This window comes from Paradesulfitobacterium ferrireducens (assembly GCF_017310645.1).
In the GTDB taxonomy this organism is placed as follows: domain Bacteria; phylum Bacillota; class Desulfitobacteriia; order Desulfitobacteriales; family Desulfitobacteriaceae; genus Paradesulfitobacterium; species Paradesulfitobacterium ferrireducens.
The window spans coordinates 57,672-115,342 of record NZ_JAFLRH010000044.1 but is presented as its reverse complement, the minus strand read 5'-3'; the positions used below and the strand labels follow the sequence as shown (position 1 = coordinate 115,342).

The 57,671-nt window shown below is 49.4% G+C and carries 47 protein-coding genes and 4 pseudogenes (2 of these 51 cut by a window edge); 3 read left to right on the top strand and 48 right to left on the bottom strand.

What is annotated here, in order from left to right; all coding sequences use genetic code 11:
• Positions 1 to 327, bottom strand: partial view of a TAXI family TRAP transporter solute-binding subunit gene (locus J0X21_RS15440; RefSeq protein ID WP_206813104.1) — the beginning only. 666 nt of this gene lie to the left of the window's left edge; 327 of the gene's 993 nt are visible here — the first part of the coding sequence; the start codon lies at positions 325 to 327; the stop codon falls past the left edge of the window.
• A 200-nt stretch (positions 328 to 527) separates the two neighbouring features.
• On the opposite strand from J0X21_RS15440, the gene J0X21_RS16140 reads away from it, so the two are divergent.
• Positions 528 to 1,394 carry a MurR/RpiR family transcriptional regulator gene (locus tag J0X21_RS16140; RefSeq protein WP_328813061.1) on the top strand — a complete coding sequence of 289 codons (867 nt, stop codon included), beginning with the start codon at positions 528 to 530 and terminating at the stop codon, positions 1,392 to 1,394.
• 97 nt (positions 1,395 to 1,491) lie between these two features.
• Here J0X21_RS16140 and J0X21_RS15430 read toward each other — a convergent pair whose 3' ends face one another.
• The 33 genes and pseudogenes from J0X21_RS15430 to J0X21_RS16000 all read right to left on the bottom strand — a co-directional run bounded on the left by J0X21_RS15430 (position 1,492) and on the right by J0X21_RS16000 (position 40,801).
• On the bottom strand, positions 1,492 to 4,020 hold the full coding sequence (locus J0X21_RS15430; protein ID WP_206813102.1) for a CoA transferase: 2,529 nt from the start codon (positions 4,018 to 4,020) through the stop codon (positions 1,492 to 1,494).
• Between the two features lie 30 nt (positions 4,021 to 4,050).
• Positions 4,051 to 6,057, bottom strand: coding sequence for an oxidoreductase (locus J0X21_RS15425; RefSeq protein ID WP_206813101.1), 2,007 nt, complete (start codon positions 6,055 to 6,057; stop codon positions 4,051 to 4,053).
• 271 nt (positions 6,058 to 6,328) lie between these two features.
• Positions 6,329 to 8,437, bottom strand: a complete 2,109-nt coding sequence (locus J0X21_RS15420) for an acetate--CoA ligase family protein (RefSeq protein WP_206813100.1) — start codon at positions 8,435 to 8,437, stop codon at positions 6,329 to 6,331.
• 209 nt (positions 8,438 to 8,646) lie between these two features.
• On the bottom strand, positions 8,647 to 9,468 hold the full coding sequence (locus J0X21_RS15415; protein ID WP_206813099.1) for an IclR family transcriptional regulator: 822 nt from the start codon (positions 9,466 to 9,468) through the stop codon (positions 8,647 to 8,649).
• Between the two features lie 279 nt (positions 9,469 to 9,747).
• Positions 9,748 to 10,701, bottom strand: coding sequence for an ABC transporter substrate-binding protein (locus J0X21_RS15410; protein ID WP_206813098.1), 954 nt, complete (start codon positions 10,699 to 10,701; stop codon positions 9,748 to 9,750).
• A 57-nt stretch (positions 10,702 to 10,758) separates the two neighbouring features.
• Positions 10,759 to 11,418: an ABC transporter permease gene (locus J0X21_RS15405; protein ID WP_206813097.1), complete on the bottom strand. Its 660-nt coding sequence runs from the start codon at positions 11,416 to 11,418 to the stop codon at positions 10,759 to 10,761.
• Positions 11,419 to 12,429 (bottom strand): ABC transporter ATP-binding protein, encoded by a 1,011-nt coding sequence (locus J0X21_RS15400; protein ID WP_328813058.1) that lies wholly within the window; start codon positions 12,427 to 12,429, stop codon positions 11,419 to 11,421. It abuts the gene before it with no gap.
• 379 nt (positions 12,430 to 12,808) lie between these two features.
• Positions 12,809 to 14,569 carry a sigma-54 interaction domain-containing protein gene (locus tag J0X21_RS15395; protein WP_206813096.1) on the bottom strand — a complete coding sequence of 587 codons (1,761 nt, stop codon included), beginning with the start codon at positions 14,567 to 14,569 and terminating at the stop codon, positions 12,809 to 12,811.
• A 112-nt stretch (positions 14,570 to 14,681) separates the two neighbouring features.
• Entirely contained in the window at positions 14,682 to 15,491 is an 810-nt protein-coding gene (gene pylD / locus J0X21_RS15390; RefSeq protein ID WP_206813095.1) for a 3-methylornithyl-N6-L-lysine dehydrogenase PylD, read from the bottom strand.
• A gap of 67 nt (positions 15,492 to 15,558) precedes the next feature.
• Positions 15,559 to 16,395: a pyrrolysine--tRNA(Pyl) ligase large subunit gene (gene pylSc / locus J0X21_RS15385; protein WP_206813094.1), complete on the bottom strand. Its 837-nt coding sequence runs from the start codon at positions 16,393 to 16,395 to the stop codon at positions 15,559 to 15,561.
• 106 nt (positions 16,396 to 16,501) lie between these two features.
• Positions 16,502 to 16,816: a DUF6951 family protein gene (locus J0X21_RS15380; RefSeq protein WP_206813093.1), complete on the bottom strand. Its 315-nt coding sequence runs from the start codon at positions 16,814 to 16,816 to the stop codon at positions 16,502 to 16,504.
• A 43-nt stretch (positions 16,817 to 16,859) separates the two neighbouring features.
• The gene (locus J0X21_RS15375) at positions 16,860 to 17,546 is read right to left on the bottom strand and encodes a vitamin B12 dependent methionine synthase (RefSeq protein WP_206813092.1); all 687 of its coding nucleotides are present in this window, start codon (positions 17,544 to 17,546) and stop codon (positions 16,860 to 16,862) included.
• A gap of 30 nt (positions 17,547 to 17,576) precedes the next feature.
• Positions 17,577 to 19,349 carry an ASKHA domain-containing protein gene (locus J0X21_RS15370; RefSeq protein ID WP_206813091.1) on the bottom strand — a complete coding sequence of 591 codons (1,773 nt, stop codon included), beginning with the start codon at positions 19,347 to 19,349 and terminating at the stop codon, positions 17,577 to 17,579.
• Positions 19,350 to 19,416: 67 nt separating this feature from the next.
• A complete protein-coding gene (locus J0X21_RS15365) occupies positions 19,417 to 20,064 on the bottom strand; it encodes a DUF1638 domain-containing protein (RefSeq protein WP_206813090.1) in 648 nt (215 codons plus the stop codon).
• 2 nt (positions 20,065 to 20,066) lie between these two features.
• Positions 20,067 to 22,025 carry a hydantoinase/oxoprolinase family protein gene (locus J0X21_RS15360; RefSeq protein ID WP_206813089.1) on the bottom strand — a complete coding sequence of 653 codons (1,959 nt, stop codon included), beginning with the start codon at positions 22,023 to 22,025 and terminating at the stop codon, positions 20,067 to 20,069.
• A 188-nt stretch (positions 22,026 to 22,213) separates the two neighbouring features.
• Positions 22,214 to 23,017, bottom strand: coding sequence for a methyltetrahydrofolate cobalamin methyltransferase (locus J0X21_RS15355; protein WP_206813088.1), 804 nt, complete (start codon positions 23,015 to 23,017; stop codon positions 22,214 to 22,216).
• A gap of 74 nt (positions 23,018 to 23,091) precedes the next feature.
• The gene (locus J0X21_RS15350) at positions 23,092 to 23,733 is read right to left on the bottom strand and encodes a cobalamin B12-binding domain-containing protein (protein ID WP_206813087.1); all 642 of its coding nucleotides are present in this window, start codon (positions 23,731 to 23,733) and stop codon (positions 23,092 to 23,094) included.
• Positions 23,733 to 23,924 carry a transposase gene (locus J0X21_RS15345; protein ID WP_206813086.1) on the bottom strand — a complete coding sequence of 64 codons (192 nt, stop codon included), beginning with the start codon at positions 23,922 to 23,924 and terminating at the stop codon, positions 23,733 to 23,735. Before J0X21_RS15345 ends, J0X21_RS15350 begins: the two co-directional genes overlap by 1 nt.
• Positions 23,925 to 24,019: 95 nt before the next feature.
• Positions 24,020 to 25,594 carry a BCCT family transporter gene (locus J0X21_RS15340; RefSeq protein WP_206813085.1) on the bottom strand — a complete coding sequence of 525 codons (1,575 nt, stop codon included), beginning with the start codon at positions 25,592 to 25,594 and terminating at the stop codon, positions 24,020 to 24,022.
• A 97-nt stretch (positions 25,595 to 25,691) separates the two neighbouring features.
• Complete coding sequence (locus tag J0X21_RS15335; protein WP_206813084.1) at positions 25,692 to 27,116, bottom strand: trimethylamine methyltransferase family protein; 1,425 nt, start codon at positions 27,114 to 27,116, stop codon at positions 25,692 to 25,694.
• A gap of 14 nt (positions 27,117 to 27,130) precedes the next feature.
• The gene (locus J0X21_RS15330; RefSeq protein WP_206813083.1) at positions 27,131 to 28,555 is read right to left on the bottom strand and encodes a trimethylamine methyltransferase family protein; all 1,425 of its coding nucleotides are present in this window, start codon (positions 28,553 to 28,555) and stop codon (positions 27,131 to 27,133) included.
• A gap of 22 nt (positions 28,556 to 28,577) precedes the next feature.
• Complete coding sequence (locus J0X21_RS15325; RefSeq protein WP_206813082.1) at positions 28,578 to 29,225, bottom strand: corrinoid protein; 648 nt, start codon at positions 29,223 to 29,225, stop codon at positions 28,578 to 28,580.
• 17 nt (positions 29,226 to 29,242) lie between these two features.
• Entirely contained in the window at positions 29,243 to 29,599 is a 357-nt protein-coding gene (gene pylSn, locus J0X21_RS15320; protein WP_206813081.1) for a pyrrolysine--tRNA(Pyl) ligase small subunit, read from the bottom strand.
• A gap of 61 nt (positions 29,600 to 29,660) precedes the next feature.
• Positions 29,661 to 31,094, bottom strand: a pseudogene (gene mttB, locus J0X21_RS15310) ([trimethylamine--corrinoid protein] Co-methyltransferase).
• A gap of 237 nt (positions 31,095 to 31,331) precedes the next feature.
• The gene (pylC, locus tag J0X21_RS15305; protein WP_206813079.1) at positions 31,332 to 32,495 is read right to left on the bottom strand and encodes a 3-methylornithine--L-lysine ligase PylC; all 1,164 of its coding nucleotides are present in this window, start codon (positions 32,493 to 32,495) and stop codon (positions 31,332 to 31,334) included.
• Positions 32,492 to 33,610 carry a methylornithine synthase PylB gene (pylB, locus tag J0X21_RS15300; RefSeq protein WP_206813078.1) on the bottom strand — a complete coding sequence of 373 codons (1,119 nt, stop codon included), beginning with the start codon at positions 33,608 to 33,610 and terminating at the stop codon, positions 32,492 to 32,494. The genes pylC and pylB overlap by 4 nt, the downstream gene beginning before the upstream one ends.
• Before the next feature lie 67 nt (positions 33,611 to 33,677).
• Positions 33,678 to 34,322 (bottom strand): methyltransferase cognate corrinoid protein, encoded by a 645-nt coding sequence (locus J0X21_RS15295; protein WP_206813077.1) that lies wholly within the window; start codon positions 34,320 to 34,322, stop codon positions 33,678 to 33,680.
• Between the two features lie 28 nt (positions 34,323 to 34,350).
• A pseudogene (gene mtbB / locus J0X21_RS15285) lies at positions 34,351 to 35,739 on the bottom strand ([dimethylamine--corrinoid protein] Co-methyltransferase).
• A 328-nt stretch (positions 35,740 to 36,067) separates the two neighbouring features.
• The gene (locus tag J0X21_RS15280) at positions 36,068 to 37,039 is read right to left on the bottom strand and encodes an EamA family transporter (RefSeq protein WP_206813074.1); all 972 of its coding nucleotides are present in this window, start codon (positions 37,037 to 37,039) and stop codon (positions 36,068 to 36,070) included.
• A gap of 181 nt (positions 37,040 to 37,220) precedes the next feature.
• Positions 37,221 to 38,564 (bottom strand): 4-aminobutyrate--2-oxoglutarate transaminase, encoded by a 1,344-nt coding sequence (gabT, locus tag J0X21_RS15275; protein ID WP_206813073.1) that lies wholly within the window; start codon positions 38,562 to 38,564, stop codon positions 37,221 to 37,223.
• A 225-nt stretch (positions 38,565 to 38,789) separates the two neighbouring features.
• Positions 38,790 to 39,065: a TIGR04076 family protein gene (locus tag J0X21_RS15270; RefSeq protein ID WP_206813072.1), complete on the bottom strand. Its 276-nt coding sequence runs from the start codon at positions 39,063 to 39,065 to the stop codon at positions 38,790 to 38,792.
• A 45-nt stretch (positions 39,066 to 39,110) separates the two neighbouring features.
• Complete coding sequence (locus J0X21_RS15265; RefSeq protein WP_206813071.1) at positions 39,111 to 40,406, bottom strand: Glu/Leu/Phe/Val family dehydrogenase; 1,296 nt, start codon at positions 40,404 to 40,406, stop codon at positions 39,111 to 39,113.
• A 269-nt stretch (positions 40,407 to 40,675) separates the two neighbouring features.
• Positions 40,676 to 40,801 carry a hypothetical protein gene (locus J0X21_RS16000; RefSeq protein WP_268939420.1) on the bottom strand — a complete coding sequence of 42 codons (126 nt, stop codon included), beginning with the start codon at positions 40,799 to 40,801 and terminating at the stop codon, positions 40,676 to 40,678.
• On the opposite strand from J0X21_RS16000, the pseudogene J0X21_RS16240 reads away from it, so the two are divergent.
• Positions 40,778 to 41,140: pseudogene (locus J0X21_RS16240) on the top strand (IS4 family transposase); the annotation flags it as partial. The gene J0X21_RS16000 and the pseudogene J0X21_RS16240 sit on opposite strands and share 24 nt — an antisense overlap.
• A 432-nt stretch (positions 41,141 to 41,572) precedes the next feature.
• Here the strand turns inward: J0X21_RS16240 and J0X21_RS15255 are convergent.
• The 14 genes and pseudogenes from J0X21_RS15255 to J0X21_RS15195 form a co-directional block, all read right to left on the bottom strand.
• Positions 41,573 to 43,321, bottom strand: coding sequence for a sigma 54-interacting transcriptional regulator (locus tag J0X21_RS15255; protein ID WP_206813070.1), 1,749 nt, complete (start codon positions 43,319 to 43,321; stop codon positions 41,573 to 41,575).
• Positions 43,322 to 43,775: 454 nt separating this feature from the next.
• Positions 43,776 to 45,065 carry a 3-phosphoshikimate 1-carboxyvinyltransferase gene (aroA, locus tag J0X21_RS15250; RefSeq protein ID WP_206813116.1) on the bottom strand — a complete coding sequence of 430 codons (1,290 nt, stop codon included), beginning with the start codon at positions 45,063 to 45,065 and terminating at the stop codon, positions 43,776 to 43,778.
• Between the two features lie 67 nt (positions 45,066 to 45,132).
• Complete coding sequence (locus J0X21_RS15245) at positions 45,133 to 46,044, bottom strand: prephenate dehydrogenase (RefSeq protein ID WP_206813069.1); 912 nt, start codon at positions 46,042 to 46,044, stop codon at positions 45,133 to 45,135.
• On the bottom strand, positions 46,044 to 47,072 hold the full coding sequence (gene aroF, locus J0X21_RS15240) for a 3-deoxy-7-phosphoheptulonate synthase (protein ID WP_206813068.1): 1,029 nt from the start codon (positions 47,070 to 47,072) through the stop codon (positions 46,044 to 46,046). The genes J0X21_RS15245 and aroF (J0X21_RS15240) overlap by 1 nt, the downstream gene beginning before the upstream one ends.
• 303 nt (positions 47,073 to 47,375) lie before the next feature.
• A complete protein-coding gene (aroF, locus tag J0X21_RS15235; RefSeq protein WP_206813115.1) occupies positions 47,376 to 48,224 on the bottom strand; it encodes a 3-deoxy-7-phosphoheptulonate synthase in 849 nt (282 codons plus the stop codon).
• Between the two features lie 168 nt (positions 48,225 to 48,392).
• The gene (gene trpA / locus J0X21_RS15230) at positions 48,393 to 49,220 is read right to left on the bottom strand and encodes a tryptophan synthase subunit alpha (protein WP_206813067.1); all 828 of its coding nucleotides are present in this window, start codon (positions 49,218 to 49,220) and stop codon (positions 48,393 to 48,395) included.
• Positions 49,213 to 50,439: a tryptophan synthase subunit beta gene (gene trpB / locus J0X21_RS15225; protein ID WP_206813066.1), complete on the bottom strand. Its 1,227-nt coding sequence runs from the start codon at positions 50,437 to 50,439 to the stop codon at positions 49,213 to 49,215. The genes trpA and trpB overlap by 8 nt, the downstream gene beginning before the upstream one ends.
• A gap of 28 nt (positions 50,440 to 50,467) precedes the next feature.
• Complete coding sequence (trpD, locus tag J0X21_RS16235; RefSeq protein WP_407947658.1) at positions 50,468 to 51,493, bottom strand: anthranilate phosphoribosyltransferase; 1,026 nt, start codon at positions 51,491 to 51,493, stop codon at positions 50,468 to 50,470.
• Positions 51,494 to 51,616: 123 nt separating this feature from the next.
• Positions 51,617 to 52,123: pseudogene (locus tag J0X21_RS16230) on the bottom strand (anthranilate synthase component II); the annotation flags it as partial.
• A complete protein-coding gene (locus J0X21_RS15215; RefSeq protein ID WP_206813065.1) occupies positions 52,116 to 53,522 on the bottom strand; it encodes an anthranilate synthase component I family protein in 1,407 nt (468 codons plus the stop codon). The gene J0X21_RS15215 and the pseudogene J0X21_RS16230, both read right to left, overlap by 8 nt.
• 333 nt (positions 53,523 to 53,855) lie before the next feature.
• Positions 53,856 to 54,218, bottom strand: coding sequence for a chorismate mutase (gene aroH / locus J0X21_RS15210; RefSeq protein ID WP_206813064.1), 363 nt, complete (start codon positions 54,216 to 54,218; stop codon positions 53,856 to 53,858).
• A gap of 14 nt (positions 54,219 to 54,232) precedes the next feature.
• On the bottom strand, positions 54,233 to 54,655 hold the full coding sequence (locus J0X21_RS15205; RefSeq protein ID WP_206813113.1) for a HutP family protein: 423 nt from the start codon (positions 54,653 to 54,655) through the stop codon (positions 54,233 to 54,235).
• A 195-nt stretch (positions 54,656 to 54,850) separates the two neighbouring features.
• The gene (locus J0X21_RS15200) at positions 54,851 to 55,369 is read right to left on the bottom strand and encodes a hypothetical protein (protein ID WP_206813063.1); all 519 of its coding nucleotides are present in this window, start codon (positions 55,367 to 55,369) and stop codon (positions 54,851 to 54,853) included.
• Positions 55,370 to 55,515: 146 nt separating this feature from the next.
• Entirely contained in the window at positions 55,516 to 56,802 is a 1,287-nt protein-coding gene (locus J0X21_RS15195) for a BaiN/RdsA family NAD(P)/FAD-dependent oxidoreductase (RefSeq protein ID WP_206813062.1), read from the bottom strand.
• Positions 56,803 to 57,168: 366 nt separating this feature from the next.
• Between J0X21_RS15195 and modB the strand changes: the two genes are divergently transcribed.
• On the top strand, positions 57,169 to 57,671 hold the 5' portion of the coding sequence (gene modB / locus J0X21_RS15190; RefSeq protein ID WP_206813061.1) for a molybdate ABC transporter permease subunit. Its footprint extends 175 nt past the window's final position; only the first 503 of its 678 coding nucleotides appear in the window; it begins with the start codon at positions 57,169 to 57,171; its stop codon lies beyond the right edge, outside the window.

Sequence of the window (57,671 nt, the reverse complement as noted above, 5' to 3'; positions counted from 1 at the left end):
GAACGACCCTACCCCTTTATAAGCATCTTCAGCCACATTATTCATCGCCAAGGCGATGTCGGCATCCCCGCTGTTAAGCAGCCGAATATTTTCGACTGAAGCCCCGGTGGATTGGACCGTCACATTAATCTTGCTGTCATGGGCATTCCACACTTGGGCCATAGCCCCACCCAACGGATAATAGGTACCTGCAGTGCCGCCGGTTGCAAACAGAAGCTCCTTTTTCTTGGCCGGAGCGGACGAGGAATCCGTGCCGCCGCCGCATCCGCTCAATGTCAGGGCGAGCAATGAAATACCGGCGAGAATCGCAATTCTTCTCTTTTTCATTTCTTTTACCTCCCTCTCCAAATTTTATTAATATTGTCTATGAAAATATTATTGCACGTATTCATTATTTTTGCAATATTTTTTTCGCCAATATCACAAATGTTCTGAACTTTTTTCGCAAAAATTAGGTTGTCACACACCGGAGAATGACTTATACTTTATTTGGTATGATTAGGAAATGAAAGGACGGAGAAAGAGCCATAGAACCGCAAATCTCAGTTTTACATAGGATTTCCCAGCTCTACGGCCAGATGAGCGCTTCCCACCAGGCTTTGGCCGATGTCATTATTAAAGACCCGCAGGAGGCCGCCTTTTACAATGTCGGCGAACTGGCCCGGACTGCAGGTGTCAGTGAATCCACCGTAACCCGTTTTGCTGTTTTTCTCGGGTATTCGGGATTCCCCGCGCTTTCACGCGAGCTTCAGGAAATCGTCCGTTCCAAGCTTTCCACCGGAGAACGGTTTCGCCTGTCGCGCAAAGTCCAAAACGATGAGGATAGGGCTGCGGTCAGTTTTTTTGAAGAAGATTTACAAAACATCCTCATGACTATAGAGCGAATTGATCTCGAGTCTTATAAGCGCACGGTCAATTCTCTTCTAGCCGCCCGCCGCGTCGGCATCGCCTGTGCACGCAGCTCGGTTTCCCTAGGCCTGTTTCTTGAGTTTTATCTTAATTTACTGAACAAGGATGTGATTCTCTTTACCGGAGAGCCCCGCACCTTGGATCTGCTTGAACGTTTCGGGCCGGAAGATGTTGTAATCGGGATCAGTTTTGCCCGCTATACCCAGTTTACGGTGAAGTGTCTAACCTATGCCAAAAAAAAGGGGGCTAAAATCGTAGCCCTTACAGACTATCCATCCTCACCCCTGGCTGTACAGGCTGACGAAGTTCTCTTAACCCCTACCGGCATCGCTTCCCACATGGACTCATTCGCCGCACCGCTCTCGGTCATTACCGCTCTGCTGAGATCGATGGCTTATAAAGTTCCTGAGCAGGTTGCGCAGGCCTTAAATGATCAGGAGGATATTTGGACCGGCTTTGATGTCTATGTTCACCCAAACAAATAAGTTGCGCATTCATTGCATGCATAAAAACAAGGGGCTTGTGTACTTTGCCTTACAATTAATTGTACACAAGCCCCTCGATTCATTTAAAAACCCAAACCTATTCCGGTAAATACTGCGCGCTCCAGCTTTCCGAAACGACACCCTCATCAATCATCCGCTCAATCTCCGAATCGGAAAAACCAATCTCTTTGAGTATTTGCCGTGTACTCTTACCATATTTCTCCGTAGGCTTCAATGTCCGCACCCTCGCAAACTGCGGCCGAATCGCACATTCCGATATGAGTTCAACCTTTCTGCCAGCCGGATGGTCTTGAAAGCGAGTGAACTGGTAAGTTCCGCCGCTTGCATGGGGATCAATACCGTCTTCGCTTACATAGCGCTCACGCAGCGAAGTCAATGAACCCATCTCGCAGGCACTGACATTACTATTTTGCAGCCGGTTGACCCAATAGGCCGCATCATGCGTTTTGAAGCGCTCGTTCAGGAAACGCTCGCGCTCTTCGGCCTCGATCTCGCTCAGACCATTTAGCCCCTCCACATTATTTAAGCGCTCGATATCTTCTTCCTTTACTGAGAGGAAAAACCATGAATCGCGGGCTTCATAACAGCGGCGCAGGGCATTCCAGCCTTTGGCTTCCCGTCCTCTCGGTTCATCGAAGGGACCGCGATCCGCAAAATCATACATAAATGGAATCTGAATCAGCTGGCCTGCACTGCTTAATGACGCCCGGGCAATATCTCCTTCCCCGGTTCGTTTGCGTTTGTATAAGGCTGTCGCGGTGGCAAAAGCCCCGCAGAAACCCGCCAGAAAATCGATGGTGCCCATATGTGCGTGTTCCTCAGGGGTGGACAGGGAACCCCCAAATCGCTCCATCACGCCTGTGGAGGCTTGTACGGTATCATCATATCCTACATAATGAGTGCGCGGCCCTTGCCGCGGTCCGCCGTAAGCATCAATCCTGCAGAAAATTATATTTGGATTAATGGCTTTAAGAGACTCGTAGTCAATACCTAAAGAATGAATTTGCCGTTCCAGACCGTTAAACGTAAGCACATCAGCCCACTGAACTAGGCGCGTTAAGACGTCCTTTCCCTGTTCGCTTTTTATATCGGCCAAGATGCTGCGCTTGTTCCGGTTCGTCAATAGTCCACAATCAATGGTATTCCAAGGATCAAAAGTTGGCTTAGTCGGATCAAGCTTAATCACTTCAGCTCCAAAACGGCTCAAGGTAGATGCCACCGTCGGACCCGCAATAACATTGGTTAAATCAAGAATGCGGACGCCCTCTAGCCAACTTCCGTCAAAGCCGTGATCAGTTAGAACGTTTGCGGAGCGGATATCCCTGTTTTGGGCAAGGCTTTCCAGTATCTCATTTCGGTGCTGGTCCGGTTGAGGCGCAAGCTCCCCTTTGGCATTGAATTCAGCACAGCTTTCCAGCCAGGCAATCGGTCCGGCCTGCCTTCTCCTGCCCTGCACCGGATGCTCAATGTCATGGACAAGGCCGGAAGTCAAGGCATGTTCACTGTTAAGCCATTCTTTAGTGGTACGATGAGCGGCTAAGGGGGCGCCGGCTTCACCAAAGATCTGTTCCCATTCAAAACTGGTTTTTTCTTGGAAGCGTTCCTTCATCTTAGGTGCCAGCCAATCTGCCCACTTCTTGGACAAGGGATAAAGTCCTAAGGCGCAATCCACCCCTTCAGGCCACTGGTCTTTGTCTAAATACCAATCATTAAGCTCCGGCAGGCCAGCCTCCAACGCTTCATCCAAGAGCCCCAGAACCTTGAGCGCCTTATGCGAGTGAGTAACCTGGGAACACGCTACCAGGTACACAGGCCGTCCATCGGCACAATAATAACTTCGGTAGAAGGGATCGAGGAATTCCTGCAGGTCTTCGTAGTCCAAATTCATCGGCTGGCCCGCCTTGCGGCGCTTAGCAATTTCGATTTCCCGTTGAGACAAATAACGTTCGGGATAATTTTCAACATATTTCGAATTGTATCCCAATCCTTCCATGAGGGCAGATGCAATAGGCACTTCGATGATATCCCCGCGGCCATGCCCCTCCCGGGCATAGAGCGCCGCTGCTACAGATAGAGCACCCAGCACGGAACCATAGGCGGATGCCAGGGTCAGCGGGCTGAAAGAGGGATTGATTCCCATTAATACCCGGTTTAGCCCCATATCCGTAAACTGTCCGGAAGCTGAGGCAATGATTTCTTCCCAGGCTTGAATATGGGCTCTTTCCGCATCGGATGAGGCAAATCCGGGCATTGAAAGGTAAATTAGGGATGGATTCATGGCACAGGCCTCTTGAGGACCAAAGCCTAAGCGCGCCATGACTCCCGGCCGGAAATTTTCAATCAGCACATCAGCGCTGGCAATCAGCTTGCGCGCTATGATCAGATCGTCTTCCTTTTTGAGATCAAGAATAATGCTTTTTTTACGGCGGTTCAGAGTTTCCATAGCCGGTGAATTCCAACGAGGGCCCCCCGGCGGATCAATCCGTATCACCTCAGCTCCCTGGTCTGCAAGCATCGCGGCTGTCGCCGGACCGGCCACATATTGCCCGAAATCAAGAACACGAATCCCTTCCATCGGATTTTTAGTATTGGCTGCAGGTTTCATAAAATTCTTGTTTACCTCCTGTCAACTGAATCATATATTCCGGGCTACTTCATAAGCGCTCCAAATCGCGTGCATAATGTTGCGGGGAGCTTGCGCATCACCAATGGCATAGATTTCAGGTACGCTAGCGCTTAACTGCCGGTAAAGATCATTGTCCGCAGTAAACCCTACGGCCAGCACGACGGTGTCAACGGTTACGGTCTTTTGCTGAAACTGTTTGTTCATAACCACAACACCCTGGTCTAAAACTTCGGCCACACCGGAATTCGTCAGAATGTCTACCTGATGAAGCCTTAACAAATCGAGCAGCATTTTTTTCTTGGAATGGAAAACAGGTTGACCGGCCGCCATCAATTCCTGAGCGCTTTCAATAATGATTACTTTTTTCCCGGCTTGGGCCAGCCAAAGCGCCGTTTCACAGCCTACCAGGCCACCTCCGACAACAGCTACTGAGCTGCCCGCCTGCAGTCTGCCTAACAACAAATCAACAGCCGTTGTAACGTTCTCCTTATCAATTCCGGGGATCATCAACTTTATGGGCTTAGATCCCGTCGCTACGAACACCACATCAGGATTTTCGGCCTGGATGAGTTCAGGAGTGACTGCCTGCTTCATCTGGATTTTGACCTGCAGTTCAGCAAGCTGGCTTTTATACCATTGGAGCAGACGGATCTCATCTCTTTTAAATGAAGGCACGGAAGCTTCCAGGATATGCCCGCCTAATTCCGCCGTTTTCTCATAAAGTGTTACCTGATGGCCCCTGATAGCAGCTACCCTGGCTGCCTCAAGACCGGCAATTCCCCCTCCGGCAATCAGGACTTTTTTCGGTTTCGGGGTAATTTGGATTTCAAATTGGCGCTCCCGGCCGGCAGCGGGATTTACGGCACAAGAAAGCGGTTTGAAAAGGTCTTCGCGGTTGAGGCAGCCATCATAGCATCCCAGGCAGGGCCTGATATCTTCCAGTTTGTGCTTGAGCATTTTATTGGGCCAATATGGATCGGCTAAAAGCCCTCTTCCCAAGGAAACAACATCAGCCCCTTCGTCTGCCAAAGCCTTTACAGCAATTTCCGGCAACTCCAGCCGGCCTGCAACAAGGACAGGAATTTTTACCGTTTGCTTTAACTTCGTTGTATACGGCAAATAACAACCGTGTTCCTGATAACCGGGGGGATGAGGCCAATACCAGCCTTCATAGCTGCCGACATCTGCGTTCAGGGAATCATAGCCAGCTTGTTCCAGAATCCTTGCAACTTCCAATCCTTCCTCCAGGTCACGGCCCCGTTCCACAAACTCCTCCCCAGGAAGTCCGCCCTGGCCCCAGTCTTTAATAAAACTCTTTAAGCTGAAACGCATTTGCACCGGAAAATCTTTCCCGGTACAGCGTTTTATTTCCTTCAGGATTTCTATGGCAAAGGTCAAACGAGCTTTTAAATCACCGCCATATTTATCTGTTCTTTTATTGAAAAAGGCAACGGCGAACTGATCGAGAAGGTACCCTTCATGCAGAGCGTGAATTTCAATCCCATCGAAGCCGGACTTGACTGCTAATTTGGCAGCTTCGCCGAATTTTTGCACAATGGTTTCAACCTCCGCTGTTGTCAGCTCCCGGCATGTCACCTCGGGATCCCAGTAGTTCGGAACAGCGGATGGAGCAACCGGTTGACCAGCAATATAGGACGGACTGCCAACCCGGCCAAAGCCCGCCGTTAATTGCAAAAAGATCTTGGCACCATAGGCATGAACCCGTTCCGTTAATTCCGAAGCCGTTGCAATAAAATGAAACGGCCTATACGTGGCACAAGGATCGCTAGGCAAATAGAATGGTTCGATCTCATTCTCAACCTTGACCAGACCGGTTATAATTAACCCGACCCCCCCTTTAGCCCTCTCCACATAATAGTCAATCGCCCTTTCTGAAAACCCTCCATCAGATGTTGACAATCCGTATATGTCCATCGGGGACATCGAAATCCGATTTTTAATTTCTACATTTCCTATCTTTAACGGTTGAAAAAGTAATGCTGTATCCAACTTCAATCCTCCACTTTCATGAATTTTCTTAAATTATCCATGCAATAAGGATGCCATATAGGATAAACTAAATAACCCCTGGCATTTTTAAGATTGCGAAGGGAATCATAATGAAATAAATCATCTGCTTTTCCGAGGAAATGGGAGTAGCTCCAAAGACAATTTTCATTATCGACATGCAATAATTCATCAGGCTGCAAAACTAAAGTGCCCAATCCCAGTTATAGGGAATGAGCACTTATAGATATTTTAAGTTATTCCGTTGCCACTAATCCTATTATGCCTTGCTGCTGCTTACCAAGACTCCGTCGAGAATCTTGGCCCCTTGCCCCTCAGGCAGGGCCATGACCGGGTTAATATCGAGGCTGAGCAGATCTTCCCCGCCTTCATATGCCAACTGGCTGACTCCGAGCAGAATCTCGACCAGCGCTTCTTTATCCACGGCCTGCTTCCCTCTGACTCCGTTCAGCATGGCAGCGCCCTTGATTTGTTTGAGCATATCCCAGGCATCCTCCCGGCTCAGGGGCACCGGCTTTAAGACGACGTCCTTTAACACTTCGACAAAGATGCCGCCGAGCCCGAACAGAATTTGCGGGCCTAGGACGGGATCACGCTGGAGCCCGACAATGCATTCAACCCCTGGGGGAACTTGCTCCTGCACCAGAACTCCGTTAATCTGAGCGGCCGGGTTATAAGCTTTGCCTTTGGCCATAATCTCAGCAAATTTTGCCGCAACTTCTGCGGCTGAGCTCACATTAATCGCAACTCCGCCGGCTTCAGTTTTATGCAAAATATCCGGGGAATCGATTTTCATTACCACAGGATAACCCATGGAATCAGCTAAACTGACGGCGTGCTCAGCACTGGTGGCCAGGAATTCCTTCGTGACCGGCAAGCTGTACATATCCAGAATTTCCTTGGTGGCGTGCTCACTTAAAGCCTGGGTGCTTTCCCTAAGGATTCCCTGCACCTTGGCCTTTCTCTCGTCATTCACCGGACCGGCAGCCGGAGCCTTCCAGTTTTTGCGGAAATTGGCGTAGCGATACAGGGCGCCGACCGCTTTGGCGGCGCGGGCCGGGGAATGATAGAGCGGGACGCCTGCTTCCTGCAGTTCGTCAAAACCGGGTTTGGCAACCTGGCCCACGCTCCAGCTCACGACCAGCGGCTTGTCTGTTCCCAGCGCACTTTCAGCAATATCACGGCCAATTTTCTCTGCCATTTTACCGGTGGCCATTGTAATGGCGACAATCAGCATATCCAGTTCATCCGAAGCCAGCAGGATTTGCAGGCACTTCTTAAACTCGTCCCCTTGGTTCAGTGATTGAGCAGTGACATCGACCGGGTTGATGGCAGAACCAAATGCAGGAATGACTTTGCGCACTTCTTCCTGCAGCGCTTCACTGAGTTCCGGGACTTGGAGATTAACCTCTTCCGAACGGTCAGCCAGCAAAATTCCAACTCCGCCGGACATGGTCACGATTCCAACCCGGTTTCCTTTCGGCAGTTTGCCGGGAATAAAGGCCTGGGCCAAGTCGACGATATCATCACTGTCATTAGCCTGGAAGATTCCCATCTTCTCAAAATAGCTTTTGTAAGCCGCTCCGGAGCCTGTGAGCGCTGCGGTATGGGTAGCGGCAGCTTTCTGTCCGCTGGCCGAGTTGCCCACTTTCAGTGCAATGATCGGTTTCCCTAGATTCGCCGCTTGTTCCGCGGTTTTTCTGAAGCTTTCCCCGTCCCTCAGTCCTTCCAGATAGGAAAGAATCACTTTCGTATTCGGGTTCTCAACCACATAGGACAGGCCTTCGCCCGCGGTCATATCCACTTCATTGCCGGTCGTGACCACAAAGTTAACCCCAACCCCAGCTTCTTGCAAGAGGTTAAAGAGCATAAACCCTACCGCGCCGCTTTGGGAAACCAAAGCCACCGGGCCGGCTTTTACTTTGTCCATTTCCAGGGAGCCGCTGAACGAAGCCATAAGGCCGGTCGAAACATTGAGCATACCCAGACAGTTCGGCCCTATCAGGCGCATGTTGTATTCTTTGGCGATGTCTTTAAGCTCTAGCTGCAAGGCTTTATCTCCGGTCTCCGCAAAGCCGGACGAGAAAATAATGGCCCGTTTGATTCCCTTTTTCCCGCAGTCGCGCAAGATACGCGGCACTCTGGCAGCGGCAATGGCAATCAGGGCGAGGTCAACTTGTTCCGGGATGGCTTCAACCGACGGGTAGCAAGCGAGTCCTGAAATTTCTTGATATTTAGGGTTGACCGGATAAATTTTCCCTTGATAATTATGCTTTAGTAAGTACTTGAGAATTTTTCCGTTGATTGTTGAAAAGTCCTGGCTGGCCCCGATAATGGCCACACCTGTGGGTTCCATTAAATAGCGCATCCACTCTTCCCCCTCATTTTTCTATAACGTGCATATTGCTTGTTCCGATTAGAGGAACATCGTTCCAGATAAATCTATCATATCAAACCAAGAAGCCCGAAACAGTAATTGTCGGGCGAAGTGTTGTTATTTATGGGTGAACGGTTGTTTTTTAAGGTTAAGTGGTTGCAAATATACTAAATCTTTGGAACATTAACAAAGAAACCAGATCACTCCGGTTTGTAACCAAGTTTAAGAGAGATCTCGCGCGCATACTTACGCAGCAGCGTAATATATTCCATGTTTTTTTCTTTGGTGAAGCGGAAGGTAGGCCCTCCAATCCCAAAGCCGGCCGCTATACTTCCTTCGTGATCATAGATAGGGGCCGCGATCACCGTTGAACCCAAGTCAACTTCATCCGCTGTAATTGAAATTTGTTCACGGCGAATTTGGGATAATTCTTTTCTAAGCTGAACCGGGTCCATCGGGCTATTGTCACTTAGGCGAACGATATTCTGTGTTGCAAGGTAATGTTCAATAAAATCATCTGATTCAAAGGCTAAGAGTATTTTTTTAGATGCTCCGCAATGAAGGGGCAGGCGCATTCCGTGTGATGCTTTCAGGGTCATCGACTGAGCACCTTCCACAAACTCAATTCCCACTCCGGCATATCCTTCCCGGATTGTAAGCAGGATCGACTCTCCGGTAATCAGAGCCATGTGCTGCATGATCGGAAAAGCAATATTGCGCAAATTGATATTCCCAGCCGCAACTTTCCCCAGTTCGAACACCCGCAAACCTAAACGGTACTTTTCCGTGAGCGGGTCCTTCTCTACAAAACCGTATTTCTGCATCGAGATCAAGATGCGGTGAACAACACTTTTGGGCAGCCCTAATTTATGGCTGAGTTCAGTCACCCCTAACAAATGCTGCTGATGATTAAATGTCGTTAAAATCGTCAGAGCTTTTTCCACCGTTTGGACCCCTTCCGATTTTCCGGTACGTTCTTTCTTTTTTTCCGCAGCCAGTACCTCTTCAATTTTTCCGCTCATTCGCCTCTCCCCTGGCAGATGATGTTCCGTAATGTGAAACATCATTCCGATTTTTATATGTGAGCTGATTTTAGTCTAATTTTGTATATTTTGAAAAGCATTAGAGGACAAGCGGGCGAAATCAGCGTGTCAACGGTCGCTTTACACGGGTGAATAGCATATGTAAGCAGCTTCCCTACGATGAAGGGATTCGTCCCGAATAGACGAATCCCTTCATTACCTGAGATAACGGAACCAGGCAAGCTGCCTTGCAGAGCGAACCGGTATTCCTGATCTTCGTTAGATAAGCCCTTTCTTCACCAGCCAGTCATGCGCAATTTTATCAAGATCTTGTTTCTCTACATCAGCCAGGTAATTCAATTGAATAATATCTTCATTGCTGATTGCACCCCAGAGCTTTTCTAGAACTTTATCCAAGTTTAGCTCTTTGCGAACGGAATCTTTGATCATCACGATGCCATATTCCGGGGGCAGGAAGTGTTTATCGTCTTCCAGGGTGACCTGATTAAACTTCTTGAGACGCCCATCCGTGCTATAGGCAACGATTGCCTGGACATTGTTGTTAGCCAAAGCCTGATAAATCAAATTATAGTCCATTGATACTTCTTTCTTCCAATTGAGTCCATAAGCCTTTTTCATTCCAGGCATTCCGCTTTCCGGAATATTGGCAAAATCCTGATCCATGCCTACAGCCCAATCCTTTGCATAGGGAACAATATCCGAATCTTTCTTAAGATTGAATTTTTGGGCTGTTTCAGCAGATACAGCAATGGCATAGTTATCATAAAAGCCCAATTTAGGAGAAACCCAGACCCCATACTGTTTCATTTCTTCAGTCCGAACGTAATCCAAAACAGATTCCGGATTGGCCTTATACTGGTCATTGTAAGCTTGTTTGAAAATCTTTTGGAATTGAGTTCCGGCATACCCACTGTAAATTTGGATATCGCCTTTAACTAAAGAGTCATGCATTAACGAAGACATTCCAGAAGTTCTTTTTACCGTTACTTTGACGGATGTATTCTTCTCAATGATCTCCTTCAGCATATAATCCACGATTGCAGGTTCATTGTAATCCTGCGCGGCAATCGTAAGCTCTTTAATCGCAGAGCCTGTTTGATTAGAAGACGTATTGTTACTCGTCTGCTGAGTAGTTCCCGAACTGCCGCATCCGACCAGTGTTGCCGCAATCAGCCCAACAACCATAAAATTTAACCAGAGACGTTTTTTCATTTCGACTCCCCCTATAAATTTAAATTGTATCCAAACCATTTCTAATATTTTGACATCTTAATGTTTAATTGTGCGAATTCCGCGCGGAGTAAGTGCTATCTCCAGCCTGCCCATTAAAAACTCGGCTAAGAAAGCTAAGAGCATTGCAGGTAAGGTGCCGGCCAGCACAATATCATTGGCGGCCATGCTTAGTCCCCGCATGATCAATTCTCCCAATCCCCCGGCCCCAATCAAGGCTCCCAAGGTTGCAAACCCAATCGTACCCACCAGGGCCGAGCGCACACCGGCAATAATCACTTTTAAGGCCAGTGGGAGTTCAATCATCCACAGCAGCTGCCAATCGGTAACCCCCATCCCAATCGCGGCATCTTTCACTTCGCGCGACACCCCGGTAATCCCCACAAAGGTGTTTCGAACAATCGGCATCAGCGCGTAAAGAAAGAGTGCAATGACCGTAGGCAGTAAGCCCAGCCCCACGCCAATGGCGATTAACAATGCGAGCAAGGCCAGGCTCGGAACCGTTTGCATCGCATTGCTAAACCCCAGAAGCCATGGATACAGTCTGGGAATCCGAGTTGCAAGAATCGTTAACGGGACGGCAATCAGGATTGCTAAACCCATAGGTATCATCACGATGAACAGGTGTTCCCAAATAGCGTGAAGGACATTGTCTGAATGGGTTGAGATGAAATGAAATGTTTCTGCTAATAACTGCATTTAGCTCACCACCTTTGTCGAGGCAGCTTCTTTATCTGCCAGACGTACGTTGTCCAGAAAACTAATCAGATCCGCCCGGTTTACAATCCCTACAATCTTCCCATCAAAGTCCGTAACCGTCAATGAATCCAGATTATGGGATAAGATGAGCTGCATGCTCTGGAGTACGGTCGATTCCGGTCGGATCGTAATTTCGGGTTCCGGATTGACACTAACCTGACCGGAAACCGGAGCTACGACTTTGGACATAATATCTGCCACCGGCATTTCCGTTTTCTGGCGAAGCAAGCGCTGGCGCCCGATAAAATTAGCCACGAACTCATCCGCAGGAGCACGTAAAATTTGCTCGGGACTTTCTGCCTGGACGATGTCTCCATTGCGCATAATGACAATCCGGTCAGCCATGCGTACCGCTTCATCCATGTCATGAGTCACAAAGACAATGGTCTTATGCACACTCCGCTGCAACCGTTTTAATTCATCCTGCAGCTGTTCACGGGTGATAGGATCTAGGGCTCCAAACGGCTCGTCCATCAAAATGATATCCGGATCATGGGCTAGAGCGCGCAAAACACCGATCCGCTGCTGTTGTCCCCCGCTTAGTTCGGAAGGATAGCGGTCCATAAACACATCAGGATTCATTTCAATTAACTCAAGTAATTCTTTAGCGCGGGCGCGGCGTTCGTTTTCTTTTATCCCTTTTAACTTCAGCACAAAGGTAATGTTCTCCGCAATCGTTAAATGTGGGATTAAACCGACTTGCTGAATCACATACCCTAAACGCCGTCTCAATTCAACGGGGGGATAGCTTTTATAATCCTTACCATCGATCTCAATGGTACCGGACGTGGGTTCTACCAAGCGGTTCATCATCCGTAAAGTGGTTGATTTGCCGCACCCGGAAGGACCAATGAGTACAACAAATTCTCCGCGTTTGATTTCCAAGGTAAACTCCTTAACTGCAACCGTACCATCAGGGAATTTTTTTGTTAATTTCTTAAATGCTAAAATAGTACCCAGCCCCCTCCTCGTCTAATAATTAACCCTTCGTTTTGTGTGAACTGACTGCAATGTCTGGCCTGTCTCTTTGAATCAATTCACCTCCCGTTATAATCTTGAAAGCAGTTAAGGATTAATAACAATGGTTGCAAAAGACGTGCCAGCCCTGCCTGAAAAGCCAGTTCAGCCTATTTCAAGTATTAAAACCAATTGGAATGTTTTATTTAATGATAATATTCATTAAATTTTGTTTGGTCTAAGCCAAAGACAAACATAGTGCAATGAATATATTCATTGCTAGAATTCCATTTTTCATTACTCCATATGATGGCAAACTTCCTTGCCGAGGCGGGGCAAGGAAGTTTCTCTTTTGAGTATTAAGTTACGCCGGCTATTTATATTTCTTCAACAGTTTCACGACGGTTGACTGGTCTACCTCCAACACTTTTGCCACTTTGTAGGTGGATTTATACATTTCATAAGCAGTTGTGACCAAATGCTGCTCGACCTCTTTTTTAGCCAATTTCAAAGGAATAATGTCTGTACAAATAACCTTGCCCTGGTCCGGCTTGATATCCAACATACTTTGAAGGTAATCCAAGGTAATGGTCTCGGATTCATTAATAACAATGATCCGTTCCATGACATGCTCCAGCTCACGGACATTTCCCGGCCACTCATAGTGATAGAAAGCCTGCATAATCTCGGGCGTGAGCTTCTTGTTCAATCCGTACTTGGCGTTGAATTTATCGAGAAAATATTTAACCAGCGCCGGGATATCCTCTTTGCGTTCCCTTAGTGGCGGAATTACAATCGGAACCACATTGAGCCGGTAATATAAATCCTTACGGAAGTGGCCTTCATGCACCATCTGCAATAAATCGCGGTTTGTCGCAGCCACCACCCGGGTATTAATCTTAACTTTTTTCGTCCCTCCGACCCGGTCGATCTGGCGGTCTTGCAAAAAGTCCAAAAGCTTAACCTGTACGCGCAGGGGCAATTCTCCGATTTCATCCAGGAACAGCGTCCCATTATTAGCCAGTTCGATTTTACCGATTTTTCCGCCTTTATTGGCCCCGGTAAAAGCACCGCTCTCATAGCCGAACAACTCGGATTCAATTAAGTTTTCCGGAATCAAGCTGCAGTTCAGTTTAATAAAAGGTTCGTCTCTGCGCTTGCTTAAATAGTGAATCGTTTTCGTAACGACTTCTTTGCCGACTCCTGATTCCCCTTGAATGAGGACGGTTAAATCCATGGGCGCTATTTTGGCCACAGTTTCTTTAATATGGGTCATGGCCCGGCTCTGGTAGATAAAGCTTACCTGTCCAAACATCTCTTCTCTAAGTAAATTCAATTCCTCATTCTTGCGTTCAATCTCACTGTTTTTTTCTTCAATTTCTTCCCTCAGCTTATTTATTTCCAAAATATCCTTAGATGTACTAATAACCCGTGTAATTTCCCCCTCTTCATTGAAGATAGGAATCGCTGTCGCTAAGACCCTTTTCCCTGATTTCATTTCCTGCATCATATTAACCTTCTTCTTTTGCATCAAAACTTGCATTGTGATGCTTGTGGAAAAGACATGTTCCTTTTCAAGTTCTGTAACATGTTTGCCTACGACATCCGCATAATTCACCTGACACACTCTCTCCGCGGCGGGGTTAAGACGTAAAATATATCCATTATGATCAGTTACAAATATCTCCTCTTCAATATTCTGAAAGATTTGTTCATATTCCATTAAGGTTTCTTTGATTTCTTTATTCTTAACCACTAAATAATTGGCAAGTTTATCGATACACTTAAGATTGTCCACAATTCCAACCGGATAATGCTCAGGGTTAAGGATTACTGCCAGGTCGGTATTTAATTGATTTAATTCCAAGACAGAATAGTCCGAATTCAAAGTGCAAAAACTCAGGTTTGGTTCAATATCCCCAAGCAATAAATTCTGGGTATTTGATTGCTTGGCGGCACTTTTTATGATCTCAGCCATTACAAGTTCTGCAGGAATCACCTTTTCCAACCCTTGTTCCGAGAGGGTAAGAATAAATTTTGGCCGTCGTTGCACCAGTGTATCCTTAAGAGACCAAAGTTCCGTATCAGGAGGATAAATTTCAAAATCTCTGCTGGCTAAATCCAAAATAACCATGTGCGTTCCTCCTTTAGTGGTGTGTATAGATGGCGGGGAGTCCGGGAGTCACACCCGGCTGCATAGATTTAGAGTCTATGTGATCTTGCCGATCCACCCCCCGTGATGAAAACTAAAGAATCATCGCCAACATAGTTGCGACTCCAATTTGCAGAGGATCGTGTATCAAGTGCCGCTCATATTTGGTCAAAGCCTCTTGCTTCAGGCCCAGCGGGATTCCCGGGGCAGCCAGCATTGCCTCATGCGGTAGGTCATCCGCTCCGATAAAGCCCCCGGCCGGGGTCGCATCCAGAATGAACTGATATTTAGATAGTGCCTCCAACAAGGAATGCTCAATCGTTACCTGGGCATCCGTTTGGTAGGCTTTTAAGGCTTCCGGTTGAATATCAAAGAGCTTAACCCAGGCACCCAGTTCCTTAAGAAAGGCAACCGCGCTCTGTCCCACCGGTCCTGCCCCTAAAACCAAAACCTCTTGCCCCTTTAGGCCTTTGGCCATGTGTGCCAGGGCTGCCACATAGCCCCTTCCGGTGGCCTCTCCATTATCGACATAAGACCCTTTCCCTACATTATAGGCAATAAATCGATCATCATCTGCCACAAATATGATGCTTGCTTTGCGATCGATGGCTTCAGCAATTCCAGCCACATCAGCAGCCCTGGTAACAAAGCAATCGAAGCCAAGAAATTGGATAATGCTTTGCACAGACTCTGAAAAGCCACCGATGATTCCCTGACCCGAAGTAATCGGGACAGCCGCCGCCATATGATTTTGAGCTGCCTGCTTAAAACTCTCGCGAGTGATCCCGGCGGCAAAAGAGGCAAGAGCCGCTAAATCCACCCCGGTTTTCTCAATCAACGATAAGTTATACTGCGTCAGCTCAGAATCCAGCTTATCAATGTCATGCGTAGTTAAGCGCGTCATATCTTTCTCCCTTAAACGAGACTTCATTCAGAGGGAGATTCAATTCCCACTGAATGTTAGTTCAACGTTAAATATTTAAGCGTGAACCATCGAGATAAGATAAGCTGCGTCCGACTCTGCGGATATTACGATGGCCTTCCAAAGCCATCGCCAAGCGCTCTACCCCAAATCCTATACCTACCCAGGGATCAATGATTCCCCAAGCCGGGTCGAGTTTATGAGGGCCAAAGGCTCCAGAGCCTAACTCCAGATCCCCTGCAACCACATCGATAGTAGTCCCGTAAACTTCGGATTCATCTATCTCCAGCTGATAATCCTTAAGACCAATCGCTTCCATCATCATGGCCGCCAGTTCACGCAGACGCGCCGTCTGCTCTCCTTCCGGCGTTCCCAGCTCTACTAGGTTAAGCATGGTAAACTCATTTAAGTGATTAGCCCCTTGAGACTCTTTACGAAAACAAGGTCCGACTTCAAAAATCCGTACCGGTTTCCCCCATAACCGGTCCAGGTCCCGCAGCAAGTAATAAAGATTGGGGGCAAGCATTGGCCGCAGGCACTTGTTGTCATCCACCCAAAAGACCTGTTTGGAGAGCGGATGATCTCGAGTAATGGTCATCTTCTCCAGCATGCCTTTGGCCAACATAATGGGGGTTGTCACTTGGACAAAACCGGCCTCATTCAGCCGCTGAACCATCTTGCTTTCAAGCCGGCATACCAGAGGCCGGAAACCACTGTTTTTTAATTCAAGCAGATGTCTTTTATTTTTTTGCACCAATTCTCTTTCAATTTTTTGAAAAGTCTTATCCCTTTCCGTGGTGCCGTCAAATTCTTGATCCAGTAAAGCAATATCCCCATTGAGCTCTATTAACTTCTGTCTTTGAGTCACTGTCCAGGTCATACTCATCGAGGGAACCTCCAGGACGTTTAGTCAAATCCGCCATTCTCTTTTCCAACTATTTTAATAATTCGCGAATTAATTTTAAAGTCCTGCCGTCTTTTTTACTTAAATATTATTTTCTAATCTCCATCGAAGCCGATTGCCCAAGTGCCAAACCGGCCGCTACCTCGATTGTTTTCAGAATACCGGAAATACCGGGGCAACTGGGATGTTTGCTGTATTTGCTAAACACCTCATAGACTTTTCCCTGATGCAGCTTCTGAAAGATCTCCTGGTAAGCATCCACTTCCTGCAGTTCTGCGGCAATCTTCTGGTAGGAAGGACAAGTACTGGTGATATTAAGCTTTACCTTGCTTCCTTCAATTTGTTCTGCTTCCACCTTTACTTCAAACCCGCAGATTCCGCATTTAATCTCTCCCGTTGCCATCTCAATCAACCTCTCTTCATATAATTTTTTCATTCTATAGTAGTTAGCGATAGCGGCTGTTTTGGCAGGTAGCGCGGCCGCTGCAGTAATCACAGGTGGTACAGAAGGATTCAAAAGGCATGGTCAGGTTTTTGCCCACCGGAATAATGAACGAACTGGATTTGACCGGGGACATGAGAAAAGAAGCAGTTAAACGGACTCCAATCTGCTCTGCATTCACCAGGGAAAAAATCACCCTTTGCCCTTCCATCGGGATTTTGTGCCCGCCCGGACTGACGTTAAAGCCAATGGTCATGCCCTCCGCTGAGACCTTCTCAAAAACTTCCCGGCGGACCAAACCCCGCGCCTCATCAACTGCTGTGGTGCCGTACGCGTCCAGAGTTATTCCTTCCAAGGCCTCCCCGGCATTGAATAAATTCGTGACTTCTTGTTCAAGGTCCGGACCCGCTGTCGTAATACCAACTGCGGCCTGTGAAGCTCCCTGAAAAAATTTGTCCACACAGGAAAGCTTATATTTGCCGTCCAGCAGAATTTGGTTCGTGCCCGCGACTTCAACCGGGACCAAGATATACAGGCACTGGGCCTTGATTAGCTTTAAGGCTTTATTGCGGGTATTCTCCGTGATTTCCCGGACAGTGGCATTCATCTCTTTCTTAACCCCGCCATACCCCATGGCCCGGAAGACTTCTTCAGGCTTTAATTCGAGCGATTCCCAAGTCAAAACAGTCATTTCGAACCTCCCATACCGAAAAAGTAATTCCTAAAAACCGAGAGCATCCATAAAAAACTCCTGAAAATCCTGCCTGGTGGATAGCTCGACATGAATCACCTTGCGCGCTAATTCCTCAGCCTCCTGCCGTAAGTCTGCAGAAAGGAGGGCAAACTTGGCACCCGCTCCGGCAGCATTGCCCACAGAGACAATCTTGTCCGGAGTGACCGGGGGCAGCAAGCCCAGCGCCAGGGCGCTCTCTTTATCGATATAACTCCCGAACGCTCCGGCCAATAAGACTTGATCAAGATCGTCTACACTGAGTCCGGCTTCCTTAAGCAAGATCTGAATCCCGGCATATACTGCCGCTTTGGCTAGCTGCAGCTCCCGCACATCCTTTTGGGTGATAACTACCGCTTCCTGACCCGGTTCATATGCGAGAATAAAGTGGGTACCGTAAGCGTCGTTGCGGTCAAGCCGGGAACGCAACGTTTCAGGCAAGTGCTCGGCTTGTTCCCGGTTCAGCATTCTCCCGCTCCCATCTACGATTCCCGCTTTCACTAATTCACTGACAATATCCATTAAACCGGAACCGCAAATTCCCTTGGCCGGCGCCTTTCCGATAATACTTAAATGGACGTCCTGATCGATCTTTACCTTTTCAATCGCCCCGGTTGCCGCCCGCATGCCGAATTGAATCTGAGCCCCTTCGAATGCCGGTCCGGCAGCTGTCGAACACGTCCAGAGCTTCCCGGAAGCCGCCAATACGATCTCACCGTTGGTGCCGATGTCGACCGCCAGGCGCATCCCCTCCTGCTTATGCACCCCGGTGGAGAGAATCACGCCCACGGTATCCGCGCCCACATATCCCGCGATGTTGGGGAGCATATAGACCGGGGCATGGGCGAATATTTCCAAGCCCAAGTCTTGCGCTTCCGCCCGCACCAAATGCGCCGTGATTGGAATAAATGGGGATGAGGCTAAATACGTCGGATCTAATCCCAGGAACAAATGACTCATGGTGGTATTGCCCACAACAGCGACCTGCATGATTTCCTCAGGAGAAATTTCGGCCGCTTGCGCCAGCTTTGTAAGCAAGCGGTTAATCACGCCCACAACCCGCTTATTCAGATGTTCCAGCCCTCTGGCATCATTCATGACATGCTCAATCCGGGCAATCACATCCGCCCCGAAAATATTCTGGGCATTTGTAGCCGATGCTGTAGCCAAAGTCTCCCCGGTGAGCAAATTCACCAGCGCAGCTACCACCGTCGTGGTGCCGATATCCACCGCCAACCCAAACAATTGGCCCGAGGTATCCCCTGCATCCACTTTCAGTATCTCACCGTTCGCTACCGAGGCCGTGACTTTAAAATTATCTTCCCGCAGGCTGCGGTGCAGACAGCGCAAGACATCCATTGGCATGTTCAGGCGGTCTAAGCCTAAAGCATTGCCCAGGCGCGTGGCATCCGGACTCTGATCTTCGAGCGAAGGCTTCTCCAGCTTGAGAAATACTTTTCGAATACCGGGATTCAGTTGAAAATCCAGCTCGCGTTGGGTCAACTCACTCTTACGGTGCAAGGAAACTTCCAGTTGCGGAATCTCTACCACCAGATCGCGGCTGACGGTGGTCCGGCAAGCCAGTACCGGCTCCTCGTTATCTTCCCCTAAGAGCTTAACCCGGCATTTCCCGCAGGTTCCCTTGCCGCCGCACGGGCCTTCCAGTTCAATCCCTGCTTCTACGGCCGCCTCCATAATGGTCAAGCCATCCCTTACTTGGATCTTGGTCTTAGCCGGAAGAAACGTTACATTAAAAGTATTCATAATTTCTCACCCTCTAATCGTTCCTCTATATCTACTCTGATTCAATTTATATCTACTCTGATTCTATTTATAAAAACTGATGCTGCAACACCATTCTTCCCGGCGGTGTGACTACAAATTCTTCGTCCCATTCGCCTCTGAACATCTTTTCCAGAAGACGCAAAGATCCTTTGAGTTCTCCATGGGGAACCTTAATGAAGCCGGCCACCCGTTGGGAGTATGCCAGGCAGCTTTCCATTTTCTCTACTCCGGTATCAATAAAAACTATACGCTGGTAGTTGGCGTACTGAGAATCAATCAACCAACGGGCATTTTCTTCCCCATATTTTTCTACGTATCGAAGATAGTCCCCATAAGGTTCGGCCCCCTGGTCAATCCATCCTTTGCTAAGGAAATAAGTGCCCGGGAATTGTTCAAATTCACGGTCGTACACTTCCCGTGCACCCAAGAGAAGACTAATACAATCGTGTACTTTGGGGATAACCAAAGTATGGCGTTCAGAACTAAGATTTGCGACTCCATAGGAACATAGCCCATAGCCAAAAAGAAGCGTATCATGCTCAACATCCGCATCAATACGTTGTTGAAGTTCCGCCTGCAGCTTCTGGGGAGTATTATGCAGCGCATAGGGCAGCAATTCGAGCTCAATATCCGCTGGCAAAACCATTTTAATCTCATCAGCCATGGTGCTGCAGGCTATTATTTTCGCATGCATTGCTACTCCCCCCAATAAGGCCGGCCGATAGCGGTTAAAGCGAAACGGGTTTCAATGAATACCTTTCCTAACGGTGTCTCAATATAAACTTCTTCTTTATCGGTTACGATTTCCGGTGCTCTGGCTCCTGAGCGGTATACGTTTTCCAAAATGATGCCTCTGGTCTTTTCCAGCGCATAATTTTCTGCCTCTTCTAAGTCTACAAACCCTTCCATTCCCCAAGGGGCGTGAATAATGAAGCCTGTTTTGGCTCCCGGACGAATAACGAAATGAATGGTTTCAACAACTTTTCCAACCGCGGCCCCGACCGCATTGGCAACTTCTGCATGGGTCGGAATTAATAAATCCGTATGGAAAGCTTGGCCCACCGGGGGCAAGTAAGACTTGACCGGGGCTCCGATCGCTACAATTGGCAAGTCTAAATTTACCTGAACTCCAAAGCGGCCTTTGGCAGCACCGGATAGGAAGCGTTCGAGAAATAATCCGGCTCCTTCGTTCTTTTCCAAATTAATTTCCCGGCCTTCATAAGTGATCAGGCTTTGTAAGATATCAATGCTTAAAGTATCTTTAACTCTTTGTAAAATAGCAAGCAGAAACTCTTCGGTATCTAACTTCATCCGCTTGGCCAGAATATGGGCGCAAGCCGTGGCTGCTTCCACATCCCAGGCTGTAAAACGTTTGAGCGCGTGCAAAGTATCCGTGGGAGTAAAAGAAATCCGTCCTGCAATTTGGCTGTCTTCAAGCCCGCCCATGGGCAAAAAGCCCTCATGGATGCCCGTCCGTTCCGCCAGGGTGAAAATATTATGGGGGCCGTCCTGGAGCGCATGAATAATCTCGAGTTCCTGTTTAGATAAACTGTTTAAGTCAATGGGCGGTTTGAGTAAAAACCATGAATCAACCGGTTGCCCATTTAAAATGACGCCCTGGGGATTTACTTCCATCAACTCCCGGGTCAAATACGGGTAACGGGCAGCCATGACTGAAACGGGCCAAACCCGTTTCGGGCCAATCTGCAATTTAGAGTCAGCGGATACTTGAATATAACTGTCCCCGCCCAGCCCAAACGTACTGATTGCCGCCGCCTCAACTCTAGTCCTCCAGCCCCCGACAACCGCCCCTTCTTTTTTTAACCTGGGCCTGCCATCTTCTAAAACAGCTAAATCCGTAGTCGTACCACCCATATCAAGAACCAAAGCATGTTCTGATTCTGTTAAGAATGCAGCACCCACAATGCTGGCCGCCGGGCCTGAAAGAATCGTTTCAATCGGCTTTTCCCGTGCCACTTCTTCGCTCATAAGAGAGCCGTCACCCTTCACCACCATCATCGGGGCAAGAATTCCTCTTTCTTTTAGAACGGTTCTCACAGACATTAAGAGCTCGGCAATAACCGTCAGTAAACGAGCGTTCAAACAAGCGGTGACTGTACGCTCCTGGAAACCCAATTCAGTCGTCAGCTGGTGAGCACAGATCACCGGAAGGTCTAACAGTTCTTGAACAAGCTTTCGGGCTATTAGCTCGTGTTCCGGGTTTCGAATACTCAGATAGCCCGACACGGCAATTGCTTCCACTTTCCCTTTCATATTGGTTAAAGCCTCAGAAAGAGCGGCAAGATCTAGCTCCGCCTGCTCTTGTCCGTGGACATTGTGTCCTCCGGAGACTACGGCGGTCATATGGGCAGGGACATTCCCAATCGCCTCATGCCCTATGAGCACCAGTCCAACGCGGCAGCCCTTCCCCTCCACTACGGCATTAGTCGCCAGGGTGGTGGAAAGCGCCACTAAACCAACTTTACTCAATTCATCTGATCCTAAATTGTCGATGCATTCCCGAATGCCAATGGATAGATCCTCCCGCGTGGTAAAGGCTTTGGCTTTTCCTTTAATTTCTCCGCTGGCCGGATCCAGTAAGACTCCATCAGTATACGTTCCACCGGTGTCAATTCCTAAGGTAAGCTTATTCATCCATTTCAACTCTCCTCGGAAAACGCTAACCCCTTTAATTCTAAAAAATTTATTTCTGATTTATCTCTCTGTTTTCTAAAGTGCTTATTACTCAAATGCACTGAAAGGGTTGGCCTTGAGTACTGGACTCAAGGCCATTTTACCGCAAGATTTACGATTTTTCTATAAATAGTTACAAAGTTTATCCTTTACTTATTATCGTACAGCCCTTTTCTGTGAGCATTGAGATAATTCATGCAATATGGATCTTTTCCTAAAAGCGTGGCCGACGCCTGAACATATCCCATCATGGTCGCATCGAGAGGGTTCAGGATGTAGCTGTCCATACCCATGCTCATGGTTTGAACCATAAATAGCTGGTTTAGGATCTTACGGTTGGGCAGCCCAAACGAAACATTGCTGAGGCCGCAGACTTTATGCACATTGGGAAATTCCTGCGTGATCAGTCTTACAGTATCTAGAACTTCCAGGCCAGCTTTATCACTGGTACTGACCGGCTTGACCAGCGGATCGAAATAAATGTCATCTTCCGCCACTCCTGCCGCCGTCAGTTTTTGATGCAGATTACGCGCCACTTGCATCCTGTCTTCCGCAGTTTCAGGCATGCCGGAGTCATCCATGCACAGAGCGACAACTTTAGTTTTATACTTTAAGACTAAGGGAAGAATTTCATTGTAGCGTTCGCTTTCCCCGGTGATGGAATTGATTAATGGTTGGCCGTATTTGGCTAAGGCCAGCCCGGCCTCAATCGCTTTGGGATTAGGACTGTCAATGCAAAGGGGAACCTCAACCACTTCCTGTACCGTGTTCACCAGCCACTCCATGGTCTCGACCTCGTCAAATACCATGGTTCCGCAGTTTACGTCCACATAATTGGCCCCTGCTTCCACCTGCTCTTGGGCGATTTTTTTAATATACTCCGCATCTCTGTTTTCTACAGCTTCATTGATTGCTTTTCTGCTGGTATTAATCAGTTCTCCGATGATTAACATGCTGACTCCTCCTGACATATTTACTACTGCTCGGCAAGCTCCTTTGCCTATTTTTAATTCTCATGTGCTAGGGCTTAGCTGGCTTTTCCGACTAACTTAAAGCACAGGTCTTTGGCAACCATGGCATCGGAGCCGTATCCATCGGCACCAATCTCATCGGCAAAACTTTGAGATACAGGAGCTCCTCCGACAATGACCTTTACTTGATCTCTAAGACCTTCTTCTTTTAAGAGTTCGATGGTAGCTTTCATGTTCAGCATGGTGGTGGTCAGGAGCGCGGACATGCCCACAATTTGGGGCTTATGCTCACGAATGGCTTTGACAAAGCCCTCCGGAGCGATATCTGTCCCAAGATTGACCACCTTGAAGCCGCCGCTTTCCAGGATCATTGCCACCAGGCTTTTGCCGATGTCATGCAGGTCACCCTTTACGGTCCCTAAAACAACGGTTCCAACCGAAGGCATATCTGTGTCCGCAATTAATGGTTTGACGAGTTCCATGCCTCCCGCCATTGCCTTGGCGGACATCATCACTTCCGGCACAAACATATCCTCAGCCTTAAAGCGTACGCCAACGACATTCATGCCAGCAATCAGTCCGTCATTGATGATTTCCAGCGGACCGATTCCTTTATCGATCATCTCTTGGGTTATTTCTTTCACTTTACCGAAATTTCCAGTTATGACGGATTCGGCTAAATCATTGAAGCTGCTCATTAGATTCCCTCCCTTGTGTAATCCAGGGATAATCCGGGCAAATTCTCGAGTGTCATACGCTTCCACTTGAGCAGCTGGTTCGGCCGGACTCCGTACTCAAAAGCGATTTGAACTAAAGGTTTTTCCCCTTTTTCCAGTTCTTTGATGACTTGAATTCTAAGCGAAGCGGTAGAATGTTTTCTCAGGTGCATAGTATGACTCACCTCTTCTTTGCCTTTATTCCCATGCATTTTTAGTTTAAATTCTATGGAAACTTTTCTAAGCCAGATAAAAACTATATCATTTTCTACTTAGCCGAAACTGAATTTTTTTGAGTATTGGCATCATCCAGTGTGATTTCCTTGGGAGCACAAGCTGCACCATAATCCTCGCGAATCATTTTTAGGAATGAGAGGGTGAGGATGATGAGAACAAAAACCAAGGGAACTGCGGCAACGACAGATGATGTCTGAATGGCATTCATTCCGCCGAGGGAAAGAACGGCAATTCCAACCGCAGCCAAGGCCAATGCCCACACAATCCGGTTCCAGCGGGCCGGTTGTTCGCCGTCGGCTAGATGCTTTGTAGCCATCGAGGCGCAGGTATAAGCCGAAGAATCCAGGCAAGTTGCCAAGAAGACAAATTCAAGCAGCAAGAAAAGAACCAAAACGACCTGCCACATCGGCAAACTGGTAATCACCGCGACAATGGCGGCCGGACCGCCTTGTTCCGAAAGAATTTGTCCAACCGGCAGAATCTTGTTGAACTCCAAGTGCAAGGTATAGCCGCCGAAAACGCCGAAGAAAGCCCAGTCGCCCAAAGTGCCCCACAGGATTTCCGCAATAATTAACTGCTTCAAAGTCCGGCCCCTGGAGATCCTGGCTACAAACAGACCCATATAGGGAGCTAAAGCGACCCACCAGGCCCAATAGAATACGGTCCAGCCTTGCGGGAATCCGCTCTTGCCTATAGGATCGGTATAGAAGCTCATGCGCAGGAAATTTTGGAGCAGCACTCCGACACTGTCTGAGAAAACGGAGAGTATAAAGAAGGTCGGCCCTACAATCATCACCAGCACAATCATACCCAAAGCCAGATAGACGTTAATGTCACTGAGTATTTTAATTCCTTTATAAAGCCCGGTGTACACGCTAAATCCGAATATCAAGGTCCAAATTGCGAGAATTGCCAAATTCAGCCATATAGACTGTGGAATTCCTAATAGTTTAGAAGCTGCCTCCGCCAGCAAAGGAACCCCCAGTCCAAGAGACGTTCCAAAACCACCGACAATCCCAAACATCACGGTAATATCGATGACCTTACCTACCCAGCCATCCACCATATTGCCCAGAATAGGGCGGCAAGCCGTACTCGCTCTCAGTTGCGTGTCCTTGCGCACATAATAAATATAGGCAATCGGTAAAGTTGGCAAGGTATACATAGCCCAAGCACTGAATCCCCAGTGGAACATACCGTAAGTGACGGCCCATTCGGCAGCCTGAACCGTATTCTTTGCGATGCCGAAAGGCGGGCCTTGCAAGTAATAAAGCGGCTCAGCTATAGACCAATAGATCAAGCTTGATCCAATCCCCGCACAAAAGAGAATCGCGATCCAGCTAACCGTTGAAAACTCCGGTTTATCGTCGGGCCCACCCAGTTTGACGTTTCCATAACGGCCTAATGCTACCCAAAGCAGGAATACAAAAACCATGAAAGTGCCAATTTGAAACAGCCAATCCAGTTTGAAAGTGGTCCAGGTTAAAGCAGCGTTTACCATTTTGGTTCCAGCTTCACGGTTTAGGATTAGAGCGATGGAGAGTCCGAAGATTACGATGAAAGCGGGCCAAAATACCTTGTGGTCCAGTTCTGGTTTTCTTGCCATGTAAGCGCCTCCTTTTAGTTCGAGCTATTAATACCATTCCTAAAATTTAGCGTTTGTTCCGTGTCTATCTGCCGTCTTCTAATTGCTGCGGATCACCTCAAAAAATCTCAGCCTCCTCCCGGGCCCGCTTCAGGATTAATTCAAGTTCGGCGTCGACCCCGGCACTGAGCGGCTCCACTTGATGGTTTGAAAGCAGTTCCTTAGCCTTTTCCCTGGCCTTCTTCTCGATTTTTTCTCCCTTGAGCGCCCATTTTTCAAAGGTCTGCCTGTCTCCAAGCGGAGGATCCCACAGTTCTCCGGCTCTCAGGTATTTGCGGGTATGCTTGTGAGCCAGGAAATTCCCATGGCTTTCAATCACTTCGGCAATGACATCTACTGCCAGCCTCTCGGTCGTGACTTCCACCCCTTGAATCGTCCGTTGGACGACCGAAGACAATTCATTGTCCATGACCAGCATTGCAAAACAAGAGGTAAGCACATTGTCGAGCGAGCCGGCAGCGGCCAGGACATCCGTTCCGATCAGAGCCGGCATCAGGGCATTATACAGGTGTTCATACCCGCTTTGAGCATCCGCCGATTTGGCCGCCCCGGAATACCCAGTGGCCGTGGACGGGATGCCATAATAGCGCGCCATTTCAATCGAGGCAGCGGCGGCCGTCCCCATCTCCGGCATGGCCCATAGGCCTACCCCGGAGCGCATATCCATGAAAGTTACCCGCGGGGACATAATCACCGGGCTGCCCGGCTTTAAGAGCTGGCTTGCCACCACTCCGGCCAGAATCTCGGCATTATGCTGAGCCACGCATCCGATCAAGGTCATGGGGCCAGTCGAGCCCATCATCGGGCAGGGAATAACCCCCAAGGGCAGCCCTGCTTCCACGATGTCTATCAAAGCTTCAGCCGGGTCAAAGCCATACTCCAGCGGACTTAACGGGGATACCTCGATATAGGCCAAAGGTTTCTGCCTAAGCGCTTCTTTGCCGCCGGCGACTGCGGCCAGAATGTCCACGATATACTTCATTTCATGGGAAGACTCGGCACAGATGCGCAAAGGCTTGGTGGTGTTGCGAAGCATGGCCACTGTTTCCGCCGAGACGATGATTTCCTGAGGCACATCCCGCGGAAAGATTGGAGAAATGACGTGGATATACTCGAGCGCATCCGCCAATTTCACATAATCCTCCAGATCTTTCAGGGTGACATCCCGCTTCTCTCCGGAGTCCAGATCCATGATAGACGGAGTGCCGACACAGGTTTGGGCATAGGCTTTGTTTTTCCCGAACTCCAGCATATGCGAGTCATCCCGGCCGTAAACCTTGAAGGTTTTCGGGGCTGTGCTTAAAGCCTTCTCGACCACCTCAGGAGGAAAAACAATCCGGTCCCCCTGTTCCTTGCAACCATTATTCACAAGAAGTTTTTTCAATCTAGGGGAAGTGGTATGGATTCCGATTTGATTAAGAATAGCTAAGGTTGCCTGATGTACTTGCTTAACTTCAGCTTCCGAAAGAAATTCAAATCTCAACTCGTCCTCCCCTTTCACTCTCCCATTTCGATTTGGCGAGCCCTGGCAATCACTTTATCAAATTCAGCCTCAACTTCCGGGCTTAAGGGCAGCACTTGATGGGTTGCAATCAATTCTTTAGCCGTTCTCCGGGCTTTTTCCTCCACTTTCTCACCCGTAAACGCCCATTTTTCAAAGGTCTGGCGGTCACCCAGCGGCGGAACCCATAATTCCCCGGCGCGCAGGTACTTACGCGTGTGCTTGTGGGCTAAGAAATTGCCGTGGCTTTCAATCACTTCGGCAACGACATCCACAGCCAGTTTCTCTTCATTGACCTCGACCCCTTTAATTGTCCGCTGGACAACTGAGGAAATCTCGTTATCCATCACCAGCATGGCATAGCAGGAAGTCAGTGCATTGTCCAGAGAACCGGCGGAACCGATGATATCACTCCCAACCAGGGATTCCATCAGGGCATTGTACAGGTGTTCATACCCGCTTTGTGCGTCTGCAGTCTTAGAAGCTCCGCAATAACCTCCGGGAGCCACCGGGATATTATAGAAGCGTCCCAGCTGATTCATCGCCGCGCCGGCCAAACCCATTTCCGGCATCGCCCATAGGCCCACTCCTGATCTCATATCCATAAAGGTTGCCCGGGAAGACATAGTGAGCGGGGCCCCGGGTTTTAGAAGCTGGGCGGCAATGACCCCGGCCAGGATTTCCGCATTATGCTGGGCCACCGTGCCAATCAGGGTCATAGGCCCGGTCGAACCCATCATCGGGCAAGGTTCAACCCCTAAAGGCAGCCCTGCTTCCACCACATCTAATAAGGCCTCAGCCGGATCAAATCCATATTCCAAAGGACTGAGCGGGGATACCGGAATGGTCGCAATCGGTTTTTCCCGGAGCGCTTCCTCCCCGCCGGCAACCAAACGCAGAAGCTCCAGGATATACGGCAGCTCGCGCGCCGACTCAACACAGATACTGAGCGGCTTCGAAGTATTGCGCAGCAAGGTGGCGGTCTCAATTGTCAGGATAATTTCTTGGGGCACATCCCGCGGGAAAATCGGGGAGATAATGTTGACATAATCAAGCGCATCCGCCAGGCGGGTATATTCTTCAAGGTCTTTAACGGTGGCATCCCGCTTTTCCCCGGTGTCCAGGTCCATCATGGAGGGAGTTCCGACACAGGTTTGGCAGTATGCTTTTTTCCAGCCGATTTCTAAGACATGGGAATCGTTTCTGCCATAGAGCTTAAAGCTGGGCGGCACCGTTTTCAGAGCTTTTTCAATCACGTCTTCCGTGAAAACGATCCGGTCTCCGTGCTCCTCACAGCCGTGATCCAAAAGCAGGGATTTAAACCGCTCTGAAGTGGTATGAATCCCTACCCTTTTCAGGATCTCCACGCTGGCCTGGTGAATCTGCAGAAGCTCTTCTTGAGAAAAAAGTTCAAATTTCACAGCAAGTCTCCTCCATTCTGCCTTAGCTGGCAGCTACCAGCTTTTTGCATATTTCAACAGCAGTAATGGCGTCTTCCGCATAGCCGTCGGCTCCGATTTTATCCGCCCACGCCTGGTTAATCGGGGCCCCGCCGATCATCACCTTGACCTGATCCCGCAGGCCTTCTTCGGTGAGGACTTCGATAATCTCCTTTTGGCGCCCGATGGTAGTAGTTAAAAGGGCCGAAATTCCGATGACGTTTGGCTTCAGTTCCTTAATCTTTTCGATGAACTTGCCGGCAGGGACATCCACTCCCAGATCCACCACTTCAAAACCGGATGTTTTCAGCATCATGCCCACGATATTTTTCCCGATTTCATGGAGGTCGCCTTGAACCGTACCCATCAGCACCCTTCCATGAAATTCCCGGCTGGTTCCGACAAGCAGAGGTTCTAAGAGCTTAACCCCGGCGTCCATGGCTTTCGCTCCCAGCAAAAGATCCGGCAGAAAATACTGGCCGGAACCAAAGTATTCTCCCACGATTCGGATTCCTTTGGTCAAAGCATCATTGATAATAACCAGTGGCTCAACCCCGGCATCCACTGCTTTCTGGGTTAATTCTACGACTAGACTGTCGTCGCCCTCGATCACTGCTTCCGTTAAACGGGTTAAAATTTCTTCACGACTCATTCATACACCCCCAAAAATTATTTGCTGCCGTTGTCGGTAAGCGCCGTGTTATTGGTTAGCGCTGAGCCGTAATGCTGGGCAAAAAAGGTTGAATTGAATTTTGACAGCTTCCACTCCGGAATCTTACAGGCCGGGCAGCTTCCGGTTGTCCATTTATTGCGGATCCAACGGGCCGCCCGGCTATTCTTGGAGTTGCGGCTTATAATTACCTTATTGCAGTGCGTGGTAATTTCCGAGTATCCGCCTTTTTCCGTAATCGATTTTATTCCGTGCAGGACGCCGGTTCGGGAAGGCCAAAGCTTAATCTTCTGGATCAGGAGAAAGAAATCCACCCGTTTGCGATAAAATCTTCTGGCGTTGTCACTTTTACTCATACCTTGCCCCCCAAGTCTTCACGCGAGGAGCCGGCCGCAAACCGGCTCCTGCACAGAAAATTTATTTTTTCACACCGTATTCGGCTTCTGCTTCTTCCACGATCGCCCGGATATTGGCTTTGGCATCATCTGAAAGCGGCTCAGGTTTGTGGTTTTCCAAGATCGAGATCGCTTCCTCATAAGCTCTTTCCGTATAATCCTTGCCGCCAAGAGCTAACCATGCATCACGCATTCTCCGGTCAATCAGCTTGGATTGGGACTGCTCCTTCTTAAAGTTGCGGTACGTATGATCATGGGTTATGAATTCACCACCGGCACCTACCTCTTTGATGACATCCACAGCCAATGTGTCATCGTTCACCGGAATTCCTGAGACAGCCTTTTTAATCATTTTCGCCGTTTCGTTATCCATCACCAGCTGGGCGAAGTCAAAGGTAATCCCTAGCTCCAGCATCCCTAAACCATAGATTAAATTGGCCCCGCCTAGGGCAGCTAATAATCCGGTTATGGTTTTTTCATGGGCTGCTTGCGCATCGGGTACTTTGCTGTCAGCCTAGCCGCCGGCAACCCAGCTCGGCAGAAGATAATACTGGGCCAGTTTCGCCACACCGGCATTAATCATGCCCAGTTCCGGCGAACCTACCGGGGCCGTGGTGTATTTCAGGTCCATGATCGTAGTGGAGCTTCCGTAAATGACCGGTGCGCCCTTTTTGGTGAGCTGGTTTAAGACAATTCCGCTGAGCACCTCAGCATTATGGGTTACCAGGGTGCCGGCCAAGGTTACCGGCGCGGAGCCTCCGGCCATGGCCATAGACAGAACATTGACTGCGATCCCCGCCCGAGCCGCTTCAATCAAGACTTCCGTGCAATCTCTCACCAGTTGCAGCGGGCTGGTAGGGCAGACAATCGTGCTGTAAATCGGGCGCTCTTTTAATTTATCCTTGCCCCCGGCGGCCGCTGCCGCCATGTCTACAATCTTGCGGAAATTTTTCCCGTTATTGGCCCCGCTGAAGCAATGCTTTGAGGTATTGTTAAAAAACGCTTCCGCTTCATGAAGCGGCCCTACTAAGGCATGCTCATCCTGGGCGGCCACGGCCCGTTCAAAGACATCCACTTCACTCAAGTAGTCACATACCAGAGCAGCATTCCCGACGTCCTGTTTAGTTGATTTGCGGTATTCCCGGGTATACGGATCAATTACCCGAATCCCTTCCCCGAAATTGGTAAACCCTACCCGGCTGCCGTCCAAGACAATGTCATTTTTGGGATTGCGCCCGGCCAGGAAAAGGGTGCTGGGGGCAGAGCGAATCGCATCTTCCACCAAATACGGAGGAATCTTGACAATGTGATTCGTGCGGTCAACCTCGGCTCCGCCGCCGTAAAAAATCTCTAACGCCTCGTCGTCTTCTACTTTAACCCCTGTCTTATACAGTACTTCCAGGGTGGCACAATGGATGGCATAGAGCTCATCTTCTGTAAACAGATTGAGTCCCATGCCTTCCGTCTGGCTTCTCCCTGCGAACAAGTTGCGTTTCAAGCGAGTCACCTCCAAGTAATTACTGAACCTTGGTCTAGGAAGCTTGCTCTTTCTAACTTAATCCCGTTGAACGAGACTTCATTCAGAGGGGGATTCAACCCCCACTGAATGTTAGTCGAGTCCATACTGGACTTAACCGCCCTTTGGCACCCGCCGCCTATTAAGGCGGGGGACTTAGGGCGTGTTAGTTCAGTGTTAAACTTCGGGAGTGGAATCCAGATAAAACGATAAATTGAAATGATTACGGATGTTCTCAATCACATCACAGCGCTTGACCCAAGCTTCCTCAAACGTGGGTGCCGTCAGAATCAGAGTGGCTACGAACGAGGTACAGTCCGGGCGGAAATTAGTAATCGCCTCATCCGCGCCGAAAAAGCCATACACGTGTTTCAGCGGCCCGGCGCCGGCCATGATGTGTTCCCCCAGAGTCTCGATCCCCTCATCTCCGACCCGGACATGCTCGTAGACCACGGCCTGAGCCTGGCTGATATCTGCTTTCAGCGGCACCCTGCCCTGAGCAAATACCTGGTACAGATATTCCAGCATATTGACTCCGCTTGATTTGTAGACTGCGGTCGGAGTCTGGCTGGGCAAGCGCGCATCAATCTCTAAGACCTTAAGCTGCCCATGGTGATTAATCACTTCGACATCCATAATCCCATTGAGATGAATGAGGCGGGCCAGTTCCTCCGCCAGCTCCCGAAACTCCTGTTCTAAATCCTCGCTGAGTTCGGTCGGAGCGGATACCCGTTTGCAGTCATACCCTCTGTCCATTCCCAGATCCGTGATTTGCACTGAGACCACTTGTCCCTGGGCTCCAATGACCTCAATCGAGTAGGAGGGCCCTTCCAGATACTCTTGAATCACCCAGTCCTGGCGCGTTCCGTTTAACTGGCCCAGAAATTCGCTTAAATCCTTTTCATCATAAAACTTGCGCACACCCTGGCTGCCGCTGGCTGAGGAAGGCTTGGCAATCACCGGCAGAGTGCAGTCCGGCCAATAAGCCGGAGCCGGAATCCCATGGCCGTGAAAGAGAGCATCGGATTTTTGTTTAGATGAAGAAAGGGCATAGGCTTCAGGGTCAAAGGCCAAAGGGACTTGGCAAGTATGCGCAAGATCCCTCAGTTTCTCCAAGACCGCTTCATCTTCAATGGCCGGGATGATCAGGTCAGCATTTCGAATCACATCCGCAATTTTATCCGCGTTGCTCAGAATGTCCGCCCTACAAAATTCATCACACATTCCTGAGGCGGGAGCGTCAGCATCCTTATCCACCACCAGGACATCCCAGCCGGCTTGCTTAGCCAGGTAGGCCGCCTCGACCCCTTGCAGCTTCCCGCCGATCACCGCTACCCTCATCTGGCACCCCCCAGTTCCCCGGTAGAATGCATGAGGCTTACACTCGCTCTTTCCTTTTCCACCCAAGCCTTATACTCTTCAGCCGTGGCAGCCGTAAGATTCATCCCTTCCAGAATCGGGAGAATTCCACGGACCGTGCGGTGACCTTCTTCGATTCCTTTGCTGCTTTGAGCCACCCCTGCCAGTCCCAGCTGCGGCGGAATCAAAGAAGTAATGACATTGGCCCCTGCATTAATCCGGGCCTGTGCCCCTTCGACCCCGTCGACATCCAGGGATGCCGGAATCAATCGATTCGGGAATAAAAGGCGCATAACAGCAATAATTTTCAACTCTTTGAGCCGGTCCGGAGTTGGCCAGGCACTCATAGAACTCCCTGCTTGCGGTACAAAACTCATGACTCGCACCTGGTGGGCTCCAAGCTCCTGCATGGAGTTCAGGGAATCGGCGATATCCGCCAAACTCTCTCCTACTCCGGCCAGGATTCCTTCTTCAATCAGCAGGTGCTGTTCCACGGCCTGCTTCTTGCTGAGATAACGGCGGTCATAGCTCTGGTTTAAGCGTAAGCTCTTAAATAACTGTCTGTTATGGGTCTCCTGGTAGCAGGCATACCAATCCGCCCCGGCTTCTGCCAACTGTGCCAATCCCCGCTTTGATAGCACTCCCGGAGAAATCATGACCGGGAGGCCGGTCTGGGATTTGACCTTGCCAACCAGCTCCGCCAGAGATTGAATCCCATTCCCACGGTGGCGGTAAAAAGGATCTTCACCCAGCGTCAGGTCAATCAGGTGCACTCCGGATTCAGCCAAACTGACCGCCGCCTCCACGATTTCCTCATCCGTTTTGCGGTAACGGTGCGGCAGGTCGTTGGATTTGCGGTAATAGCAAAAAGCGCAGTCATTGCGGCACCAGGTGGAAAAGTAAACAAATCCATATAAAAAGAGTTTATTGCTGAAATGTCTGGCCCTCAGTTCCCGGGCTGTCCGGAAAAGGGCGGCCAAGTCCCGTTCAGTACTTAGACCAAGGAGAAAGATAATCTCCGGTTTGGATAATCTCTCCCCATCCGCCGCTTTCGCCAAAACTTGCTCAAGCTTTTGAGTGCGCGTGCCGTCGTTCATGTTGCCCACCTTCCAGAAGTTCCCTTACAGAATTTAATTCGTGATAAGACCCTAAAGGAGAATCGTTTTATTTTCCTAATAAAGCCAATGCCTTGGTCACGGCCTCAGCCGCATCCTCAGCGTAAGCGTCGGCCCCGATTCTGTCGGCCCATCTCTGGGTAGCCGGAGCTCCGCCGACCATGGTTTTGAAGCGGTCACGCAAGCCATTCTTACGCAGCTCATCTTCCAATTTCTTCTGCCCCATCAGCGTGGTAGTGAGCAGGGCGCTGGTTCCGATGATGTCGGCTTCCACTTCAAGCGCTTTTTCAATAATTTTAACCGTGGGCACATCCCGGCCCAGATCATAGACTTCAATGCCTTGCGTTTTCAAGAGAGACACCACAATCCCTTTGCCGATATCATGGACATCACCCTCGACCGTTGCAATCACCATTTTAGCTTTAGCTTGCGGGGTTCCTCCTTGAATGGCCGCATCCAGGATGGCAACGGCAGATTTCATAACTTCGGATGAAAGAATCAGCTGAGGCAGGAACACTTCCCCCCGTCCGAATAGGTCCCCCATTTGGCGGATGCCATAGCTAAAACCTTCACTCAGAACTTGCACCGGATCAAAACCTTGGGCCACTGCGCGCTCAGCCACAGCCACCGCGCGGGCCTGGTCGCACTGCAATATCGTTTCTCTCGCCTCGGCAATAATATCTTCTAAACTCAAGACCAGCCCTCCTTACATTTTTCTCCTCTTACATCCCTGTTTTGCGTTTGAAATTCTCGACTGCTTTAATCTTCATATCTAAAACTCTGGCAATATTGAACTTGGCTTCCATTCCGATTGAAGCACCAACCCGTGCTTGGACATGCCCAATGTCAAGCTGTTCCCTGACCTCTTTCATTACGGCTTCGTCACACAGGTCAAAAGTGGAAACACCTACTTTAGCGGCTACATACTCTTTGGCTTCCTTGATTTTCATGCCTTTGGTCATTTGCATCCGCGCTACCAGATCTCCGGCAGTACGGATTCCGCCCATGCCAGCGGCCATTTCGTGAGTTATAGCCATACCGAAAGGATCGCCATGGCCAATCTACAACCCGTCAGCCTTTCCGATCTCAACGAGGGCTTTGTCCGCTCTGGACACAGCATCCACCGGCGGGGTGTTGGTCACGGGAATTGCGCCCACACCCATACCCACATTGACATGAACCGGGATGCTGGCAGCTTCCGTACAAGCTTTGACGAAGGTTACCGCCCGCGCGATATTCCAGGCAAAGCTCATGCTGCTGTTGGTATTAATGACTGCGCCGAAAATCGCGGCTCCGGCTTTTTCCGCCATCTTCACCTGTTGATGCGGATACAGTCCGGCTAAGCGGGTGCCGTCATAATACAGCTCCCCATGCATCCCGAGAACAAACTCCCCGGCCATTCCGAACTCAATCGCGATATCCGGATACTTTTCTTTTAAGATTTCCGCTGCTTTCAAGGTAGCGAGCACATCCGCATCCCCGGAAGCCCCGACCGTATCGAAGTTAATACCGTCGGCCCCAGACTCGTACATCCTGCTGGCGACATAAACAATATCTTTGACAGCGTGTTCCATCGCTTCTTCCTGGGCTGCTTTGGCCTCATCGATCTTGGCCAAAGGCAACAGCTCAGACCAGTTCTCAATCGGTCCGTCCGGCTTGGTATACAGGCCTAAGTTCGGCATGGCTCCATAAAAAACCGGGATAATGGTATTAAGCTGAATATGCTCCATGGCCTGGCATTCTTCGTGGATAATCGCTTTCAGCTGTTTATAGCTGTAATCTACATGACCTAGTTCCATGGTATCGGAACAAAATGCCCGCTCGTGCGTTAATATCGCAGCCGACCGGTCCATCGGAACCCCAGCCCGCACCGGCAGCTTCAAGGTTCCGGCGTCAAAACTTACAATCACTTCATCGCCGCGTTCCACGGTCACAGCCTTCTCAGGCATGGTACAGATTTCAAACAAGCGGTCAAGCTCGGCCTCGGTCAGCGCAGGGATCTTACCCCGGTCTGCCGCATCTTGGGTTCCCTCTTCCAAGTCAAACCGGATATCTTCTTTGCTCATTCTGGTTGGAGATCCATCGCCATAGCGAGTGAAAATATCACTCATCCTTTAATTCCCCCCTTGTTCATTCATAAGAAAAGTAGAATAATTTTGATAAAAGGAGTTTAAGAATAGCATTTAATATTTACCTAACAAACCTCCCCCCTTTTAGTAAGACAATTTTGATTAATAGCAAAAAACATGCCATAAAAAACAGGCCTTGAAAAGGCCTGTTTATGCGGTTTGAGAGGAAACAACGACTTATGGCATTTAATTTTTAATGAAAAAAATCATCACTGAACATCTTTAATTTTATGAATTGTCAAAACAACCCTATTGCAGCTCATTTTAAGCATTAATGATTTTTTTCATTGCATTACAATGATCTATTTCATCAGGTTGAACTCAAGCTGGATTTATCCTTTACAGCTGAAGCAGAAGGCGAAGAAGTCGACATCTGAACCAGTATAACTCCTCCGATAATAATGATCGCTGATAGCACCATACTTGTTGAGACGGGCTCACCCACGATTCCTCCCAGGATTACGGCAACCACCGGATTGACATACGCATACGTCCCCGCCTTGGTGGCGGGCCAAGATTTAAGTACATAGAGATAAGAGCCATACCCCACTATCGATCCAAAGAGGATCAGATATAAGGTCACGAGTAGACCGGTGGCCGTGAAATGAAGTTTCGAGAATTCCCCCATCCCAATGCCAATCCCAGCGAGCATTACTCCGCCGGTCAGCATCTGAATGCTTAAATTGGCCAGAGTTGAGCCGCCGGAGCGAATCCTCTGAATATAAACAGAACCAATGGCCCAGATAAAAGAAGCTAAAAGCAATAGTACAGCTCCCCAAATATTAACCGAGGCTGCGTTTTCTCCGGACAAAACCAGGAACGACATCCCGCCAAAGCCCAACAGCAAGCCAAGCCAGGCTTTAATCCCCGGCTTCTGACCGCCGGGAATTAAAAACTCAATAATAGCGATAAACAAAGGACCGGTTGCCACAATCAAAGAAGTGATTCCGGAATGAACCCATTGGGCCGTCCATACGACGATACCGATCCCTCCTTGAAAAAGTAGGCCAACCACTGTCTGCTGCCAGACACCATTTAGACCTGCCGGAAAAGCTTCTTTGCGGACAACGGTATAAACCAGCAGAATCAATCCGGCAATGATAAACCGGATCCCGGAAAATAATTCCGGCGGCAGCTCGCTGACACCAATGCGGTTTACTAAATAGGTTGAACCCCAAATCACCGAAACTGCCAGATAGGCCAAAATGACTTTGAATTCACCCCCGGAACTTCTATTATCTCTTCCTCCGGATTCTTCATCAGCATCATTATCATTATTCACAGCCTTATCTCCCCTTAAAACCCGCTTATAATATTGCGCCAAATCACTATACTCTATCAAATAAAGATCCTTAACAAATTGAAAAGGAACGGCCCAAACTAGGTTGGACCGCTCGTAATAATAGGAGGAGGTATTAACAAACTTAGACAAACTGCTTAGCCGGCAGTTTATTTAAGTGTAGTTAACCAATGCTTTTCTGCACTTTGGCAAAGGCATTCTCAAGAATAGTTAAAGCTTGCTCCAGCTGCTCATCCGTGATCACCAAAGGCATGAGCATACGGATCACGTTGCCGAACACGCCGGCGTTGATGATAATCAAGCCATTGTTTAAGCACTCCTGAGTAATGCGGGCGGTTTCTTCTTTAGCCGGCTCTTTAGTTTGACGGTCTTTGACCAGCTCAATGCCAATCATGGCTCCCAAGTTGCGGATATCCCCAATCAGGGCATACTTCTCTTGCATATCTTTGAGGCGCTCCATGACTACATTGCCGATTTTTTCAGCTTTAGCCGGGAGCTGCTCTTGCTCGATGTAGTCAATGGTTGCCAGGGCTGCCGCACAGGAGAGCGGATTACCGGCATAGGTTCCGCCTAATTGTCCGGGTCCGGGTGCATCCATAATCTCCGCCTTGCCTACGACGGCACTCAAAGGCAGGCCGGCTGCAATCGACTTGGCCATGGTCATGATATCCGGAACCACGCCAAATTGCTCAGAAGCAAACATTTTTCCGGTACGGCCGAAGCCGGTTTGTACTTCATCTATGATCAGAAGGATGCCGTGCTGTTCCGCAATTTTCTTCAGTCCCGGGAGGAATTCCTTCGGCGGAACAATAAAACCGCCTTCCCCTTGGACCGGTTCAATAATCATGGCTGCGACGGACTCCGGTGCCACTTCCGCCGCAAAAAAACGATCAAACTGCTGCAGGCACTGCATGCCGCAGCCCGGATAACTTGAACCATAGTGGCAGCGGTAACAATAAGCGGAAGGAATTCGATGGACATCCGGAGCAAACGGCCCAAACCCATGCTTGTAAGGTTTAACCTTACTGGTTAAGGCCATGGTCATATTGGTGCGTCCGTGGAAAGCCATTTCAAAGGCAAGAATTCCGGTTCTCTTGGTGTAAGCGCGTGCAATCTTCACCGCATTCTCAACAGCCTCGGCCCCGCTGTTCACCAAAGCGGTCTTTTTCTCAAACGTACCGGGAGTAATCTCCGTCAGTTTCTGAGCCAGATCAACGAAACTATCATACATTGTAACCATGAAGCACGTATGAAGAAGTTTTTCCGCCTGGTCTTGAATCGCCTTGACTACCGGTTTCGGACAATGCCCGGCGTTGATTACCCCGATCCCGCCATAAAAGTCGATAAAGGTATTACCGTCAACATCAGTCATTAAGGCACCCTCGGCCCGGTCAATAAAGAGCGGAGTACCGTTAGAAATCCCCTGGGCTACGTACTTTTGTTTTTTCTCTAATAAGGATTGGGAGTTGGGTCCTGGAATTTGTGTTTTTAACGTCAACTTAGCCATCCTCCTCTTTTTCGAATAACTTGCACCATAAATCTCATGCAATTTTTATGCCAGATTGCATAATATGCTAAAGGCGCTTCCTCTCAGACAATTCAATCTATTCCCAGATAATCTGGATGCATTATTGCATGATGCGATTTAGACTTAATTTAGAGATTTTCGCTCATTGTTATAGCTTTCAGGGTTAATGCCTCTGCGCATTGATATAATGCGCAGAGGCATTAACTACTCGGAATATGGAATCAGTTTAAAGATAACCGGAGCACAATTATCCGGACACTGGGCCGTGACTTCTCCGGTAAAACCTAACGCCTCCGGAGACACCCGCTTGCGCAAGGCAAAGACAAAGGGGAAGATTGCAGATAGCGCCGTGACGCAAACATTGCCTGACGCACCTTTGTCAATTAAGGCACCATCAATAATAATGACATCCCCTTGTTTATAATGCTTGCATTCGGATGATTGCACTTCGATCCTGATCTTTTGTTCTTGGAAACTCATTAGTCCCTCCTTTCTAATAAGGTCAGGTCCTTTTCAAAGAAATGCTTATCTTGCACTGATCCGGGTGGCTTCTTTGGTCTGATGCGGAGCGCTGATCCAGCCGCGTACTTCCATGCCTTCAGCTACTCGCTTAACAGCCAGCATATAGGCTGCAACTCTCATGTTCACGTCTTTTCGAGATTTATAGAGGTCATACACCCCATGGAACGCCTGGCTCATGATATTGCCGAGCTTCTCATTCACTTCTTCCACCGACCAGTAATAACCCATGTTATTCTGCACCCATTCAAAATAGGAAACTGTCACTCCGCCGGCATTGGCCAGGATATCAGGCACAACCAGAATCCCTTTTTGCTCAAGGATCTTGTCCGCCTCGGGTGTGGTCGGTCCGTTCGCCGCCTCAACCACATAGCGGGCTTTAATGTTATGGGCATTTTTATCCGTAATCTGGTTCTCTAAGGCTGCGGGGATTAAAATATCACATTCCAGTTCAAGCAGTTCCGCATTGGTGATGGTTTTCGCTCCGCGATAATTAACCACGGACCCGGTCTCAGTCGCATGTTCCTGAACCTTATACGGATTGAGTCCTCTTGGATTATAGATTCCACCCTTAACATCACTGATTCCGATAATCTTAGCCTTTTTATCATAGAGTATTTTGGCCGTATATCCGCCGACATTGCCGAACCCTTGGATAACAACAGATACTCCCTCAAGGTTAATATTTAATTTTTTCACCAAATCTTCGATGACGAATACAACACCCTGGGCCGTCGCCTGGGTTCTTCCCAAAGAACCGCCGATAATTAACGGCTTTCCGGTAATCACACCAAACGAGTTGTATTGCTTAATCATACTGAATTCATCCATCATCCAAGACATGATCTGAGGATTGGTATTGACATCCGGGGCAGGTATATCCTTCTCCGGTCCAATCAGCGGCGCGATGGCCTGGATATAGGCTCTGCTCAGTCTTTCCAGCTCGGCAGCCGACAACTCCTCCGGATTGACAATCACCCCGCCTTTGGCCCCTCCATAGGGAATACCGACCACGGCACACTTAAAAGTCATCCACATCGCCAAGGCTTTTACTTCATCCATGCTAACATCTTGGTGAAACCTCACTCCGCCCTTGGCCGGTCCTAAGGCATCATTGTGCTGGGCGCGATACCCGGAGAAAACTCTGGTGCTGCCGTCATCCATCCTGACAGGGATTAAAACGCTCAATGAACGTTTGGGCTCCTTAAGCAGCTCATATACACTGGCATTAAGATGGAGCTTATCAACGGCCATTTTAAGTTGTTCCTGGGCAATTACAAAAGAATTCAAACTGTCTGACATTGAGGACACCGCCTTTTACATATTATTTTGTATACACCATACTTATTGCAAAAGGCGTGCCAAGATGGAAGAAGAAAGGCGCATCCCGCAAGGGGAACGGCTTAAAGGTTATAATGATCTTGCGCCGAGGTTGATTCTTCATGCATTTATGCATTTTCACCGCATTTGCGTAAAATCTCTGAGCCTTGGCTCCGCTTGAGCTAAGATATTTGTGTATAATGTATTCAAGACTCATTTAATGCGTCAATGCATTTTTTATATTTTCTAGTTTAGTGTCCCCCCAGATAGGCGGCCTTGACTTCCGGATCAGTCACCAGTTCACCGGCTATCCCGGTTTTTACGATGCGGCCGGTTTCCATAATATAAGCCCGATGGGCTGTACGCAGAGCAGTCATGGCCTTCTTTCTTTGGTTTTTTCCACCCTTAAACTTGGTCAACTACTTTGAAAAGCCGGAATCCGCAAGGCCTATGGAATTTCGAGTCTCGTTGTATTCCAAATCATTTTCCAGCTGGTATTCCAAGGCCGGAATCTATTTCGGCTGTTAGAAAGCAAGCGTGTGGGGTCACTTCCAGGTAAAGATGTTATCTATCGATTCCTCAATGAATCCTGTTACAACTGGAGGCGTTTCTATCAATTGCTAAGCCTCAAGGTTGTTTCAGGATTTGAAAGCCTCACCTCGGCACAGCGTATCAGAGTTTTTATCGTGGATGATTCTGTCGTGGGCCGGGAACGGCGCGGAGACAAAACACGGATGAGCGTTCGCTAGGAGGCTTGTTTTACTTTTTTGCCGATGAGGTAATGGACATAGATTTAAAACCAGCATTGCGTCAGTTAATGGCCTTTGTTCTGGACATACTCAGGAATAAATCAAAGAACAGCGAGGCATCGCTTAGTCAATTACGAGATTGGATCAGTGAATTACCCAGTTATATCAAGGCTTTACTCACATTATCAGGGTGCGAAAGTTGAGACAATAGTTTTTTAATTGACTTTTTTTTGAACATTTTGTCCCCTCCATAATCTTTGGAATTTTGGAAACCTTAGAACTAAAAAATTTTTTGCTCTTTCTCACCCTTTCTTATTCTAAAATTCAATTCAGTTATAACCATTTAATGGCTAGAAATCAGGTTCCAGCCAAAGTTGACTTTTTAATAGCCCTCGTACCTTATTCTGATTGATTTAGCAGTAAGGCATTATCCCCTTTATCTTTGAGAATTCCGTACCGGTGCATTTTTCTCACGATGGTTGATTGGTTAACTTCTAACGCCTCGGCCATGCGGTAGGTATTTCTGTAACGGGCCAAGGCCTTAGTTAAGAGTTGCCTTTCCAACTCTTCCGTGGCGTTTTTGATGGAACAGATATCGAGCACAAAGACCTTCTCCGAGCTTCCGTCTGCATGCAGGATATAATCAGGCAAGTGGACCGGGAGAATCTCATGAGCGTCAACGGTGACAACTAAACGTTCGATTAAATTTTCCAGTTCCCGGACATTGCCCGGCCAGTTGTAATTGACCAAGAGTTCTTTAGTATCGGAAGATATTTTCTTATACAGTTCATATTTGTCTGAGAATGCCTGCAAGAAGTGATCAATCAAGACCGGAATATCTTCCTTGCGGTGGCGCAGCGGCGGAATAATCAGAGGAACAACATTTAACCGGTAATACAGGTCTTCACGGAATTTCCTCTCCTTAATTAACCGCTGAATATTGCGATTGGTCGCGGCGATAATACGGGCGTTTACTTCAATATAATCACTGCCCCCAACCCGCATCATTCTTCTTTCTTGAATCACATGAAGAAGCTTAACTTGAAGGTTTAGCGGCAGTTCGCTGATTTCATCCAGGAACACCGTTCCTCCGTTGGCTAGCTCCAGCAAGCCTTTTTTGCCGTCTTTTTTGGCACCGGTAAAAGCTCCTGCCTCATACCCAAAGAGTTCCGATTCAATTAGATTCTCCGGAATCGCGCCACAGTTAATCGTAATGAATGGCTTATCGTTTCTGCGGCTCATTTGATGAATCTTCGAAGCAATGACACCCTTGCCGACACCGGATTCCCCTTCGATCAAAACCGTCGAATCCACACCGGCCACTTTTTCCGCCAAATCAAGAATATGTTGCATGGTAGTGCTGTTCGTAATAATTTCAATGGAATGAATTCTTTCTTTGCGCAGTTTCGCTATTTCCGAGCGGTAATTGTCCATGAGCTTTTCGGTTTCTTCCAAGCGCTGGCGCAGGTTGCTTAATTCCGTGATATCCCGGGAGTTGGTCACAATCCTGATGATTTCTCCTTTTTCATCAAACACCGGGTTGCCGGTCACTATCAGCTTTTGCCCGCTTTTAGTGTTTTGTACGGAGGTTACCCGTTTCCTGGTCTTAAGCACCTGGGGTGTGATGCTGGGGGTAAACAATCCCTGCTCTTCCAGCTCACTCACATGCCGGCCCACAATCTCTTCGGCCTTCACTCCATATAAACGCTCTCCGGCTTTGTTCACTCTTAGAGTTATTCCCTGGCCGTCCGTGACATAAATCTCATCATAGGAGGAATTAAAAATAGCCTCCAATTCCCGGTTCAATTCTTTCGTAATTTCCAACTCCTGAGCCACCGCATCCAGGTCGGTTATGTCCTGAAAAGAAGTCACAACTCCGCTTAATTTCTCCCCCTCAAATACAGGTTTATGGTTAAAGATGAGGATCCGGCCCCCAATGTCTACTTTTTCATTCAGAATGGCTTCACCGGTTTCCAAGACTTGCAGAACGGCCGAATCAGGAAGAATCTCCCTGGCCTTTTCCCCGATGACGTTGCCATTAATGCCAAGGAGTTCTCTGGCGGTTTTATTGCAAGCAATCAGAAAACCAAGAACATCCACCATGATTACACCATGGTGCATTTCCTGAAAACCCTGTTCAAAATCCATCCCCTTCGCACCTCCAGCGGATATTATATATGTAGCAACTTTCGTGCCAAGCATCGCAGCCCCAGTATCTTAGGGATCTATTGTCATACTTATTCGCAAATTTGTTATTTTTAGATTTATACAAAATGCTCTTTCGCATTTTTTACTAATGCTGCTATGAATCTCTAGCTACCTTAACCTCAGTCCAGTCCCTGATTCATCATTCAATGTATTTAAGCATTGTTCTTATGCTGCTTTACATTATTATGGCATAAAGATTTCATTCTTACAAGAGGAAATGTTTTTACTGTAAAAAATATTCTATAAATTTGTTTAATATGTCGAAAAACAATACATTAATCGTTTGATCAATGCATGATGCTGCACTACTTCATTATTTACTTATTTTAGTCCTAATCAATCATTGATTCAAGGGGTGCGCATCCATGCGTATGCACACCTTACTATGTTTCATTTACTTAAAAGAAACCGTTCGCACATCTTCCAAAAAGTTCGGATAAGAAACAGCAGCGGCTTCCATGCCTTCCAAGCTTACCCCTTCTTGCGAGAGCATTCCGGCAACGGCCCAGGCCATCGCTAAACGGTGGTCTCCGTGGCTTTGAGCTTGGCCGCCTCTTAGAGTTTTTTGGCCAATAATCCAAAACCCGTCCGGCAATTCCTCAATCTTGGCGCCAAGCGCCTTCAAACCTTCCACTACCGTACGGATCCGGTCACTTTCTTTTACCCGTAATTCCTGGGCATCCCGCACCACGGTCTCCCCTTCCGCCAGGCAGGCAGCGACTGCAAAAACCGGGAGTTCATCAATTAAACGCGGGATCATCTCACCCCGGATTTCGACTCCATGCAGAGGTGCCGGACGCACGACTAGGGTTGCTCTTGGTTCTCCGCTTATTTCTTTAATATCTCTTTCCTCGATATCCGCACCCATGAGGCGCAGCGCATCCAGAATTCCGGTGCGGGTAGGATTTACCCCCACATCCCTGATAATCAGCTCCCCGCTTTTTATTAAGCTGGCTAAGACCAGCAAAAAAGCAGCCGAAGAGATGTCTCCCGGAACCGAGATCTCCTGCCCATGAAGGGGTTTCCCGCTTTTGACCAGAACCCTCGGTCCTGCGGCCACCAGATTAGCTCCAAAAGCCTGCAGCATTCTTTCCGTATGATCCCGCGAAAGCACCGGTTCAATGACTGTGGTCTCACCCTGCGCCCTTAACCCTGCCAGAATCAAGGCAGACTTCACTTGGGCGGAGGCCACCTCTGTCCGGATTTCCTTCCCCTGCAATGTTCCACCCTGTATGGTTAAAGGAGCATAATTTCCTCCCTGGCGGCCTAGAATTCTTGCCCCCATCTCGCGCAAGGGATCACCAACCCGGCGCATCGGACGGCGGCGGATCGAAGAGTCGCCCGTAAGGGTCGCGGCAAAGGGGCTGCCCGCCAAAACTCCCAGCAGCAGGCGCATGGTGGTGCCGGAATTCCCTACATCCAGAACGTCTTGAGGCTCTTCCCACGAGTCCATCCCCTGCCCGCGTATCCAGACTTCCGTTCCCTTCTGCTCCCATTCAACTCCCAATCCTTTTAGGCAGCTGAGAGTGCTTAAACAATCTTCCCCCAGCAAAAAGTCCGTAATATGGGTCTCCCCTTCAGCCATGCCTCCAAATAAAGCGGCCCGGTGGGAAATGGATTTATCTCCGGGTACCCGCAGTTCCCCTCTAATCCCGGAAACCGGCTCAATGAACACTCCCTGCATTCCAGCTAACACCTCGCTAAAAACGGGGTTCAACATGGATTGAACCCCGTCATTCCCTATAATTGTACTAGATTGAATTTAGTTTTTCCATACTTCTTCTTACATCATGCGCTTGGCGGAAAGCCTCTGCAATACCGTCCCCATCTCCCTGGCGCACATAATCGCTAAGCTGTGTCAGCTTCTCCTGCCATAGTTCCAGCCCTTGTAAAACGGCAGGTGCATTTTTAGTTAGGATTTCCCGCCACATTTCCGGAGAACTATCTGCAATCCGGGTGATCTCGCGAAAACTCCTGCCGGCTAACTGCAGTGCGGAAGAGGCCGAGTCGCCTAGATCATTGGCCGCCAGAGCTAAAGCCACTGCCAAAAGATGTGGGATATGGCTTACAAGCGCCACTTCTGCATCGTGCTCTGCCGGTTCACGCAAAATAACCTTCGCGCCTAAACGCTCCAAAAGCCTGCTTAAGGCTTCAACTACGGTCCCGGGGCAGTCCGGCAAAGGGGTTAATACATACGGAAACCCTTGAAATAGCCGGGGATCAGCGACGGCAAAACCCGACTTTTCCGAGCCGGTCATTGGATGCCCTCCTACAAAGAAAGCACCCTTGTCCTTAAAATTCCCAGCCCGAGCGCAAATATCCGTTTTTAGACTTCCTACGTCGGTTAAGATCGCTCCATCCCTTATCCTATTGCCAAAGCGGGTGAGACTGTCTACCAAATGAGGCAAGGGCAAGGCAACCACCACCAGGTCGTAATCCAGAAACTCCGGAATCTCGGTCAGGCCTTTGCTGATCCATCCTTTTTCCAGAGCGCCATTTAGGCTTGATTCATCCCGGTCAACCGCTTCAACCTCCCAACCCTCGAGATGAAGGGCTCCCGCCCAAGAGCCTCCGATCAATCCCAGGCCGATAATACAGGCCCGCGCCTTGGCCTCACCCCGCCAACCCGCGGATAGAATCTGGGGCCGGGTCTGCCCGGGCATCAGCCAACAACCCCTTTCAGGGGCCGGTCCAAAGCAGAGCTTAAGCGGGAAAGCTCTTGCATCATCAACTTAAAATTCGGAGGAGTCAATGACTGCTTGCCGTCGGAAACCGCTTTTTCGGGCTGGGGATGAACTTCGACGATGAGGCCGTCCGCCCCGGCAGCCAACGCAGCCTTGGCCATCGGCTGCACCAGCTGCCAGCGCCCGGTTCCATGGCTCGGGTCGACAATCACCGGCAAATGGGACAATGCATGGAGCGCCGGTACCATGCTCAAATCCAGGGTATTGCGGGTATAGGTTTCAAAGGTGCGGATACCGCGCTCACAGAACATCACGTTATAATTGCCGCCGTCCATCAAATACTCCGCCGCCATCATCCATTCTTCCAAGGTTGCGGAAGGCCCCCGCTTAAGCATGACGGGTTTATTCACTTTAGCCACTTCTTTGAGAAGGAAAAAATTCTGCATGTTGCGGGCGCCGATTTGCAAGATATCCGCATACTCTGCCACTAACTTGACATCGCGCACATCCACCACTTCGGTAATGACCAATAACCCGGTTTGTTCCCGGGCTTCTGCCAGGTAACGCAGCCCTTCTTCCTCCAAGCCCTGAAAAGAGTACGGGGAGGTGCGCGGCTTAAAGGCTCCTCCGCGCAAGAAGGTCGCACCGGCTACTTTAACGGCATGCGCCGTTTCCAATAGCTGAGAACGGCTTTCCACCGCACATGGACCGGCCATCATGTGAACCTCGTCCCCGCCGATGGTATGGGGACCAATACGGATGACGGTGTCAACCGGTTGGAATTCCCGGCTGACCAGCTTATACGGCGCTAAAATCGGAACAACCTTTTCCACCCACGGAAGGGCTTCGAGATCAAGGCTCTGTAATCTGGTCCGGTCCCCGACCGCCCCGATAATGGTCTTTTCTACGCCTTGGGAAAGATGAACCTTGAACCCCTCTTCTTTGAGACGTGTGGTAATTTCCTCGATTTCTGCTTCTCCTGAGCCATGCTTCAAAACGATAATCATTGCTCTTTTCCCCTTTCTACCATCCTACTTATTTTTAGAATTTTATAATTGGATTATCCTACCGACCTGCAATAGTGTCCTAAAAAGCCAAAAAAGCACCCCGAATAAGAGGGTGCTTATAGCCAACCGCTCCCATCCTACCTAACCTACAAATAAACTTAGCTTAAGCCGTGCTTCCATCCTACTGTCTCCCTGCTCGGAAGACCCTACCGTCATAACAGGCAAAAACCTTTTTACCATTTTACCACAGGTATCTTAAAAGACACAATTGGTAAGAAAAATTTTTGTGTAAGAAAAATTTTTCTAGGCCATTACTTTGCGTCCTACAGCCCGGGCTACCGGATTCAAGGCTTGCATCAGCTCGGCAAAGTGCTTGAAATTCAAAGACTGGGAACCATCGCTCATGGCCTCGGACGGCTGAGGATGCACCTCAATCATCAACCCGTCCGCACCGGCCGCAACCCCCGCCAACGCCACCGGGGCAACCAAAGACCATCTCCCCGTTCCGTGGCTTGGGTCAAGCACAATCGGAAGATGGGACAGCTCCTTCATGGCCGGAATCGCAGTAATATCGACGGTATTGCGCGTATAAGTCTCAAACGTCCGGATGCCGCGTTCGCAGAGCACCACTTGGTCGTTACCCTCCGCCAAAATATATTCGGCCGCATAAATCCATTCCTCAAGTGTGGCTGCCAGCCCCCGCTTCAGAAATACCGGATGCCGCGAGCGACCGGCTTCACTTAAAAGGGTAAAGTTCTGCATATTGCGCGAACCGATTTGAATCATGTCAGCCACAGCTGCCACCCGTTCAATATCACGGACATCCATAACCTCAGTCACGACAGGAAGCCCTGTCTCTTTTTTGATAGCAGCTAATATTTCAAGTCCGGTTTCCCCCTTGCCGCGAAAAGAATAGGGGGATGTTCTCGGTTTATAGGCACCCCCGCGCAATACCGTTGCTCCTAAACGTTTAACCTCTTGCGCAGTAGCGAGCAATTGTTCATAACTCTCGATGGCACATGGGCCGGCAATGACAATCACCTGAGGGCCGCCGAACACAGCGTTTCCCACTTGCACCTGGGTAGTTCCCTCAGTTTCCTCATTCCGGCGGGCGATTAATTGCACCGGGCTCCCTCCCTTCTCTAAGGAAATTACTCTAAGACGTATTTTACCGCTTGCAGACTGGAGTGTAAACAACTGTTTTAGTTGTGTCCGCACACGTCCTTAGTTATGAATCCTCATAGCCTCAACCGCTAAAAATTCCGTCAGATTGGGTAAAGTTTATTCTGATATAGGTTATTTCCAGATTCTTCATGATGTTCATGGGGTCGCTTTCAGGCTTCGCACCCAGGCGAAGATCTCTTGTTCCCTTTCTATCAAGGCTCCGGGGTTTAACTGCTTGGCATCCAGTGCCGCGAAGCGTTCAACTAAAGCGCTGCCGACTACGACTCCGTCCACAAAGGGGGCTAAGCGCTGCACCTGCTCAGAGTTTCGAATCCCAAAGCCAACACAGAGCGGAAGCTTGAGCTGCCTTAAATCCTTGATAAAATTAAGAACTGTGGCCGGGATTTCCACTTCTCCGCCGGTAATCCCGTTCCGTGAAAGAACATAGGCAAATCCCTGGTTCTCGGAAGCGAGTGCTTTAATATCTTCCGGTTCACCGGTCTGAGCAATCATAGGAATAAAGGACAAGTGTCCTCCTGCTGCTTGAGCAAGCCCGGTGCCCAAGGATCTCAGCCCTTTGCTCTCGCGCCAGGGCAGATCTGGAATAATCAGCCCGTCTACTCCCGCCGTTACGGCATCTTGGATAAACTTTTCCCACCCGTACTGGAGCATGGGATTAAGATAACCCATCAAGAGCAGCGGGGTTGAATAAGACTTGCGGAAGGCACGTACGATATCCAGGGTCTTGGTAAAGGTCATCCCCTGTGCAAGAGCTCTTTCGGCAGCCGCTTGAATCACCGGGCCGTCAGCCATGGGATCGCTGAAAGGGATCCCCAGTTCAATCACATCGACTCCGCTTTCGGCTAAACCGCTTAAGCGGCGCACGCTTGTGTCCGGATCAGGATCTCCGGCCATCAAATACATAATAAGCCGGGTTAAGCCTGCCGCCGGTTCGGAAAAGGCACGGTTCAAGCGCTCACTCATGCTGACTCCTCCCTTTCAGGTAAGCAGCAAGGGTTTCCACATCTTTATCCCCGCGCCCGGATAAATTGACCACAATTACTTGCTCGGACGGGAGCTCGGGTGCAAGCTTTGCCGCATAAGCTACCGCATGGGCGCTTTCAAGGGCAGGCAGAATCCCTTCCGTGCGCGCAAGGAGCTCACACGCCCTTACCGCTTCCTCATCGGATATACGCACATACTCGGCCCGGCCGATCTCTTGCAGGTAGCTGTGTTCAGGCCCTACTCCAGGATAATCAAGCCCGGCTGACACGGAATGAGTCATGGTGATTTGCCCGTCTTCGTCCTGAAGCAGGTAACTATAGGCCCCATGCAGCACACCCGGCCGGCCTAAGGACAAGGTCGCGGCATTATTCCCGGAGGCATCTCCCTTACCCCCTGCTTCTACCCCGATCAGGCGTACCCCCTCATCCTCAATAAAGGGGCGGAAAAAGCCAATTGCATTGCTTCCACCACCGACACACGCCACCAAGGCATCCGGAAGCCTGGCTATCCTATCCAAAGCCTGCGCCCGGGTTTCCTCCCCGATGATGCGCTGAAAATCGCGGACAATGGTCGGGTAGGGATGGGGTCCGGCTGCCGTACCGAAACAGTAAAAGGTATTATCCACGTTAGTCACCCAGTCGCGCAAAGCCTCATTGATCGCATCTTTAAGCGTACGCGAGCCGATGGTGACGGCCCGCACTTCTGCTCCCAGCAAACGCATGCGTAAGACATTCAGGTGCTGGCGGCGCACATCTTCCTCCCCCATATAAACCACACAGGACAACCCAAACAGGGCACAGGCTGTCGCCGTCGCCACGCCGTGCTGGCCGGCCCCGGTTTCTGCGATTACACGGGTTTTGCCCATTCTTTTCGCTAACAACACCTGACCCAAGGTGTTATTGATCTTATGGGCGCCGGTATGGTTCAAATCCTCCCGTTTCAGGAAAATGCGGGCGCCGCCCAGGGCTTCGGTCAAACGCGTTGCTTCATAGAGCAAGGAAGGCCGGCCTACATACTTTGACAAAAGCGCTTGAAACTCCGTCCGAAACGCGTCATCTTCCTGAGCCGCCCGATAAGCCCGCTCCAATTCCCGCAAAGCGGGTACCAACGTTTCCGGCACATAAGCCCCGCCAAAGGGGCCAAACCGGCCTGGGGCATCGCCCTGACCCATGAGTTCATGAATTTTATCACTTATCATTTTTTAACGGTCTCCTTACTTAAGCCTGTTAAAGCGCAGCAACCTGGGCCAGGTCAGAACGCAGGGCCTCCAGTTTACCTAAAGCCCTTCCGGAATCGATACTATCCTGCGCCAGCTTTACGCCTTCCCGGATACTCCCGGCCTTTCCGGCCGCATAGAGAGCGGTTCCGGCATTTAAGACCACAATATCCCTCTTTGGCCCCGGTACTCCCCGGAGAATGTCCAGAGTAATGCGGGCATTTTCTTCCGGTCCGCCGCCGCGTAAATCCTCAAGCGTACAACGGGCGAAGCCATAATCTTCCGGTACGATGGTAAACTCCGTCAGCTGTCCGCCTTCCACCATAATGGCCTGGGTCTTGGCTGTAAGGGTCACCTCGTCCAGCCCGTCCTCTCCGGTTACCACCACTGCACGCTTTGTACCAAGGATAGCCAAAGCCTTTGCTAACTTCGGCAGAATCTGCAGGGAGGAAACCCCCAGCAGTTGATTCGGGGCTGCGGCAGGATTAAGCAGCGGACCCAGTAGATTAAAAATCGTGCGCACTCCCAGTTCGCGCCGGTGGGAAGCGACTTTGCCCAGGGCCGGATGATACAACGGAGCAAACAAGAAAGCCATCCCAACCTCTTCCAGATTGCGAGCGCTTTCCTCTGGTTTAAGATCCAAAGCAACTCCGAGCTGCTCCAGCACATCCGCGCTCCCGCACCGCCCGGATGCAAACCGGTTCCCGTGCTTGGCCACGGGTACTCCGGCTCCGGCCACAACAAATGCCGCCGTAGTGGAAATATTAAAGGTTCCGGCACTGTCTCCTCCGGTGCCGCAGGTATCCACGGTTGTCGCAGGCGCCGGAATGGTATGGCTGAGTCCCCGCAAGACCCGGGCAAACCCCGCGATTTCCTCAGCAGTTTCTCCCTTAATCCGCAAACCCAAAAGCAACGCTCCCACCTGGGACGGGGCAACATCTCCTGCCAATAGTTCTTTCATCACTTGTGCTGCCAATTCTTCCGCAAGATTTTCCCCCACCGACAATTTGTTCAAGGCTTCCCGAATTCCACTCATACTCCGCTCTCCTTTCTCAGCTTGACTCAGCTCTGTGCTCATATTCTTACTTGACTCTGTTATTTCAATAAACCTTTGCAGAATCTTTTCCCCTTCCCGGGTCAAGATGCTCTCCGGATGAAACTGAACCCCGAAAAAAGGAAACCTCTTGTGTTCCAGCGCCATCACCAAACCCTGCTCCGTGAAAGCTGAAACTTCCCAATCAGCACTTAAGCTATCTCGGTCCACCATTAAAGAATGATAGCGCCCGGCCAGAAACCCTTGCCGAAGTCCCGCAAACAGCCCGCGGCCAAGGTGATAAATCTTGGATTTCTTGCCGTGCACAATCTGGGGCGCCCGCACCACACGGCCTCCCAGTGCTTCAGCCAAAGCCTGGTGCCCCAGGCAAACCCCTAAGACAGGTATAACCTCACCTTGCCCGGCCCTGCGCGCAACTTCAGCCAGCAGTTCGAGCGACACCCCGGCTTCCTTCGGCGTGCACGGCCCGGGGGATATAATGATTCCCTGCGGTTTTACCGCTAAAATCTCGTCCACCGTTTTCTCGTCATTGCGCACGACTTGAATATCTGCGCCCAAACGTCCAAATTCCTGGACCAGGTTGTACGTGAAAGAATCATAGTTATCAATCATCAGAAGCAAGTTCATCCACCACCTTCATTAAGGCTTTGGCCTTATGCACGGTTTCTTGGTACTCTGCCTCCGGGATGGAATCGAAGACAATTCCGGCTCCTGCCTGAACGCTGATCTCATCTTCTGTCAGACACAGGGTTCTAATCGTAATGCAAAAATCGATATCTCCGTTCCAACGTACGATCCCGAGAGCACCGCCATAGGCTCCCCGATAAGCGGGCTCTAACTGCTGCAGGATTTCCATGGCCCGCACCTTGGGAGCTCCGCTCAAAGTCCCTGCGGGGAAGGCTGCCTTTAAGGCTTCATGCCCATCATACCCTGCTGCCAGCTCGCCTTCTACCATGGATACCAAGTGCATCACATGGGAAAATCTCTCAACTGCAGCGTATTGCGTCACCTGCACCGTACCATAGCGACTGACCCTTCCCAGATCGTTGCGCCCCAAGTCCACCAGCATCGCATGCTCCGCATTTTCTTTTTCATCATGTCTGAGTTCATACTCATAGGCCAGATCTGCCTCCTCTGTACTCCCGCGGGGGCGGGTGCCGGCAATCGGGCAAGTCCGAATGCGCGCTCCGATCGAAGATACCAGGAGTTCAGGCGAACTTCCGACCAAAGTTTCTTCTTCACCCTGAAGGCAAAATAGATAAGGAGAAGGGTTAAGGTCACGGAGCCTGCGATAAATAGCCCAGGGAGAATAATTCCCTTTTTTGCGGAAACGCTGGGAGTACACAGCCTGGAAGACATCCCCGGATTGAATGAATTCCTTAATCCGATCAACCGCCGAAATAAAATCTTCCGGTTTCATGTTGCTCTCCCAGGTGATTTTCGCCGCTACCGGGATTTCCGCAGCTGTTCTGACTGCTGTGCTTCCGGTGGTCTTCGCGTCTATTGCGACTTTACTTTCAGTTTCAACAATATTTCCAACAGCATTCCCCCACTGCTCCAGAGTGGAGTTTACATCCCCCGTGTTTTCCCCAAAAACTTCTAATACCAAACGGTTTTTAAGCGGTAAGAGAATGAGGTTAACCGGACATAAGCGGAAAAAGTACCCCGGCTTCGAGTGTGCTGAAGCCGGCCTATGCCAGTGGAGCCCCCATTCATAATCCACATATCCTATGACTCCGCTCTCCCAGTTCCGCCAGTCTTCACCCACCGCTTCTTTCTGCTCTTGCATGAAAGCGCGTACGGCCGCCACTGGGTCATGGCCTGCTGCAGTCTGTCGCCGGTGTTTTATGACCCACCCTGAGCCAAAGCCGACATATGACCGCTCATAATCCCTTTCCTGCCCTTCAAGCAGTACCGTGCAGGGTAAGCCTAATTCGCGGCCTAGCTCAACCAGACGAAGTACTAAGTTCCGCTTAATTTTAACCTCCCACTCAGCCCTTGCTGCCTGCATCCTCTCACCTCTTTCTTTATCTTAATAAAAGCAAAAAACCAGCACTCAAACGAGCACTGGTCCATAGCAAACACACCAGCTAAACTCATCTCAGCTCTTCTCAACTAATCTCAACTAGGCTCTACGCTATTCAAATATACGGGGGGATCTCAACGGTTCAAGCTTTTCTCGGCTCAACTCAAAACGCACCTGTAGGAGCCTGACTCCTGAGTTCTTACTCCTGACTCCTGACTACCTTTTACTTTCGTAGTAACACTTTATATTAGTATAGTAGAAGAAACTTCCTCTCGTCAATCAAAACCTAAAATTTTTTATTAAAACTTTATTGAGACTTTATTGAGCCGCCAAATCCTGGCGCAGACTCACGGCCTTGCGCAGATAAACATGGCTGATATCCATTTGGCTTTTATCTGTATTAACATGAAGCAGTACCCGGATACATAAAGGCATGGACCCGGGTACCGGAATCTCAGTCGCACACAGCAGCGGCACCCGGTCCCAGCCCATTTCGCGTGCACTCGAAGCAGGGAAATCCGCATTTAAATCAGCGGTGACCGTGAAAATAGCACTTACAATATCTTCTTTAATCAGTTCGTTCTCTTGGACAATGGCATGAAGCAATTCTTTGGTAGCCTCTTTGATCTCTGCGGCCGTGTTATGTTCGACGGTTGTTGCACCGCGGATTCCGCGCACCATAGTAACCCCTCCTTTTACAGCTCCTTCGGAGCCGCCCGGTGTCCAAGCCCTACCGCTACCTCATCAAGATGAAGCAGGCCGACCCCAAAGAAAACCGCCACGCTTAAATGCTCATCCCACCGGGAAATCGCAATTTTCCCACCGATGTTAAGCCCCATGGCTTTCGGCATAACCTGGCTTAAGGCTTCCCGGGTAGCACCGGCGACAGCGCCTTCATCCCCGTGGGTCTCTTTGGCAACTCCTTCACGTTTGGCTGCTACCACAGCGCGCTCGACGATTTTCTTAATAGAAGCCACATATTCCCCGCCGTAATCAACCGCTGCCGTCTTGATTCCTTGCTTAAGGAACATTTCTTTTAACTGGGCTTCTTCCTCCCGGCTTTCGGTCATAGCCATGCGCAAAGCCGCTGTGGCTACTTTCTTGCTCTGAGCGATCATACAATACTTCCTTTCAAACCGAAATGACACCACAGGTGTCATTTTCGCGTTTCCATCCTACCCTGCTCGGTCTCCGTCCTACACCTTGGCCCATGATTCAATTTAGGAAAATTATAGTATGCCGCTCAGAAATTTTCAAGGAAATTACAATGAAACTTATTATATGAGCGTAATGAGCGGAATGAGCGGAACAATTCAGGGGGATACAAACATACTTTGTACATCCTTATTTAAGACAAAGGTCTGGTTAAGACGGGGTTCATGCAAACGGGAATCGAGCTTAGAGACTTGAACTTTTACCACCCCGTTGATTTCCCGGGCATCAAGCTGGATCACTCCGGTGCGCACTTTTAGCTGTTTTTCCCCTTCACCCAGGACGGCAATGACTTTCCCATCCTGCCACACCCTAACCGCTGCAGCCGGAGATGTCTTCAGAACCAGTACCCAGGTGCCTGCCGCTTCGCCTGCGTTTTGATTGACAGAGGCTGCGCTTCCGGCTGCTGCATTGGCGCTTCCCAGCGCCGTATCCGCCAGTTCTAAAGAAGGTGACTCCACTTTCTGGGCAACGGCCAGGTAAAATTGAACAGGGTCTTTGGCCAGACTGAGCTGGGCTAGGACTAACAGCACAGAAGCCAAAATTAAGACGCGAATTAATCGCCGTTCTCCGCGTTCAACAAAATCATTGAAACTGAACCTTCGACTGCGACGCACCACCGGCCACCCACTCCCTGCCTGAAAACTTGTTATCAGTTTATGCAGCCATCCGGTTTGTCAGACCGATAAAGAAAACTTGGCTGGCGCCGAGTTCTAGACGAAGGCGGCTGCCCTAGTTTTTCTTATGCACCTTCGAAGTTATGCTTTCAGATATGCCAAAGAACACTTGGCTTGCTCTCGAGTGATTGCAGATATGCAGCCGCTGCCCGTCCGGCCCGGTACCCCATGGCAAAGGCAGCCTGGAGATTATATCCTCCGGTCACGCCATCCACATCGATGACTTCACCGGCCCAATAAAGCCCCGTTATTTTCTTGGAGGCCATATTTTTGGGATTGATTTCCTTTACATCGACTCCACCGGCAGTCACAATCGCTGCGGCCAGCGGCAGAGTCCCAGTAACCGTGAGGGGAAGCTCCCGCAATAAGGATACAAGGCGTTTCCGTTCCTCCCGGGTTATTTGATGCACAGAGCGTTCCGGTTCAATTCCGGACAAGTTTATCATGACCGGAATCAGGCTTTTGGGCAGGAGGGCTGCTAAAGAGTTCTTAAACTGCTTGTTGCTTAGTTCATGAAAATCCCGCTGTACCCGTAAATCAAGCTGTTCCTCGCTCAAGGCCGGCTTTAGGTTAAGGGTCAGTCTAACCGGTTTGTCTTCGCGCACCGCATCCCCCGCCATCCTGCTAAGGGTAAGAATTACCGGTCCGGACACCCCAAAATGCGTAAATAGCATTTCCCCGAACTCCACTGCTTTTTTCTTACCCTCGATCCATAAAGCGACTTCCACGTTTCTAAGGGAGAGCCCTTGCACCTCTTGAACCCATGCTTCCGCTGTCCGCAGCGGGATTAGGGCCGGGCGGGGAGGAATAACCCGGTGTCCAAGAGCCCGCGCAAAACGGTATCCATCTCCGCTGGAACCTGTGCCGGGATAAGAAGCCCCTCCGGTGCATACAATTACTGCCTGAGCGGCATACACGCCCTCTCCGCTGACTGTAACTCCGGTTATTTGGTCGTCCTGAAGCAAAAGGCTTTCCACCGTTTTCCCCGGTTTAATCTCAACCTTTGCTTCTGTTAAAAACTGCTCCAAAGCCTGGACCACAGCCTCCGCCTCGTCTGAGACCGGAAAAACCCTGCCCCCGCGTTCGACTTTTGTTTCCACCCCGTAGCGGGCTAAAAACTCTCTGAGTTTTACATTGTCAAATTCTCTCAGAATCCCTTGCAGAAAGCGTCCGTTCCCGGGATATTTAATAATGAAATCCTCCACGTTGGCTGCATTGGTAATATTGCAGCGGCCCTTTCCGGAAATCGTAATTTTTCGCCCCAAGCATTCTTTCTTTTCCAGAAGAAGCACCTGGGCTCCAGAGAGGCCTGCTTGTCCGGCAGCCATCATCCCGGCTGCTCCCCCGCCTACGACGATAATACGTTGTGTGTTCATTCCCTTTGAATTCCTTTGCTTTAAGAATTATTGACGATTTAGTAAACTCAAATTAATTTGTTGATTGGTCCATTATATCGAGGAGTATGCGTATTTACAAGAAAACGACATTTAGGATACGGGATTTGGTAAAACTTATCATTAAGACCTGCTGATTCTCTACGGTGGCCATCATGGGTGTGCTATAATGTAAGTACTGAGTACTGAGTACTCAGTACTCAGTACTCAGGAGCCAGGAGTCAGAATCATTTTTGTGCAGAATAAAGAGTTTAACTGCGCTGAAGGAATGCAGAAATTCCTACTGACTACTGACTACTGAATTCTGACTACCAGAATAGTATCAAATAATATCTCGGGAGAAAACTTATGACTCTGTTTCCTCTTTATTTATCTTTAAAAGTAGCCTTTTTCGCGACCCTACTCGGTCTGATTGCCGCAGTACCTTTAGCCTGGGCATTTACCCAGTATCATCATCCCCTGATAAAATGGTTTAATTCCCTGACTACTCTTCCCCTAATCTTGCCGCCGACGGTACTGGGCTATTATCTGTTGGTACTGGTCGGTCGCCAAAGTGCGATTGGACAACTCTATGAGCAACTCACGGGGAAAACACTGGTTTTTTCCTGGCAAGGTGCTGTCTTGGCCTCTTCGATTGTATCCTTTCCCCTGCTCATTTCCGCCATTCGCAATGCTATGAGTCATGTCTCGCCTGACCTAATCGCTGCCGCCCGCTTGCTGGGACACAGCAACTGGCATGTTTTCTGGACGATCGTGTTGCCCTTGTCTTGGCGTGGAATAATATCCGGGGTGGCCTTAGCTTTCGCACGGGCCATGGGCGACTTCGGCGCGACCCTTATGGTGGCAGGAAA

Excerpts from the sequence above, each read along its gene's own strand:
- J0X21_RS15415 (WP_206813099.1), bottom strand. The coding sequence starts at position 9,468 with ATGAGCGGAAAAATTGAAGAGGTACTGGCTGCGGAAAAAAAGAAAGAA.
- J0X21_RS15205 (WP_206813113.1), bottom strand. The coding sequence starts at position 54,655 with ATGATCGCTCAGAGCAAGAAAGTAGCCACAGCGGCTTTGCGCATGGCT.
- pylC (WP_206813079.1), bottom strand. The coding sequence starts at position 32,495 with ATGAGGGTAGCGGTGATCGGCGGGAAGCTGCAAGGGGTCGAGGCGGCC.
- J0X21_RS15360 (WP_206813089.1), bottom strand. The coding sequence starts at position 22,025 with ATGAATAAGCTTACCTTAGGAATTGACACCGGTGGAACGTATACTGAT.
- J0X21_RS15265 (WP_206813071.1), bottom strand. The coding sequence starts at position 40,406 with ATGTCAGACAGTTTGAATTCTTTTGTAATTGCCCAGGAACAACTTAAA.
- J0X21_RS15345 (WP_206813086.1), bottom strand. The coding sequence starts at position 23,924 with ATGCACCTGAGAAAACATTCTACCGCTTCGCTTAGAATTCAAGTCATC.
- J0X21_RS15420 (WP_206813100.1), bottom strand. The coding sequence starts at position 8,437 with ATGCGCTATTTAATGGAACCCACAGGTGTGGCCATTATCGGGGCCAGC.
- pylSc (WP_206813094.1), bottom strand. The coding sequence starts at position 16,395 with ATGAGTATGACCTGGACAGTGACTCAAAGACAGAAGTTAATAGAGCTC.
- J0X21_RS16000 (WP_268939420.1), bottom strand. The coding sequence starts at position 40,801 with ATGACTGCTCTGCGTACAGCCCATCGGGCTTATATTATGGAAACCGGC.
- J0X21_RS15375 (WP_206813092.1), bottom strand. The coding sequence starts at position 17,546 with ATGACTGTTTTGACTTGGGAATCGCTCGAATTAAAGCCTGAAGAAGTC.
- J0X21_RS15410 (WP_206813098.1), bottom strand. The coding sequence starts at position 10,701 with ATGAAAAAACGTCTCTGGTTAAATTTTATGGTTGTTGGGCTGATTGCG.
- J0X21_RS15255 (WP_206813070.1), bottom strand. The coding sequence starts at position 43,321 with ATGGATTTTGAACAGGGTTTTCAGGAAATGCACCATGGTGTAATCATG.
- J0X21_RS15430 (WP_206813102.1), bottom strand. The coding sequence starts at position 4,020 with ATGAAACCTGCAGCCAATACTAAAAATCCGATGGAAGGGATTCGTGTT.
- J0X21_RS15405 (WP_206813097.1), bottom strand. The coding sequence starts at position 11,418 with ATGCAGTTATTAGCAGAAACATTTCATTTCATCTCAACCCATTCAGAC.
- pylB (WP_206813078.1), bottom strand. The coding sequence starts at position 33,610 with ATGAACGACGGCACGCGCACTCAAAAGCTTGAGCAAGTTTTGGCGAAA.
- J0X21_RS15215 (WP_206813065.1), bottom strand. The coding sequence starts at position 53,522 with ATGCAGGCAGCAAGGGCTGAGTGGGAGGTTAAAATTAAGCGGAACTTA.
- trpA (WP_206813067.1), bottom strand. The coding sequence starts at position 49,220 with ATGAGTGAGCGCTTGAACCGTGCCTTTTCCGAACCGGCGGCAGGCTTA.
- aroH (WP_206813064.1), bottom strand. The coding sequence starts at position 54,218 with ATGGTGCGCGGAATCCGCGGTGCAACAACCGTCGAACATAACACGGCC.
- J0X21_RS15340 (WP_206813085.1), bottom strand. The coding sequence starts at position 25,594 with ATGGCAAGAAAACCAGAACTGGACCACAAGGTATTTTGGCCCGCTTTC.
- aroF (WP_206813068.1), bottom strand. The coding sequence starts at position 47,072 with ATGATTATCGTTTTGAAGCATGGCTCAGGAGAAGCAGAAATCGAGGAA.
- J0X21_RS15395 (WP_206813096.1), bottom strand. The coding sequence starts at position 14,569 with ATGGTTATTTTGGATTTAGCCAGCAGAGATTTTGAAATTTATCCTCCT.
- gabT (WP_206813073.1), bottom strand. The coding sequence starts at position 38,564 with ATGGCTAAGTTGACGTTAAAAACACAAATTCCAGGACCCAACTCCCAA.
- aroA (WP_206813116.1), bottom strand. The coding sequence starts at position 45,065 with ATGCAGGGAGTGTTCATTGAGCCGGTTTCCGGGATTAGAGGGGAACTG.
- trpD (WP_407947658.1), bottom strand. The coding sequence starts at position 51,493 with ATGAGTGGAATTCGGGAAGCCTTGAACAAATTGTCGGTGGGGGAAAAT.
- J0X21_RS15325 (WP_206813082.1), bottom strand. The coding sequence starts at position 29,225 with ATGAGTCGTGAAGAAATTTTAACCCGTTTAACGGAAGCAGTGATCGAG.
- J0X21_RS15370 (WP_206813091.1), bottom strand. The coding sequence starts at position 19,349 with ATGAATACTTTTAATGTAACGTTTCTTCCGGCTAAGACCAAGATCCAA.
- J0X21_RS15355 (WP_206813088.1), bottom strand. The coding sequence starts at position 23,017 with ATGTTAATCATCGGAGAACTGATTAATACCAGCAGAAAAGCAATCAAT.
- J0X21_RS15195 (WP_206813062.1), bottom strand. The coding sequence starts at position 56,802 with ATGAACACACAACGTATTATCGTCGTAGGCGGGGGAGCAGCCGGGATG.
- J0X21_RS15365 (WP_206813090.1), bottom strand. The coding sequence starts at position 20,064 with ATGCATGCGAAAATAATAGCCTGCAGCACCATGGCTGATGAGATTAAA.
- J0X21_RS15350 (WP_206813087.1), bottom strand. The coding sequence starts at position 23,733 with ATGAGCAGCTTCAATGATTTAGCCGAATCCGTCATAACTGGAAATTTC.
- trpB (WP_206813066.1), bottom strand. The coding sequence starts at position 50,439 with ATGATAAGTGATAAAATTCATGAACTCATGGGTCAGGGCGATGCCCCA.
- J0X21_RS15245 (WP_206813069.1), bottom strand. The coding sequence starts at position 46,044 with ATGCCCGGGCAGACCCGGCCCCAGATTCTATCCGCGGGTTGGCGGGGT.
- J0X21_RS15380 (WP_206813093.1), bottom strand. The coding sequence starts at position 16,816 with ATGGCAACGGGAGAGATTAAATGCGGAATCTGCGGGTTTGAAGTAAAG.
- J0X21_RS15270 (WP_206813072.1), bottom strand. The coding sequence starts at position 39,065 with ATGAGTTTCCAAGAACAAAAGATCAGGATCGAAGTGCAATCATCCGAA.
- pylD (WP_206813095.1), bottom strand. The coding sequence starts at position 15,491 with ATGACGCGCTTAACTACGCATGACATTGATAAGCTGGATTCTGAGCTG.
- pylSn (WP_206813081.1), bottom strand. The coding sequence starts at position 29,599 with ATGAGTAAAAGTGACAACGCCAGAAGATTTTATCGCAAACGGGTGGAT.